We start from the raw sequence: 57,331 nt of genomic DNA on the forward strand, positions 1-57,331 counted from the left end.
AACAGCAGCGGGTGAATATCGCCATGACCATGGTGCAAGATTATCCTGTATTGCTGCTCGACGAGCCGACGGCCTCCCTAGATGCGGAGAACCGTCAGACCGTGGTCGACCTGATCAACGAGGCGCGCGAGGCCGGCTCGGCCATCGTCGGGATCTTCCATGACGAGCAGGTTCGCGAGGCCGTCGGGACCCGCACCTATACCCTTGAAGAAGCGAGGAAAGCAGCGTGAGCAAGACCGAAACGCCGGATGCCGTGCTGACCAACGCGAGGATCATCCTCGCAGATGGAGAACTTCATGGCACCGTGACCGTCCGGGGCGACCGGATCGAGGACGTCTCGGAAGGAACGGTCTCGATGCCGGGCGCGATCGATTACGAGGGAGACTTCCTGATTGCCGGGCTCGTCGAACTGCACACGGACAATCTCGAAAAGCACCTGATCCCGCGCCCCAAGGTGCACTGGCCCGTCGTCTCCGCCCTGATGGCCCACGACGCCCAAGTCGCGGCGGCCGGCATCACCACGGTGCTGGACGCGGTCGCGGTCGGCGGCACGGTGAAGGACGATGCGCGCGACGAGATCCTGACGGAATCCGCGAACTCGATCCACGAGGCGAACGAGAGCGGCATGCTGCGCGCCGACCATTTCCTGCATATGCGCTGCGAGGTCGGCAATCCGCGCGCGGTCGAGCTGTTCGAGCCGTTCAAGGACGACCCGCTGGTACGGCTGGTTTCCCTGATGGACCATACGCCGGGCCAGCGCCAGTTTGTCGATATCGAAAAACTGAAGATCTACTACACCGGCAAGCACGCCATGAGCGACGCCGAGTTCGACGCCATGGTCGAGGACCGCAAGAAGAACCAGGTGCTCTATTGCGACAAGCACCGAAGGATCATCGCCGCCGCCTGCGCCGAACGCGGCATCATCACCGCGAGCCACGACGATGCGACAGCGGAGCATGTTGACGAGGCGCACGAACTCGGCCTCACCATCAGCGAATTCCCGACCTCGCTCGAAGCGGCAATCCATGCCCGCAAGAAGGGCTTGGCCAATATCATGGGCGGACCGAACGTGGTGCGCGGAGGCTCCCATTCCGGAAACGTGTCGGCCGGAGAACTGGCGGAGGCCGGCGTGCTCGACGCGCTTTCCTCCGATTACGTGCCGGCAAGCCTGTTGCACGGCGCCTTCCTGCTGCACGAGTGGCACGGCCTGCCCTTGCCCGAAGCGCTGGCAACGGTCACGCGCAATCCAGCCCGGATGGTCGGGCTCGACGACCGCGGCGAGATCGCACCGGGCAAACGCGCCGATCTGATCCGCGTCCGCCGGGCGAAGGACGGCACGCCGATCATCCGCAAGGTCATGCGCTCCGGCATCCGGGTCGCCTAAATAAGTCTTTCAGAAGCGAGTAAGTGAGATGGGACAGAAGAAGCTCTCCCCGATGCCGAGCGTGCACGAAACCGCAGAGGTGCGGGACTCGGAGCTCGGCTCCTGGACCGAAATTGGCGCCCGCACCTCCTTCATCGAGAGCGAGCTCGGGGATTACTCCTATGTCGTCAATGACAGCGACGTCATCTACACGACAATAGGAAAATTCTGCTCGATCGCCTCGCATACTCGGATCAATCCCGGCAACCATCCGAGCTGGCGCGCCTCGCAGCATCATTTCCTCTACCGCAGCGCCGCCTATGACATGGGGCCGGACGATGTCGCGTTCTTCGACTGGCGACGCCAGCATCATTGCACGATCGGACACGATGTCTGGATCGGTCACGGCGCGACTGTGCTCGCGGGCGTGAATGTCGGCACAGGCGCGGTGATTGCGGCTGGCGCCGTCGTCAGCAAGGACGTTGCCCCCTATACGATCGTCGGCGGCGTCCCGTCGAAGGAGATCAAGCGGCGGGTCGACGAAGCCACCGCCGAAGGCCTCATGGAACTCGCCTGGTGGGATTGGCCGCACGAATTGCTGGCCGAACGCATGGGTGACTTCCGTGCTCTCTCCGCCGCGGAGTTCCTCGCCAAATATCGTTAAAAAACGATTCTTTCGTCGGAATTTACCGACCGCCTCTTATCGCGTGAAAAGCGCCGCAAAAGCCTCGATCGATTCAGCGAGCGGCCGGTCGTTGCGGAATTTCACCACACCGGGGCCTTCGAGCGCGAATGCCTCGGCGCGCTCCAGCCGTTTCTGAATATCTTCCTCGCTCTCCCGCCCGCGATTTCTGAGCCGCGCTTCGAGAATTGTCCGGGGTACCTTGATGTCGATCACACGGACATCGTCATACCGCGCACGCGCCTCCTCGATCACCGAGCGCGAGACATTCACGATGACATGCGCGCCCCGGGCCAGGTCATCCTCCAACGCGACCGGAATGCCATAGAAAAGCCCGTGCGCGCCCCAGCTCAGGGCATAGGCGCCGGCAGACCTCCGCGCCTCGAAATCCTCGACGGAAACCGGGATGTGGTCCTCTCCTCCGGCCTCTGCCGGACGGGTGATCTCTCTTCGCACGAAGACATGGGCCTGGCTATCTATCAGGCGCTCCTTGGCGCCTTCCAGCAGGCTGTCCTTGCCGGCGCCGGACGGGCCGACGACCAGCCAGAGGATTCCGGTCTCGTTCTTCATCGGGATTGCTCACGCGGTAGGATACACCCCTCCTCTAGTAGCCGGTCCAAAGGGCGGAGGCGAGCCCCTGCGGCGGTTTCTTCCGTCTTTTCATCTAGCTGTCACATGTGCCTGCGGACGCATGCTGCGCGCACCCCGACGAATTCGGCGGCGAAATCGTGCGCATTCGGCACTTTCGGATATTTCAGACCCAAACTAATCTCCGGACCATGACAGAAGCACTCGATTATGTGATGGGCGACCGCCGCCCCGAAGACGGCAAGCTCCTCCAGGTGGCGCCGGGCATCCACTGGCTGCGGCTGCCACTGCCCTTTTCGCTCGACCATGTGAATCTCTACCTGCTGGAAGACGATGCTGGGTGGGTCATTGTCGATTGCGGCCTGAACTCCGAGAACTGCCGGACCGCCTGGACACGGATCCTCGAGGACGTGATCGGCAACGACCCGGTGCAGGCCATCGTCGGCACCCATTTTCATCCCGACCATGTCGGCCTCGCGGGCTGGCTCCAGGACCGGACCGGCGCCCCGCTCTGGATGAGCCGGACGGAATGGCTCAACGCAAGGGCCTATTACCTCGATACCTCGGATGATTTCGTCGACCAGATGGTCGGTTTCTATGGCCGGCTCGGCCTCGGCGAGGCCAGCGGCGAGATGCGGAAAATCGGCAATGAGTACCGCAAGCTCGTTTCCCCCATCCCGCCCTCGTTCAACCGGATCGGCCCGGACACATTGCTGAAAATCGGTGGACGGGTCTGGAAGCCTTATTTCGGCGCCGGCCACTCGCCGGACCATGTCTGCCTCTATTCCCAGACGGACAACATCATGCTCGGCGGCGATCTCCTGCTGCCCCGGATCACGCCGATCATCGCCGTCTGGTGGACCGAACCGGATGCGAACCCGCTGCAGGACTTCCTGAATTTCCTTGCCCGCATGGAAGGCAGCGCTGACGAGATGCTGGTCCTGCCCGGCCATGACGGCCCTTACCGGGGCATCAATTTCCGGATCGGCGCCCTGAGAAGCCATCACGATCAGCGGCTGGAAGAAGCCGCGGCCGCCTGCGCCCGCCCCGGCTCGGCGGCGGAGATCATGCGCGCGCTCTTCACCCGCGAACTGGATCTGCACCAGACCCGCTTCGCCATCGGCGAGACCCTGGCACATCTCCATCTGCTGATGCAGGACGGCGAGGTCCGGCGGGAGCTCGGCGACGACGGGACCTATCGTTTCGAACGCGCCGCCTAGAGCGCGTCGCTGTCCTGGACGACGCCGCTGATCAGGTTTTCGCGATAGAGTGCGGCCTCGTCGAGCCAGGCCGCCGCCGGCGTCAGTGACGCGAGCAGTTTCTGGATCGCCTTCTCCTGCTCACGCCGCGCGCCCTCCGCGCCTTCCACATCGATTTCCCTGAAAGAGAGCCTGTCGCCCGGCTTCATCCGTCCGAGACGCGGAATGTCAGCGGAAATCACCGTGCCGATCTTCGGATAACCGCCGGTCGTCTGATGGTCGGCAAGCAGGATGATCGGCATGCCGTTGCCCGGCACCTGGACCGCCCCCGTCACGATCCCGTCTGAGGTGATGTTGTAGCCGCGCGCATGCTCCAGCGCCGGACCTTCCAGCCGCATCCCCATCCGGTCGGCCTCGCGGCTTATTTTATATTCCGTCTCGAAAAACGCCGCCGTGCTCGCCTCGCTGAAATAGTCCCGCTGCGGGCCGAGGACGACGCGGACCGGACCGGTCTCCTCGAGATAGGCCGGGCGCTCCAGCCGGAGTTCGCCACGCTCCTCGGCCTCCGAGAGCCGGAGCGGCAGCTCGTCCCCATCCTTCAGCGCCCGGCCATGAAAACCGCCGATACGCGAGCGCCCGTAGGTCGAAAGACTGTCGAACACGGCGGGCAGGTCAAACCCGCCCTCAACGCAAAGATAGGCGACGCCGCTGTCGGAAACCGGCGCGACCGAGAGACGCTGTCCGCGACGGAGCGTGACGCTCTGATAGGATGGAAGCGTCACCCGTTCGCTGGCTTCGACGATGAGTTCGGCCCGGGTCCCAGTCAATGCCACGCGCACGCTCTCGACCGTCACTTCCAGCGTCGGACCGACCAGCCGGAATTCGATCGCCGCCATCCCGCCATCGTTGCCGACCAACGCGTTGCCGATACGAAGCGACACCGGATCGAGCGCGCCGGATACGGGCACGCCGCGATTCTGGAATGCAGGACGGCCGAAATCCTGCAATGTCGGTGCGAAACCGGCTTGGATAACCCTGAAACCGTTCATGGCACGATTTCCTCGGAGGCCGGTTTGTAATCGTCCGCCTCGACCGCTTTTCGAATGCTCTCATATTCCCGAAGGGGCACCGGTTCGAAACGGATCCGGTCGCCGGCGGCCACGAGGATCGGTTCCGACCTCTCGGGCTCGAAGAACTCGACCGGCGTCTGCCCAATGAGATGCCATCCGCCCGGACATTCGACCGTATAGACCGTCGTCTGGCGCACGGCGACGGAGATCGAGCGCGCCGGAACCTTCACACGCGGCTCAAAGAGGCGCGGAATGTCGAATTCTTCCGGCAGCAGCCCCAGATACGGAAATCCGGGCAGGAACCCCATCATGAAGACCTCGAGCGGTTCGGCCGCATGACGGCGCACCACCTCGCCGGTATCGAGCTTCATCTCCCGAGCGACGTTTTCGAGGTCCGGCGCGCAACGCCCCTCGTAGCAGACCGGAATCGTCCAGAGCCGGTAGGCATCCTCCTCGTCATGCTCATGATGCAACAGTTCCGAAATAGCGGCGCGAAGCGCAGCCGAACCGGTCTCCAGCGGATCGTAATGCACCATCAGCGAGCGAATCGTCGGAACGATGTCCACAATCCCTTTCGCTCCGGACTCGCGCAGTTTTGCGGCAAGATGACGGACACGGCGGTTGACGGCGGCATCGACCGCTTCACCGAACTGCACCACGAGCGCCGTGTCACCGGCGGGAAGAAAAACAGGTTCCGACATGACAATGGTTCTGTTCAGGACATGGACCGGGCGAAGGAAATGGCGCTAGTCTCGGACACTCATCGAGTTCCGTTCGGGAGGGTGCCAGCGCACTTCCCGACAATAGCCACGTGAGCGACCCATGACCAAAGTTAATCTGAACGCCGATATGGCGGAAGGATTCGGCGCCTACGACATCGGCGACGATGCCGCGATGCTGAAGATCGTGCGCTCCGCCAACGTCGCCTGCGGCTTTCACGGCGGCGATGCGAATGTCATGGACCGGGTCTGCGCCGCTGCGAAGGCCGAGGGCGTCTCGATCGGCGCACATCCGGGCTTCAACGACCTCTGGGGCTTCGGACGGCGGCGCATCTCCATGGCCCTGCGCGAGGTCGAGGCGATGATCGCCTACCAGGTCGGCGCACTGCAGGCGATGGCGGCGATGCACGGTCTCAGGGTCACGCACATGAAGCCGCACGGAGCTCTCAACAACATGGCCTCCGAGGACAAGGGCCTCGCCGAGGCGATCGTGCGGGCGACGAAGGCGGTCGATCCGGCGATCATTCTGCTGGCGACGACCGGCTCCGAGCTGCTGAAGGCGGGCGAGACGCTGGACGTACCGACCGCCTCCGAGGTCTTCGCCGACCGGACATATGACGCGCAGGGAAACCTGACCAGCCGCAAGCGCGACGACGCCATGATCCGCGACCCCGGGCAAGCGGTTGAGCATGTCCTGCGGATGGTCGAGACCGGAAAGGTCCGCTCGACCGACGGCGTCGAGGTTCCGGTCAGAGTCCATTCCATCTGCGTCCATGGCGACGAGCCGACCGGCCCCGCCGTCGCAAACGCAGTCCGCAAGGCGCTCGAGGCAAAGGGGATCGAGGTCGTTCCCCTGCCGGACGTGCCGCTGAACTGATTTTCCTACAAAGCCCGAAACCCGAGGAGCTACCCCGTGAGCCGCGAACAAGCCATCTCCGCCGCCGCAGACTATTTCGACAGCGGTGAATTCGTGAAGGATCTGACCCGCCGCGTGGCGATCCGCACCGAGAGCCAGCTCTACGAAGAGCGAAAGCCCGAGATGGAGGCCTACATGGCCGAGATGCGCGCGTCGCTGGAGCCGATGGGCTATGTCTGCGAGCAGTTTGAAAACCCGTCACCCAAGGGCGGTCCGTTCCTGATCGCGACCCGGCACGAGGGAGACAATCTGCCGACCGTACTGACCTACGGACATGGCGACGTGGTGCGCGGCATGGAGGGCCAGTGGGCCGAGGGGCGCGATCCCTGGACGCTGACCGAAGTCGGGGACCGGCTCTACGGCCGCGGGATCGTCGATAACAAAGGCCAGCATTCCATCAATATCGCCGGCATCAACGCGGTCCTGAAGACCCGCGGCAAGCTCGGCTTCAATTCGAAGATCCTGATCGAGAGCGGCGAGGAGTCCGGCTCCCCGGGATTAGCGGAGTTCGCGAAGCAGCAGAAGGCGAAGCTGAAGGCCGACTTCCTGATCGCCTCCGACGGCCCGCGCATCAGCGCCGATCATCCGACCGTCTTCATGGGCTCGCGCGGCGCCTATCCGATGGACATCACCTGCGACCTTCGCGAAGGCGCACACCATTCCGGCAACTGGGGCGGCCTGCTCGCCAACCCGGCGGTGATCCTCGCCCACGCGCTCGCCAGCATCGTCGACCGGCGCGGCCAGATCCGCGTGCCGGAATGGCGCCCGACCACCCTGACCCCGGCGATCCGCGCCGCGCTCGCCGAATGCGAGCTCGAGGCCGAGGCGAACGGACCGCAGATCGATCCGAACTGGGGCGAGGAGTCCCTCACCCCGATCGAGCGGGTCATCGGCTGGAACAGCTTCGAGATCCTGGCCTACACGGCCGGCCTGCCCGACAAGCCGGTGAACGCGATCCCCGGAAGGGCGACCTGCCGCGGCCAGCTGCGATTTGTCGTCGGCACCGATCCGGAAGACATCATTCCCGCCCTGCGCCGCCATCTCGACCGCGAGGGCTTCCCGATGGTCACCGTCTCGGACGCCGACCGTGGCTACATGAAGGCGACCCGGCTGGAACCGGACCACCCGCTGGTGCAATGGGCGGCGAATTCGATCCAGCGCTCGACCAACAAGAAGACCGCGATCCTGCCGAACCTCGGCGGTTCCCTGCCGAACGACGTCTTCAGCGAAACCCTCGGTCTCCCCACGATCTGGGTTCCGCATTCCTATGCCTCATGCTCCCAACACGCACCGAACGAGCATGCCCTGAAACCGATCCTGCGCGAGGGTCTGCAGCTGACCGCCGGCCTGTTCTGGGACATCGGCGACGGCACCCTGCCGAAGAGCTGGTGACATCATGACGAAGCGCCGCGTCCTCTCCGCCGAGATCAGTCACGAAACCAATACTTTCAGTGTCTTGCGGACCAATCTTGATGCATATCTCCGCCGCCAGTGCTATTTCGGCGACGATATCGCGAAGCACATGTCCGGGACGGCGACGGAGATCGCCGCCCATATCGACGCCGCGAAGAAATACGGTTGGGACCTGATCCCGACCGTTGCCGCGCATGCGACGCCGAGCGGCATGACCACGGCGGAGACATGGGAAAAGCTTTGCAACACTGTCCTTGCCGGCCTCGATAGCGGTCCGGTCGACGGCGTCATCCTGGCGCTGCACGGCGCCATGGTGACGGAGAGCAGTCTCGACGCCGAAGGCGACCTGCTTGCCCGGCTGCGCAAACGGCTCGGCAAGGACGTTCCGATCGCGGTGACGCTCGATCTTCACGCCAATGTCACCGACGAGATGGGGGAACTCGCCGATTTCATCGTGCCCTACCGGACCTATCCGCATATCGACCAGTATGAGGTCTCGATCGAGGCGGCCGCGCTGCTGCAACAAGCGATGGACGGCAAGCTCCGCCCGGTGACCGTTGTCGCCCGGGCAGCAACGCTCGACGGTCTCAATCACGGCCGGACCCAAGAGGGCCCGATGGTCGCGGCGCTGGCGCGGGCAAAGGAAATCAAGGACACCGATCCCTCCGTACTGGAAATCGGTCTCTGCGCCGGTTTCGCTTGGTCCGATCTCGCTGAGGCCGGCCCCTCCGTGACGGTGACGACGGATGGCGACGCCGATAAGGCAAAGGCGATCGCGGCGGAGTTCGTGGCGTTCATCTGGGAAACGCGGGATCAGAATACGGTTCCCTTGCTTTCCCTCGCGGAGATCGAGGTGAAGATCCGCTCCGGCCCGACGGGCAAGGGTCCGCTCGTCATCGGAGACACCACGGACAATCCCGGCGGCGGGGGCTACGGCGACGGCGTGCGGCTGCTCGAAACGATCATCGCCTCCGGGAACGGCAACGCCGTTCTGGCAGCCATTTGCGACCCGGCAGCGGCCGACCAGGCCCACGCGGCCGGGACCGGCGCGACAATTTCCGTCAGTCTCGGCGCCAAGGTCGACCCAGATCACTACGGCCCCTCGCTCAATGTAGATGCGCGCGTGCTCGCACTCAGCGAGACGGGCGCCTTCGTCTGCGACGGGCCGATGTGGGCCAATATGGGGGTCCGGCTCGGAAAATCGGCTCTGGTCGAGATCGCCGGAGTGAAAGTCGTGGTCGCCAGCAGCAATCTGCAGGTCACGGACCAGCAGGCATTGAAGCTCTTCGGCCTCGATCCCGCCTCTTTCGACGTCATCGGCGTCAAGTCCTCGCACCATTTCCGGGCCGCCTACCAGCCCGTCGCGCGCGAGGTCGTGCTGGTGGACAGCGGCGGACTGGTCTCGCAGGACTACAAGAGCTTCACCTACAAGCACCTGCGCCGGCCGATCTGGCCGATCGACGATATCCAGGACTGAAGACCGGGGTCAGTGGCGCGGAGCGACACTCCGCTCCACCAGCGCCATGAACCGGCGTGTCGGTCCGTCGTGGTACGGTGTCAGGACACCGCCGTCGAACGCGCTCGAGGCACGCCCTTTCTGCATCCGCTCGACCACGTCGATGTCTTCCATAAAAACCTCAACCCATCCTTCGAGGAGCTGGTCGCGGATCTCCGCATAGTCCGTTTCGAGGGCGGTCTCGTCCGCGAAATAGATATGCAGGTCCTCGACAGTCCGGCCCTGCCCGTCCGGGCGCACGATGATCCCGAACAGATGGTCGCGCTGCACGCCGAGCATCAGGTTCGGGTAGACGACCGGGTACTCGCCGCAACGGTCGGACGTCTCGTCGAGATCGGGAAAGGCCGGAAGCTGGCGTCCGCCGATCCCGCCAGGACGGTAATTCGCCGTCACCTGTCCGAAGATGTAAGGCGCGACATCGATCTGGCCGTGGATGTCGAGAGGCGAGACGCGGTTCAGCTCCGGATGCACCCAAGGCAGATGATAGCTCTCCAGATAGTTCTCCATGGCGAGCTTCCAGTTCGCCCGCAGCGAGAAGCTCTTCCCGAATCCATATGAGAGGCGGGAGAAATCGTATTTCGACCAGCGCGCCGTCAGAGGCGCCATGACCTCCTCAAGCGCCTCCGCCACTCCCGAGAGGTCGACAAAGACGAAATCGAGCCACTTTGCCGTACGCACCGGCCGGAGCCCGAGCTTCGACTTGTCTATTGCCGGACACTCATGCCGGTCGGGTCCGCCGACAAAGGGGGTGCGCAGGAGCTTTCCGTCGTGACCATAGGTCCAGGAATGGTAGGGGCAGCGCAATCCGGCCTGACGCTTCATCGGTTCGGTCACGAGAAGAACGCCGCGGTGGCTGCAGACATTGTGAAATCCGCTGATTTCACCGGCCTTGTCCCGCACCAGGACCAGCGGCTGCCCGCCGACATCGACCGGCAAGACATCGCCCGGGTCCGGAACCTGTGCGCCGACAGCCACACAGACCCAGTTTCTTCCGAAAATGCCGTCGGCTTCTTTAATATGCGCGGTTAATTCCGAGTAATACCTGTTGCCGAGTCCCCGCCCCGCAGGCGCGTTCGGACTGAATACTTCCGGCAGATCCTGTTCGGACATGCAGACCCCCACATCGTTATTTTGCGAACACTCTATTACGCCGGCCCTGTGACAGTCTGTCGCGGAGACGACCGATCACCCCAAGAAAACCGTCAACTTCTGAATAAAACAGTCAGGTCTCCACCCTGGGCGAAAAAACAAATTAAATGCAGTGTTTAAGTATCTTTTAAATCTTGTGCGCGAAAACCGCCTTCGGAAAACACCGGACCAAAACTTAACAAGGTCCGACGTATTCAAGACCGAATGAAACAGAACCCGAAGGAAACAAACATGCTCAGGAATCTTGTTCTCGCCGTCGCCATGCTCTTCACCGTTGCGACCGCCGCCAATGCCGCCGAATTCGCCACACAGGACGAAGCCAAGGCCATGGCAGAAAAAGCCGCCGCGCACATCAAGGCCGCCGGCATGGAAACCGCGATTAAAGACTTCATGACCCCGGGCGGCCAGTGGCACGATCGCGACCTCTATGTCTTCGTCTTCGACGCGAAAGGCACGACGATCGCCCACGGCGCGAAGGCTTCTCTAGTCGGCCGCGACCTGACCGGCCTGCGCGACGTCGACGGCAAGCAGTTCATCAAGGAATTCCTGACCGTCTCCGACGCCGGCTGGATCGACTACAAGTGGCAGAACCCGACCACCAACGCGGTCGAGCCGAAGTCGTCCTATATCATCAAGGTCGGCACCGACCTCGTTGGCGTGGGCGCCTACAAGCGCTAATCGGTCCGTTACCTGCTATCCGGGGGCGGCGTGACCGCCCCCGGGAGTTCAAAAAATCTCAAGGGCCAGGAATCAATAAAATGCTCAAGAACCTGCCGATCATCCAGAAAACGCTCATTGCTCCTGGAATTGCCTGCCTGATGATTCTCGTTATCGCGGCAGTGTTCTTCATTTCGTCGAGGCAGACGGCGAACCTGCAGAACCAGGCCGACATGGCACAGAGCTTGGTGCTGAAGACCAAGGATCTGCAGGGCACAGTCAATGCCGGACATGCGACCCTCTTCCGCGCCCTGAGTTGGCAGCAATCCGGCGTTGCCGCTGATGATGTCGCCAAGGCGATGAACGAGGCACGCGAAATCTTCGCCGATGTCGATCTCCAGTTCGACGAGATCGCTTCCATCTCAAGCGAAGACAATGCCGAAGCCATCAAGGAAATCCGCGCCGCCTTCGGCGAATACCGCAAGGTCGCGATCGAGACCCTGGAAACGGTTTCCATCGACGCCTTTCTCGCATCGATGCTCATGACCGACGCCCATATCCGCCTGCTCGATGTTTCGGGCAAGATCGGCGCGCTCTCGGGCTCGATCATCATCAACGCCAACAAGATCCGGCAGGAAGCCGAGGCCGCCGGAAAATTCGCGGAGATCGAAGTACTCGCGGTCGTCGTCGCCGCTTTCGTGCTCGCACTCGCTGTTGGCGTCTACGCCGGCCGGGCCATCACCAATCCGGTGCGCCGGATCACGGCCGTGATCAAGGAGATCGCCGACGGTAACAGCGACACCGATATCACCGATCAGGATCGCCGCGACGAGGTTGGTTCCATTGCCGAGGCGCTGGGCGTCATGAAGCAGGGCCTGATCGAGCGCGAGGAAATGCGCGCCCGCCAGCAGGCCGAGGAGCGGGAACGTGCTGCCCGCGCGCAGAAAATCGAACAGTCGATCAAGCGGTTCGAAGGCATGATCGGCCAATCGATGGCCGAACTGAACGAAATGGCGTCCAACCTGAACACGACCGCCACGGAGATGACCGAGGCGGCCGGCCAGACCAATCGCCAATCCGATCAGGTCGCCTCTGCCGCGACCCTTGCTTCGACCAACGTCAACACCGTCGCCGCCGCGACCGAGGAGCTGTCGGCATCGATCGGGGAGATCACCCGCAAGGTCTCCGATGCGTCCAACATCAGCCATTCGGCTGTTGAGGAAAGCCAGCAGACGAACGCGCAGATGCAGGCGCTGGCCCAGTCCGCGGACAAGATCGGCCAGATTGTCACGCTGATCCGGGATATCGCCGAGCAGACCAATCTGCTCGCCCTCAACGCCACGATCGAAGCCGCGCGGGCGGGCGATGCGGGCAAAGGCTTCGCGGTGGTCGCCTCCGAGGTGAAGAGCCTCGCGAACCAGTCCGCCCAGGCGACCGAAGAGATCTCGACCCAGGTTCAGGAAATCCAGCAATCCAGCGCCGCCGCGGTCGAGGCGATCAACCGGGTGACGGAACTGATCTCCAACCTGTCGGAATCCTCGACCATGATCGCAGGCGCCGTAGAGGAACAGTCCGCCGCGACCTCGGAAATTTCCCGCAACGTCCAGGATGCAGCATCCGGCACCGAGGAAGTGACCAGCAGCATCGCCCATGTGAACGAGGCGACCTCGCGAACCAGCGCCGCCGCGGAGAACGTCACCGGGACTGCGTCTCGCATGAACCACTCGGTGAGCACCCTGCGGAGCCAGGTCGACGCTTTCCTCGCCGAGGTGCGCGCGGTCTGATCCATGCTTCACTTTTGTCGGATGCGGCCGGATTTCGATCCGGCCGCATTCTTTTGCACGCCGGCTTCACGCAACCATAAGATTGCGTCGCATCCATTTATGCATTCTATTTTAAGGTGTAATCGAGCGCCTTTGAGAGTTTGCTTTAATTCCCTATTTTGAGCCAATTTTTTGCGGTTTTCATTCGTTAACTAAGTAATCAAAAGAGACAAATCGTGTGATACACTTCAATTTTTCGGGGAGTATCGCCATGCATGTACAAGAAATTCCCACGTCCTTCTACCGCTCCATCTACCAAACCTCGGAGAACGTCTACCTCTCCCGGTCCGCAGAAGCGGGATCAGGCGAGGAACTGACTGGACGCATCGATGACATCCTGGACAGGCGCCTCGCGACGACAGGGGGATTGTCGTTGAGCGATGCCGCAGAGCTTTTGCTGCTGGTACGCGAACACCCGCTTCCGGAAGCGCGCAAGGCGGTGAAGGACGCCGCCCGGGCCCTCCGGCACCGGACCTTCGGCCACGGCGTCGCCACCATGGTGCCGATCGAGGTCACCTCCTTCTGCTCCAGCACCTGCCGGTTCTGCGGCTGGCGCGCGGATAACAAGGCAATGGCGCGCATGGCGATCACCGGCGCGGCGATCCGTGAACAGGCAAAGGTTCTCGCCGCCAAGGGCTTCTCCCATTTCGAGATCGCCGGTGGAGACGACCTGAAATTCCTGAAAGACAATCTCGCCGAGTTGATCCGCGGCCTGAAACAGGAGACCAGCGCGGTCAATCCCGACGCCCGGGTCTCGCTCTGCCTCGTGCCGATGCACCAGGAACATTACGAGGCGCTGCGCGATGACGGTCTCGACTGCGTGCTGACCTGGCAGGAGACCTACAAGGAAGACCTCTATAATCACCATATCCCGGCCGGACCGAAGGCCTGGGGGATCGATCACGATCTCCGGCTGCAGAAGAAGAACGACAACAGTGTCGGCTGGCTGCACCGGATGCAGTCACAGGAACTGGCGATCCGAGCCGGGTTGCAGGCCGGTCTCGGCACCATGATCGGACTGGCCGAGATCGCCGAGGCGGACATCCTCTCGGTGATCATGCACGGCCAGAAGCTGATCGAGCATTATGCCGATACGATTCAGCCGCTGATCATCGGCATGCCGGCGTGGAACGCAATCCCGACAGAGGAGACCGACCGCCGCGCGACCGAGCGTCCGCCCTTCGAGGTTGAGCAGAATTTCGAGCTGCTCTCGGCGATCTACCTGCTGGCCTTCCCGGACAATCACGCCTGGGTCTTTGCCAACGGGCGGGTGAATCCGACGGTGCAGACCGACTGCGTCGAGACCGCCTCCTTCTTCACCTCGACGCTGGTCCAGATCGCGCCCGGCGCCTATCTCGGCCTCGACGGCAACAAGGTGCCGCGCGATATGTTCGACCGGGTGCGCGGACTTCCCGACGGCGCTCTCTCGCGGGACGAGATCCTATCCGGTGAGCAGTTCGTGCATTACCTCGACAGCCACGAGAATTTCGTCGCCGGCTTCGAGGCGCGCGGCATGAACGTCATCCCGGACCGGGCGAAGCTGCTCCACGCCGATCCGCCGCACCCGGCCGTCGTGGCGGCGGAATAGCACCCCGCCGAGGCCTTCCGCCCATGCTGAAACCGCTCTTCCGGCAGACGACCTGCGACCGTCTGCCAGGTCCCGAAGCGGGGCGCGTCGACGCCCGCGCCACCTGGACCAGGCTGGCGCCAACCCATGCATATGCGGGAGCGGATGCCCCCGACACGCATGCGCTCGATCTGGTCACCTGTGTCAAATCCGGCGAGCCGGGGCTGGTGCACAATCACGGCCATGCCTGGATTCGTCTGGTCTGGCCGGACGGACGCTATTGCAGCCTCGGCTTCTTTCCGGACGAAAGTACCGGCGTCGAGCCGGATGAGTATCCAGGCCTCACCATGCCGGGCATGCTGCTCAGCCCGGACAAGTACGACCGCGTTGGATGGAGCGACCGGGTGACGCGAATCCCGCTCACCCCTGCCGGGTTCGCAGACATCGTCTCCTGGCTAGAGGCCCTGCAGGCTGGCCGGACCGGCGGCAGTCTCGCCTTCGACCTCGTGGACAGGAGCTGCGTCGGCTTCGTCGTCCGCGCCGCCGCCCGGGCCGGTACGGACGTGACAGCGGACATGTCGCCAAGCCGCTTTCTGCTCGACCACCCGGTCCTGCGCCCTTTCAGACATCTTCCGCCCCCGCCCCGGCGGCTCCGGCAGGCGGGCTACAATCTCGTGCTCGCCTGTCTCGGCGGCCGCCTGAGACTCGAAAGACAATGGGTCCGGCGGGCGGACGGCGAAGTCGCAATAGAGAACATCCGGGGCTTTCGTCCGGTTTTTGCGAGTTGGCACGAGGTCCTCACCCGCCCGCTGCCCTTCTATCATGTCCGCGGCATGAGAGACTGGCAGGAACGGTCGGACGGCCTTCTCTCAGGCCTTTCCCTCCGACCGCTTCCAGATCAGGAACGCGATGCAGAGCCACCAGAGCGGACCGACGCCCACGCCGCCCGCGCCGGCGGCGATCTTGACCAGACCCTGATCGCCCGATAGCAGCCCCCCGAAGGCGACCAGATAGAGCAGAGCCGCGACGAGACCGAGCAGGCCGACGGCGCGCGGCAGAAGACCGCGCACCAGCCCGGCACCGTTGACGAGCGCGAGGAAAAGCCCGACGCAGCCGAAGATCAGCCATCCCTGCGTGTCCAGGCTGATCGAGAAGGACAGGATCGCATCCCGAACGTCCTGGCTGCCGGCGGCGACCGCGGCGGCGCGCCGCCCTTCCCCGCCGAGAAGGCGGAAGTAAGTGATCGCGGTCACCGCGTAGCCAAGCAGACCGAGCAGGCAGCCCCACTGCACCGGATCGCCCGTCCGTGCGCCCGCCATGCGGCCGAGTGCGGGGATTACCCCGATGGCGAAAAGCGCCGCGAGGCCGAAACAGGCAAGAAAGCCGGATCGCTCGACGGGCTGCGCGGCGAGCGCCTGCCAGTAAGCGTCCGATCCCGCCGGATGGGCCGAGGACGGATCCACGAGAAAGAAGATCCCGGTTCCGAGATAGGCCAGCGCACAGGCGGCGGCGAGAAAGGCGGCGAAACGGCTCATGATCCGATAACTCCCATGATCGCGAGTGACAGTGCGACACCGACCAGCAGCAGCGCGTAGACCAGGTTCTGGATCCTGACCGCTTTCGGAGAGTTGAACCGGGTTGCGAGCCAGGCGCCCCCGGTCAGCCAGGAGAAATGCGAGGCGAGGCTGAAGATCGTCAGCGCGGCGGCGATCTCAAGCGCAACGCGCCAGGAGGGGCGGCCGGGATCGGCGAACTGGGAGAAGATGACCAGCAGCAATGCCAGCCCCTTGCCGTTCAGCAATTGTACCATCGCCCCCTCGAACAGGCCCGGTGCCGCGCCCTGCAGCCTCTGGTCCTCGGCCGCTTCAGAGGAGCGGAGGATCTTCCAGGCGAGGAACAGGATGAAGAGCGCCCCCGCGATCTGGATGTAGTGAAAGGCATCCGGCACCCTTTTCAGCACGCTGGAGAAGCCTGTCCCGACCAGGAAGGCCGGAACAAAGACCATGACGTCCATGCCAATGACGAAGGGGATCGAGCGGGCGACACCGAACCTGCCACCCGCGGCCGCGCAGAGCAGGTTGCTCGGCCCCGGACTGAACATCAGCGGGAAAACCATCAGGAACAGCAGCAGCAAATCCGTCGGCGTGGACATCGGTTCTCCGCAGACAGCACCAGATGCTATGTATTATTGGTGGAAGCGACGGTATTGTCATGCAGTGATTGGTGGAGGAGCGCTGCGGGGGACCCGGCATGTCGGCAGATGGCACGGCACTCATCATCGGCAGCGGCGTCGGCGGCCTCTCCGCCGCGATCGCCCTGTCCCGCATCGGCGTCGCGTGCGAGATCTTCGAGCGCGGCACCGAGATCGGTCGTGGCGGTACCGGACTCACGCTCTGGCCGAACGCCCTCCGTGCGCTCGAGAAGCTCGGGATCACCCGGAATGTGACGCGCCATGCGGATCCGCTCCAGCGCGGCGAGATCTTCACCTCGAAGGGCCTGCCCCTGACCAGCGTCGATCTTAGCGAGATCAGCCGCCGTTCCGGCATGCCGCTGATCTGCCTGCGGCGCTCGGATCTCTACGGCGCTCTGCTCGACGCCCTCCCCGACGTTCCGATCCATACCGGCAAGCGCTGCGTGTCCTGGCGCGAACATGCAGACGGAATCACCGCCCAATTCGAAGATGGCAGTACCGCCACGGGAGACTTTCTCGTCGCGGCGGACGGTATCCGCTCCCGGCTCCGCCACATCATGCTTGGCGAGGACCCTTTGCGCTATGTCGGCTGGATGACCTGGCGCGGCGTCGCGGACCTGCCACCCGGCACCTTTCCCTCCGGGCTTTACCGTGAGTTCTTCGGGCGCGGCAGCCGTTTCGGGATCTTCGCGATCCGCGCCGACCGGGTCTACTGGTACGGCACGCTCAGCACCGAGGCCGATGAACGCGCGCCGGTCGATCCCTCGCACCGCCCGGAGGCACTGGCCCATTTTCGCGACTGGCCGGAACCCGCGGCGACCGTGATCGCCTCGACCGAGGACGCAAACTTGGTCCGGACCGGGGTCTATGACACGGAACCGCTGCCGCGCTGGGCCAAAGGGCGGATGGCTGTGCTGGGCGACGCCGCCCACCCGATGACGCCGGATCTCGGCCAGGGCGCCTGCCAGGCGATCGAAGACGCGCTCGCCCTCGCCGACTCTGTCGTGGAGGGCGGGGCCGTTCCGGACATTTTGCAGCGATACGAGGCGAGAGGTCTCGCGCGCACGCAAGGGCTGGTCGCGCGCTCGCGTCGGGTCGGCAAGATGCGCCAGTGGCGTCATCCCCTGCTGACCGCTCTCCGCGCCGCGACCATGCGTGCGATCCCGCCGAAGCTGCTGCTGAAGATGTTCGAGACGGACTGAAGCCCGGGCGCGTGCCCTACTCGTCCTTCTTCTCGACCGGCCCTTCCGCCTCGATCCAGGCACCGAGACCGCCCTCGAGATGAGCGACGTTCTCGAGGCCCATATCCTGCGCCGTCTTGGCCGAAAGCGCGGAGCGCCAGCTCGCGGCACAATAGAAGACGAAGGTCTTGTCCTCGCCGAAGAAGTCCTTGAAGTAGGGGCTCGCCGGGTCGATCCAGAATTCGAGCATGCCGCGCGGCACGTGGCGCGCGCCGGGGATGCGGCCGGTCTTGGCGAGCTCGCGCACGTCGCGCACGTCGATGAAGGTCACATCGTCGCGTCCGACCCAGGATTTCGCTTCCTCGACGCCGAGAATGCGTACCTGCTCGTTGGCTTCCGCCACCATGGATTCGACGGTCTTGATCTGTTTGGCGCCCATCGGGCTCTCCCTCGGATTGATTGTTCCGGGAGAGCCTAGGACGGGCGCCGGCGAGATGGAATTGCCTTTCGGGAAAGGGAGCTTTAGCGCCCCTCGCCCATTCCGATGATCAGCCCTCGGCGGCGACCTTCTTCGCATGCTTCTTGCGCTCGTGGATGTCGAGATAGCGCTTGCGCATGCGGATGTTGTTCGGCGTCACCTCGACCAGCTCGTCGTCGTCGATATAAGAGATCGCCTTTTCCAGCGTCATCCGGATCGGCGGCGTGAGCACGATCGCGTCGTCCTTGCCGGCGGCGCGGAAGTTGGTGAGCTGCTTCGACTTCAGGGGGTTGACGTCGAGATCGTTGCCGCGGCTATTCTCGCCGATCACCATGCCCGGATAGATATCCTCGCCGCCGCCGATCATCAGCGGACCGCGCTCCTCGAGATTGAAGAGCGCATAGGACGAGGCCTTGCCCTTCTCGAGGCTGATCAGCACGCCGTTGCGGCGCGCCGGGATCGGGCCCTTGTAGGGGCCGTAGCTGTCGAACACCCGGTTCATGATGCCGGTACCGCGGGTATCGGTCATGAACTCGCCGTGATAGCCGATCAGGCCGCGCGACGGGCAGCGGAAGGTGACACGCTGCTTGCCGCCGCCGGACGGACGCATGTCCATCAGCTCGGCCTTGCGCTGCTGCAGCTTCTCGACGACGGCGCCGGAATATTCCTCGTCGACGTCGATCACCACTTCCTCGATCGGCTCCAGGCGCTGGCCGGTCTGCGGATCCGACTGGAAGAGCACGCGTGGGCGGCTGATGGAAAGCTCGAAGCCCTCGCGGCGCATCTGCTCGATCAGCACGGCGAGCTGCAGTTCGCCGCGGCCGGAAACCTCGAAGGCATCCTTGTCGGCGGTTTCCTTCACCCGGATGGCGACGTTGCCCTCCGCTTCCTTCTGCAGGCGGTCCCAGATCACCCGGCTGGTGACCTTGTCGCCGTCGAGGCCGGCGAGCGGGCTGTCATTGACCGAGAAAGTGACCGCGATGGTCGAGGGATCGATCGGCTGGGCCTCGATCGGCTCGGTCACCGACGGCACGCAGATCGTATCGGCGACGGTGGTCTTGGCGAGACCTGCCAGCGCAACGATGTCGCCGGCCTCCGCCTCGTCCAGCGGCACCCGCTCCAGACCGCGATAGGCAAGGATCTTGGTGATCCGGCCCTGCTCCAGCAGCTTGCCGTTTCGGGAAAGGGACTTCACCGTCAGATTCGGCGTGACCCGGCCCGACTCGATGCGGCCGGTCAGCAGGCGGCCAAGATAGGGATCGGCTTCGACCGTGGTCGCCAGCATGCGGAACGGCGCATCGACATCGACCTTCGGCGCCGGGACATGGCGGCAGATCAGCTCGAAGAGCGGGCTCATGTCGGTGCCCTTCTCCTCTGGCGTCTCGCTCGCCCAGCCGGCCTTGCCGGAGGCGAAAAGCGTCGGGAAGTCGAGCTGCTCGTCGGTCGCCTCGAGCGCGGAGAAGAGATCGAACATCTCGTCCTGCACCTCGTAGGCGCGCTGCTCCGGCTTGTCGACCTTGTTGACGACGACCATCGGGCGCAGGCCAAGTTTCAACGCCTTGCCGAGCACGAACTTGGTTTGCGGCATCGGGCCCTCGGCCGCATCCACCAGAACGACGACGCCATCGACCATGGAGAGGATGCGCTCAACCTCGCCGCCGAAATCGGCGTGACCGGGCGTATCGACGATATTGATGCGGGTGCCCTTCCACTCGACCGAGGTGCATTTCGCAAGGATAGTGATCCCGCGCTCGCGCTCGATGTCGTTGCTGTCCATGGCCCGTTCCTGAACCTGCTGGTTCTCGCGGAAGGTACCGGTCTGTTTCAGCAGCACGTCGCACAGCGTAGTCTTGCCGTGGTCGACGTGCGCGATGATGGCGATGTTTCTGAGGTTCATGAAACGGCTCCAAACGGGACCGCCGCGCGCCGCTTTCCGGCGCGGTGCCAGCGTCCAAAACTGCGATGAATTCCCGCGGGCGTCTCCTGCCCGGACATAGGTCAAACTGGGTCGCCGCTAAAATACGGATATTGCAGCGCAAAACAAGCGCAGCTTTGCATGGCTGCCATCCAACGATGACGTGATCACCCGGGGGCTTTAATACGCGCGGAAATTATGTGAACATAACAGGAACATGTTGGAGGTCTGGCGAATGAGCGTCTCACGCGAACTTGTTGAATATCTTACTGACACGCTGTCGCCTCTCGGCGACATCTCCGCACGGCGAATGTTCAGCGGCTACGGCATAAAATGCGGTGAGGTGAATTTCGCCCTACTGCTTGGATCCGGAGCCTACTTGCGCGTCGACGATTCGAACCGTGCGACGTTCGAAGCGGAAGGCAGCGAGCCCTTCCGCTATATGAAGAAGGATAAGGAAGTCACCGTCGGAACCTATTGGGAGATTCCAGGCGACGTTCTCGATGATCCGGATCGTTTGCTGGACTGGGGGCGGGCCGCCCTTGATGCTGCGCGTCGCTCTTGGAAACCTAAGAAAAAACGAAAATCACGATAAATTCACGCAGCATTGCATATATTACACTCCATCCATCGCGACTTGGAGTCGGCGGACGAATCTCACTGGCCCAAGCTCCGCCTTTTGCTTTTATCCACAAATACCTAGAGATCAGATGGTTCCGGATTCCCAACGCGTTCCTTTCGACAAAGGCGAAACCGTCTGCATGCGCGGCGACCCGTCGGAGTACGTCATGTACGTCCTGAGCGGCGAACTCGCCGTGGAACACAGCCCCGGGCTCTATCTCGAACACGGCGGCAAGGTCATCACCTTCAAGCGCGGCAGTCTGATCGGGGAGAGCTCGGCGATTCTGAAGCGTCCCTGCATGGCGACCTTCGTCGGTTTCACCGAGGGTGCGATCGCCCGGGTTCCGGCGGACCGGATCCGCTCCGAGGTCCGCCGGGCCGGCAAGCTGGCTCAGATGATCATGAAAACCCAGGCGGAAAAGCTGGACACGACCTTCCGTCTGGTCATGCAGAACTACAAGACCGCCTCGAAAAGTCAGATCGACGAAATCTTGCAGCCCGACCGGGACTTCGGCGGCTTCTTCGAGGAAAGCGTCAGCCGCTAGGACGGACGCGTTATCCCACCAGCGTCACCCTCCCCTCCAGCGGATAGGCCGGATCGTTGTAACCCGGCGTCGAGGGATGGCCTTCCGGCACCAGCTCGTCGATCAATGCCTCGTCCTCGGCCGTAAACTCGTAGTGATAGGCTTTCGCATAGGCCTTCCACTGCTCCATCGTGCGCGGCCCGACGATGGAACCGGTGACGAGCGCGTTGTTCAGCACCCAGCCGACCGCGAGGTCGATAATCGTCGCGCCCTTTGCCTCCGCATGCGCCTTGATCTTCTCTGCGATCACCAGGCTCTCCTCGCGCCATTCGGTCTGCATCATCCGCTTGTCGGCGCGCGCGGCACGGCTGCCGGCTTCCGGTTCGGCACCCGGCTTGTATTTTCCGGAGAGCACGCCGCGGGCGAGCGGGCTGTAGGGGAAAACGCCGAGCCCGTAATAATCGCAGGCCGGAAGGTGCTCGGTCTCCGGCATGCGGTTCATGGCGTTGTAGTAGGGCTGGCTGACGACCGGACGGTCGATGCCGGCCGCATCGCAGAGATTGCAGATCTCGGCGACACGCCAGGAGCGATGGTTGGAAACACCGAAATAGCGCACCTTGCCGGCGCGGATCAGATCGGCCATCGCGCCGACGGTCTCTTCCAGAGGCGTCGAATGGTCTTCCTTATGCAGGTAGTAGACGTCGATATAGTCGGTATCGAGCCGCGCCAGCGAATCCTCGCAGGCCTGCAGGACCCATTTGCGGGAGAGTCCGCGCGCGTTCGGATCCTTGTCGTCCATCGGGTTGGCGAGCTTGGTCGCGAGTACCCAGTACTCCCGCTCCGCCGAGATGGCCCGGCCGACCACACGCTCCGACTCGCCGCCGTTATAGGCGTCGGCGGTATCGATGAAATTCAGTCCGAAGTCGCGCGCCTCGGAAATGATTTCCCGGCTCACATCCTCGTCCGTCGGACCGCCAAACATCATCGCGCCGAGACAGAATTTCGACACCTTGAGGCCCGAGCGGCCAAGATTGCGGTATTCCATGTGGTCACTCCCCTGAAACATCCGGTCACATCGCGATCCGGCCCGTGCTGTTATGGCCCGTCCTATTATGGAACGACAGCATAACCGGCTCCCGCGCGCACCGCACTTGAGGATCGGCTTTTCTCCTGCTCTGATGCGGCACGAATGATTTCCGGCACTGGGGAGGAACCGAAATGCCCGAACTGAGCGATAGCGCGCGCAAGAAGCTGGCAACCGTCAGCTCTGCAACCCTGACGACCCTGCTGATGAAGCGCGGGCTCCGGAACCAGTGCATGCAGGGTGTGAGCCGCCTGACGACGCATGACCGCAACATGGTCGGCGAGGCCTTCACCCTGCGCAATATCCCCGCGCGCGAGGATATCGACGTGATCGCCGCCTATGACGATTACGACCATCCGCAGCGCAAGGCGATCGAGACCGTCCCGCCGGGCAAGATCCTCGTGATCGACGCACGTCAGGATCCGACCGCCGCGACCGCCGGGAACATCCTGATGACCCGTCTCGAGGTGCGCGGTGTGGCCGGGTTCGTCTCCGACGGCGGCGTCCGCGATTCCAGCGAGATCGCCGAGTACGACATTCCCTGCTACGTCTCCGGCCCCTCCGCCCCGACCAGCCTGATCAAGCATCACGCCGTCGCGGAGCTGAACACGCCGATCGGCTGCGGCGGCGTCGCGGTCTATCCGGACGACGTGCTCGTCGGCGATGACGAAGGCGTCGTGGTGATTCCGGCGCACCTTGCCGAGGAACTCGCCGACCTGGCCTTCGAGCAAGAGAAGATGGAAGCCTTCATCTCCCAGGAGGTCCGCAGCGGCCGTCCGCTGCGCGGCACCTACCCGCCGGACGCGGACACCAAGGCCCGCTATGAGGAGTGGCGCAAGAAGCAGGAAAACTCGTGAGCGGCGACGGCCGCGACATTGACGCCGCGATCGCCGTGTATGATCAGCATGCACGGCGGCTCGCGGAGCAATGGTCGGCCTATGCCAATGAGTTCGAGGAGTTTCTCGATTTTCACCGGCCGTTTCTGCCGGCAAAAGGTGGCACCGCCCTCGATATCGGGGCCGGTTACGGCACGCACGCGAACGGTCTCGAAGGATTTGGTCTCGACGTGGTCGCGGCAGAGCCGTCCGAGGGCATGCGGGCCGAGGGGCTGAGGCGCTTTCCGGACAGCGAGATACTCTGGCTGGACGACCGGCTGCCGTGGCTGGACAAGGTCGCTGCGCTCGGCCGCCGTTTCGATTTCATGCTGATGAACTCGGTCTGGATGCATCTGCCGCCGGAGTTCCGCGAGGATGGCATGGCAATGCTGGCGAGCCTGCTCGCACCTGGCGGCCATTTCTCCGTCCTGCTACGGCACGGGCCGGCGCCGGAAGACCGTCCGATGCATGAATCCGAGGCGGCTCCCTTCCTTTCTCTTGCCGAGCGGCATGGCTTCGTCTGCCTCGAACGGGTCGCCAGACCCGACGAGATGAACCGCCCCGGCGTTTCTTTCACCCGGCTCATCCTGAGCAATACCGGACAAACCCGATGACCTACGAAACCCTGCTCTTCTCGGTCGACAATTCGATCGCGCGCATCACCCTCAACCGGCCGGAGCGCATCAACGCGATCACGGCGGTCATGCACGAGGAACTGCGCAACGTCATATCCAAGCTGGAGAAGCCCGGCAGCGCGCGCTGCGTGATCATGACCGGCGCGGGGCGCGGTTTCTGCTCCGGGCAGGACCTGGCCGACCGCAAAGCTGTCGATCCGAGCGAACGGCGCGATCTCAGTCAGTCGATCCAGCAGAACTACAATCCGCTGGTGAAACGCATGGCGGCGCTGCCGATCCCGATCGTCACCGCCGTGAACGGTGTCGCTGCCGGTGCGGGCGCTAGCCTCGCGCTCGCCGCCGACATCGTGCTCGCGGGCCACAACACCAAGTTCGTGCAGGCCTTCGTCAATATCGGCCTCGTCCCGGATGCCGGCGGCACCTATGTCCTGCCGCGCCGAGTCGGGCTCGCCAAGGCGCTCGGGATGGCCCTCACCGGCGCGCCGATCACCGGCAGGCAGGCCGCCGACTGGGGCCTGATCTGGAATTCCGTCGAGGATGACAGCCTCGCGGCCGAAGCCGAGGCGCTGGCGAAGACGCTCGCTGCCAAACCTCCTATCGCGCTCGCCTCGATCAAGAAGATCATGCGCGCGTCATTGGAAAACAGCTTTGCGGAGCAGCTCGATCTCGAAGCCGAGTTCCAGCGCCACTGCGGCTACACCGACGACTACCAGGAAGGCATCGCCTCCTTCCTCGAGAAGCGCGCCCCGGACTTCAAAGGCAAGTAGGAGCGGAACGATGAGTGTCGTGATTTATCACAATCCCCGCTGTTCGAAGTCGCGTCAGACGCTGGAGCTGCTGCGCTCGAGAGGGATCGAGCCGGAGATTCGGGAGTACCTGAAAAATCCGCCGAGCATTGCCGAGCTGAAGCAACTACTGACGCAACTCGGACTCGAGCCCCGCGCATTGATGCGGACGAAAGAGGCCGCCTACAAGGAGTTCGATTTAGGCAACAAAGACTCGGACCCTGACGCTTTGGTCCGGGCCATGCACGAGAACCCGGTCCTCATCGAGCGGCCGATCGTCGTTTCCGGAAGCAAAGCAGCGCTCGGCCGGCCGCCGGAGGCGGTGCTGGAGATCCTTTAGCTCAGGAACGCGCAACCCAGGCCGGGTTGCGCTCTTCCGCGGTCAGTTCCCTCAGATGCGCCACCATGCAGGGCCGGGTGCCGCCGCAGGGCGGCTCGTCATGGACATGCACGCAGGGCGAACAGGGCAGCTCGCTGTAGTGAACCGCTTCGTCCGTTCCCGGAAGGTCCTGCAGCAGCGTGTGTGGAGCGGTCGGCCCCCAGAAAGAGGTCGTCGGCACGCCGATCTGCCGCGCAATGTGGAGCAGGCCCGTATCGATGCTCCAGAAGCGGTCCATCTTCGCGATCTCGGCGGCCGTTTCTTTCAGCGGCCAGCGGCCGCAGGCATTCTCGACCGTCACACCCGGCAGGGCCGTGCGGATCGAGGCCGCCATCTCCTCCCCCGCCTCCCGGTCCCCCGGTCCACCGAACAGGGTGATTGAGATATCGCGGCCTTTCATCTCCCGCGCCAGCAAGTCTCCCCATTCGCTGGCGCTGAACATGCGCTCAAGTGCGAGATCGGAACAGAAACAGGCAAGCCCGATCCTCTCGGGCCCGTCGCTCTTCGGGTTTCGAAGTGCAATGGCGTTGGCTGCGAGGAACGCCGACCGACACTTGTCTGCATCCGGGATCTCCGCTCCCAGTTCCCGCGCGATCTGTGCGTAATGCATCGGCGCCGAACCGGACCGGTTGAAATAGAACAGATGCGTCGCGAGGCCTTTTCGCCAGTAGGCCGTATCGAGATAGAAGCTGATCCGGTTCCGCGCCAGGGTCAGCAGACAGAAGATGGTCGAGAGCCGGCTATAGACCTCGAGATCGATCATCGTGTCGCAGCGGAAAACGGCCCGGAGCGTCGTGAAACTGCTGCCGAGGAGCTTCAGGAGAGAGCCGCCATCATCGACCGAGTGAATCTCGTCGAAAATCCCGAGCAGCTCCGCGAAAGGCCGTGTCGCGCCGGTGCAGACGAGGCGCAGCTCCCGCTCCGGATATGCCCTCTTCAATCCGAGCAGCGCCGGATAGGCAAGGACGAGACTGCCGCCGCCAAGCATCTTGAGGATCACGATATCGCCCTTCGGACGAATGTCATGATCCCGGTGCAGGACGAGGCCCAGCACCCGTGCGAACGGCTTCAGGAGAATAATCGCCAACCCGCCGGCGCAGGCATCCAGACGCTGTTTCGCGCGCAGTTTCAAAGCTCTGCGTCCCGTTCTCCAAGGGCACCGGCTTCGGCGGCATAGGTGGCAAGCTTTTTTCGTTCCGGCGCCTGCAGCAGGAAGGCCGCTCCCGACATCACGCCTCCGGTGAGCGACAGGGCGCCCCAAACGAGCGAGATGAGAAGACCGGTCTCTGCCGGGATACCGACAAGTCCGAGCGCGAAGATCACAGCTCCTTCCCGGACCCCCCATCCGGCGATCGAGATCGGCACGGCGAGGGTGAGCAGGACTGGCAGCGTCAGACCGAGCACGGTGAAGAAACCGATATCCGCGCCCGCCGCCCGAGTGACGAGCCAGACGCAGGCCGCGGTCGAAAGCTGGGTCATCAGGCCGAAGATCGCGATGCGCAGACTTGCCCCGCCTTCCGCCCAGAGCAGATTCGCGTTCATCGCGATCGGCGCCAGCTTGCGCAGGAAGCGGGTCCGATCGAGCACCCGTGCGACCGGGCGCGCCAGCGCGAAGCCGGACGGCATGACGATCATTGCCGCGACCACCAGCACCACCAGAGATTCCGTCACCGGTCCATCCGGCAGAATGGTCGCCAGGTGCGGGAGCATCGCCGCGAGCAGCAGCACGAGGATCATGAGCGCCGCGACCCGGTCCAGCAGAACGGAGCAGACCGCCCTGCCCCATCCTTTACCGCCGCGCCCGGCGCTCCAGACGCGGTAAGCATCGCCGCCGAGGGCGGACGGCAGCATCTGGTTCAGGAACACACCGACCAGATGGATCCGTATCACCTCGCGCGTTTCCAGCTCCAGCCCGATCAGCCGGAGAAGCTCGCGCCAGCGGAGCGCACCGAGCGGATATTGTATGACCAGCACGACGAATGCCGCGCAGAGGAGCATGGGATCGAGTTCGGAAACCGCATCGAACAGCCGCGTGCGGTCGATCGATCCGAGCACCCAGTAGAGCAGCCCGCCGCTGACCGCGAGCTTCACCAAAAGGATGACGAGCGACCTGTTCACTGCGGCACCGGGACGGCGCTACGGCGCGCGGCTTTCTCAAAGTGCGACACGGTAGCGCCGGCACAATGCGGATCAAGGTCGAGATCGAGACGAAGAGTTTCCACCCGCCCGGCATAAAGGACCATCGGGTCCACGTCGAGAGGAACGACATGCACGCCGGACGAGAGGTCGAATTCGAGCGAACTGCCGCCATCCACGGAGATCCGGCCTTTTCCGGCGCCCCTGCCTTTTTCGCAGGCCAGTTCGAACAGAAGGAAATCGGCATCCGCACCAGGCTGGATATCGAACCGTGCCTGTGTTCCGAAAATCCGGTGGCGCCCGGGTTCGGGTGTCTGCGTCTCCGCTGCCCCTTCGAGCGTTTCGACATCCGACCTGGAAGCGAACCAGTCCGCGTCCGCTGAGGCACCCCATACCGAGGGCAGCTTTGCCAGCGGCGGCGGCGCGAAGAGCTTGGCAAGAATGTTCCTTTGAGCCGTTGCGGAGAGGACCGGGACTGTCAGCCGGTCCGGGCGAACCGCAAAGACGAAAGGTTCGACGAAAACGACGTCATAGATGCCGTCCCGCAATTGTTCGAAAACCCAGCCGGCAAGAAGCGGTGCCCTGAGCGGCAGGGTAAAGGGCCCGGCCCCGCTCGGCAGCGTTCCGAGCAAAATGACGGGCGGCGGCGCCTCGCCCAGCCGTGCGACCGAGCGGCTCTGCATGCCTTCCGCGGGGAGTGTCAGGACGGCGCCGCTCTCGATCGGCACCGCACGCCCAGTGTAGAAATATTGGGCGTTTGCGTTCGAAAGATCGAGATAGGTCTCGCCCGCTTTGAGCCAGCCGTCGAGTGCGCTCTTCAACGGCACCATACGCGTAAGCAGCGCCTCAGGGACAACCGTGCGGCCGAGAGCCGGAAGACCGATCGCCGCGCCATCGGCGGCGCTCTCGCCAGGCAGCACCGCGCGCGTCGCTTGCGGCAGCCGCAAAAGCTCCGTCACGCTGAGCCTGTGTGCGAATGCGGGTGCGAGCAGGCCGAGCGCCGCAACGAGCGCGACGATCGCTCCCGTCCGAACGCTCGCCGCCATGCTCCAGGCAAGTGGAATGCCGGCAAGCGCGAGCGCAAACATCGAGAGTGCCCCCGCCCTAGACGGACCGCCGGCATCGATGCGGCCGATCGTGTGAGGAATGACCAGCAGCATGAAGAGACCGGCAACACCGGCAAAGACGGCGAGCCGGTCCTCGCGCAACGCGGCCACGGGGTTGGCGCAGCCGCGCAACAAGCGCATCGCGGCGGTGACCAGCAACAGCAGCATCGCCGGAAGCCAGAGATTCCGTGCAAGTTCCCAGAAAGCTCCGTTCACCGGCCAGTCGCGCGCCAGGCTGTGGGCCCAGTCGAGCCCATGCACCGCGCCGTAGAGTGGCCGGTTCTCCAGCATGAAGCGGATCTGCGCCAGCACGATCTCGCCCGGGCCAAGCAGAAACAGCCCTCCGGCCAGCACGGCAACGCCAAACGCAGCGAACGCGAGCTTGCCCGGCATTTGCCGTACACCCCTCCAAAGATGGATGAGCGCGAGCGGCGCGCAAGCGATCACGACCATCGCTCCGGGTCCGGGCGCGAGAAGCACGAGAGCGATCCCAGCGGCGAGATAACACCAGAGCCATCGGACCGGATGCGACTGCAGGTTTCTCCCTGTCAGGAAAACCAGCCCGCAGAACACCGCGATGAAGATCGGGTAGCGCCCGGTCACCGGGAAGAGGAGAAGTGCGAGCAACGCCGGCACCGGCCCGGCAAGCCGTCCGAGCGCGAACGCCGCCGCCAGCGTCGACGCCCCGCGCACCAGCTGACGGGACTGCTCGAAGCCCGCAAGCGTCCCGTCCAGCAGCAGGCCATTGACCATTCCCGAAAGGTAATCGACCAGACCGTGGGACGGGCTGTAGTCGATATAAGGCAACTTGCCGAACCCGGCCCATTGCTGCCACGGGATCAGCCACTCCCCGTGATGGTAATAGTCGAGCGGATTGTCCATGCCATAGGGCGTCGGCCGCCCGTCCGCGAAGAGAACGAGTATGGCGATGGCGGCGATGCTCATCACGGGCAATGTCGCGCCCTTGCGCTTCCAGGCCGGGACAAGTGCCGCATAACCGATAAGTGCCGCCAGTGCGGGAACCGCCAGGAAGGCTGCCGTCAGAGGTGCCGTTCTTTCCCAAGGCAGTCCCTCCGCAGCCGGCGGCAGTATCAAAGCAAAGAATGCAAGCGGCAGTCCGAGCTGTGCGGCAGCGAAGATCCGTCCGAGATAGCGCTCGGGCAGACGCCCCGTGAGCACCAGAATCGACCCAAGGTAGACCAGCAGAAACGCGGCTGCCGCCAAAGCGCCGACGCCCCGCCCGGACATCATCTCCGGCACCAGAAACAGCCGCGCGCCAGCCGTCGTCACGCAGATCGCCGACAGTGCCGCCAAAACGGGGGCGCCGACAGCGACGGCGACCCAATCGCGGTACCGGTCCGCTGCAAGCTGTCCCAGCCTGCAGGCAACCGAAGCGCCAAGCAGGAGAAGGATCAGAGCCGCGGACAGATGAAGCAGGCTGAGATCGGCGAAATAAGGAGGCCCTGAGAAAGGTCTCCCGAGGACCTGCGAGGCACACCAGAAAACGGCGGGCAGTAGCGCCCAAGTCAGATATTCACGAAAGGAAGCACGCGTCTCCGGATCGTCGGCAAACCGAAACCTGAAAAAGGCAATCGCGGCAAAGGCGCCCAGCGTTCCCGCGGCGAACGCCCAGACCAGCAGGAAATCACCGCCCTTGCCGGCACCGGAGAACGTGAGCTCGCCGACAACCGGAGACGGATGAGTCTCGGGCCCGCCGACATGGACTTTCTGCAAGAGCGCCGCGACGGCCGCGCCAAGGCAAAGCGAAGCCGCCCACTCGCTCCAGTGACCTTCGCACTTGCCGTGGCGCCCGGTCCGCTCCATCGCACTCAGGCGTCCCGCTTGCTGACACCCGAAACGATCTCGAGCGCGACAAGCCCGGTGATCGTGTCGTCGTCGTCCGGAAGCACCTTGAACATGGCCGCATCCATGATCCGGTGCAGCGATTTCCGTTCATTCTCGTAGAGCCCGTTCACACCGGCATTGAGGAAATAGGTCCCGGCGGTCAGGTCGCATACGAATTCGAACTCGACATCGATCACCTCGCCTGCGGCGTAATCCGGCAAGCCGCGGCGCAGGCTGTGCGTCGAACGACCGGCAAGCAGAACGCCCTGGATCGTCTTGATCATCATCGCGCACATCACCTGCTCGCGCGCCTCCGAGAACGCGACCCGATAGCGGAACGCGTAGTGCCGCCCGCGCACCAGCAGATTGACCGGCTTGCCATCCAGCGTCTCGATGCGCGGATCCTGAATCTCCGCGCCGAGGCTGACATAGGCGGTGCGGCTTTCCGGCACCATCGCCGCGTCGTGGGTCTCTGTCGCTTCCCGGCGCTCGCTGACATGCCGGCGGATTTCCTCGCGCACGGACTCGAACTGGTCGGCAGGTGCGTGGGTCAGCTTGTGGTAGCTCGCGATCACAGCTTTCGGATCGCCGTCCATCAGCATCTCGCCCCGGTCGAGCAGGACCGCCCGATCGCAAAGCTGGGTAATCATCCCGGCCGCATGGCTGACGAAAAGGATCGTGGTACCGCGCCGCTTCAGCTCCTCGATGCGCGCGAAACATTTGCGCTGAAAGCCCTCGTCACCAACCGCGAGCGCCTCGTCGACGATGAATATTTCCGGATCGACGCTGACCGCGACGGCGAAAGCGAGCCGCACATACATGCCGCTCGAATAAGTCTCGACCGGTCGGTCGAGAAACTCCGCCAGACCCGAAAAGGCGACGATATCGTCGAAACGCGCATCGATCTCTTCCTTGGAGAGGCCAAGGATCGCACCGTTCATGTAAATGTTCTCGCGGCCCGTGGCGGACGGATTGAACCCCGCCCCGAGTTCCAACAGCGCGGACACCCGGCCATTCACGCTTACATGGCCTTCCGTCGCGGTCAGCAACCCGGCGACGATCTGCAACAGGGTCGACTTGCCGGATCCGTTGCGTCCAACGATGCCCACGGTTTCTCCCCGATTCACCCGGAAGGAGACGCCGTCGAGCGCGACGAAGGGCGTGAAATAGGTTCGCCGTCCGCGCAGCAGCGCCTGCTTCAGCCTATCGAGGGGCTGGCGGTAGATATTGAAGATCTTTGTGATCCCGGAAATATCGATGGCAAGTTCGCCCTCGTCTCCGGATCGGGTGACGGCGTTGCCGTCCTGAATGCTCATGTCAGACCCTTCGGGCACGTCAGCCGGCTCCTACATCACTTCCGAGAACCCGCGCTTGGTGCGCAGGAACCACCAGGAGCCGATCCAGAGAGCGGCGACCGCCACAACGGAATAAAGGCCAAGCCGTTCCCAGTTCGGAAAATGCCCCCAGAGCAGCACGTCGCGCGAGGCGTCGACCGGTATCGTGAGCGGGTTGAGCAGTAGCCATGGACGCAGCGGCTCCGGCAGCATTTCCGGCGGAAACAGGATGGAGCTGCCGAACATAAGGATCGTCATCATGAATCCGAGCACCTGCCCGATATCCCGGATGAAAACCCCGAGGGACGCCACCAGCAGACCCAGACCCGCCAGCATCACGACGAAGGGCAGCCAGACGAGCGGCAGCAGCAGCCCCGTCCAGTGCATCGGCACGCCATACCCCAGGATCACCGCAACCAGAACCGCGAGCGCCATGAAGGCGTGAACCAGATTGCTCAACAGCGCCGCAACGGGAAGAATCTCCAGCGGGAAGACCACCCGCTTCACGTAGTTCGGATTTTCCAGCACGATCGACTGGGCCCGGAGCAGCGTCTCCGCCAGAAGAACATGCAGCATCAGTCCGGAAAACAACACGATGCCGTAAGGCACATCCGACTGGCTCGGAGTCGCACCGAAGCGCACCTTGAAGACCAGGCCGAAGACGAAGGAATAGATCAGGATCATCACCAGCGGATTGATCAGCGGCCAGAGAAAGCCCAGCACGGTGTTCCGGTAGCGCGATGCAAGCTCGCTTCGGACCATGTTCTTCAGGATGAAGCCGTTGCTCCGAAGGCTGGCCGCCAGAGCGAACAGTGCGCCCGCGAAACTGACCGCTTGGGCCGACCGGCCCGGAGCCGAGATGGCGCCGCCCATGGAATTCTCCCGGAATCAAACAACTGCCCCGGACTGTTACACCAGATCGGCAGCCAACCGGAAGCTATTGTGCCTTTTTTGGCCGTCCGATCAGGCGTTCGGCGCGGCGAACATCGCTTCCATCTCGCGACGCACCTTGACCGCATCGTCATCCGAGTCGATGTCCACATCGCCCCATCTGAGCGGCGCCCCCTCCGGGACCGCGCGTTTCAGTTTCACATGCTGGGCAAGTCCGAGTGGCAGATAACCTTCATCCAGGGAGCGCCGAGCAGGCGTCTGCTTACCCCAAACGCAGAAACCGCCCTCGCCGTCCAGGACCTCGCCTTCCTTCAGATCGCGCTTGGCGGTCGCGACCACGTCCGAATTGAAGGTAACGGGCGACCCCGTCGGTTCCTTTCTGAGTGCGGCGGAGGCAACAGACACACCGAGCTCCAGCCCGATCATGTGGGTGGGCCGGTAGAGCGAGGCGAAGCGGAAGCTGCTGTCGGGGAGCATCTGATATTCCTCGAAACAGTAGCGCGCGTAATCGGTCTCGCCCTCAATCACGACATAGGTGCCGTATTGCAGGTGTCCCGGGACCTCGCTGCCGTCGCGATTGAGCGAGGAGACGACCTCTGTCGTTCCCGAATGGGTCAACGTGCCGCCGAATGCGGCCGGCTTGCACACCTCCGCAAGATCGAAGCGGGAGCATGGCGGAAAAGCGAGCCCGTCCGGCTGCGGCGTCAGCCCGGTCGCGTTGCAGACCGCGCTCATCTCGATGCCGGACTTGGTCCCGTCGAGGAAGCTGTTGAACATCTTCGGATTGAGCCGGCCACGTTTCACCACCTCCAGGTCCCAGCCGAAGTGATCCCAGACCGTCTCCGGCGTCGACTGGTGGAAGGTGGGCAGATAACGCGTCCCCTTGCCGGCCGAGACGACCGTGAAACCGCAGGTGCGCGCCCAGTCGACATGTTCCGCGATCAGCGCCGGCTGGTCGCCCCAGGCGAGACTGTAGACCACGCCCGCGAGTTCCGCCTTGCGGGCCAGCAGCGGTCCCGCGACCACGTCCGCCTCGACATTGACCATGACCACGTGCAGACCGTGATTGATCGCCGAGAGGCAGTGCCTGATGCCTGCGGCCGGATCGCCCGTCGCCTCGATCAGCACGTCAAGCCCACCATTGTTGATCAGCGCGGCGCTGTCCTCGGTGACGAAGGTGGAGCGGCTCTTCTCCGCCTCGTCGAAACTGGATGCTGCGAAACGCTCCGGCTCCCAGCCGATGTGAGCGAGTGTCTCTTTGGCTCGCGCGACATTGAGATCGGCGATGCCGACGACATGCACGCCTTTGGTCAGGCGTGCCTGCGACAGATACATGGCGCCGAACTTGCCGCAGCCGATGATCCCGACCCGGACCGGGTCGCCGTCATTCTCCCGCTGCAGCAGCATCCGTGACAGATTCATCGCATCCCTCCCCGGCCGCTTGATCCATTTGGACTTAGTTCAGCACGCGGATCGGATTGCCCTCGTGCCAGGCTTTGATGTCCTCGACCATTTCGCCGTAGAAGAGCCGGTAGGTCTCTTCCGTCACATAGCCCATGTGCGGTGTCAGCAGGATATTGTCGAGCTTGCGGATCGGATGATCCGCCGGCAGCGGCTCCGGCTCGAAAACATCGACGGCGGCACCAGCGATCCGGTTGTTCTTCAGCGCGTCGATCAGCGCCGCTTCGTCGACGATCGGACCGCGCGAGGTGTTCACCAGAAGCGCCGTCGGCTTCATCATGGCGAGCGACGCGGCGTCGATCGTATGGCGCGAACGGTCGCTCAGCACGATGTGGAGCGTGACGATATCCGCCTCGCGCAGCAGTGCCTCCTTGCTCGCCGCCTTGCGCACGCCGACCTGGGCGCAGCGCTCCTCGGTCAGGTTCGGCGACCAGGCGACCACGTCCATGCCGAAGAGCTTGGCGATCTCCGAGACCTGGCTGCCGAGCTTGCCGAGCCCGATGACGCCGAGCGTGCGGCCCATCAGGTCGATGCCGATCCTGGTCTGCCACTTGCCTTCCCGCATCATGCGGTCGTCATGGGCGACCTGGCGGGCGAGCGCCATCAGCATGGCCCAGGTATGCTCCTTGGTGGTGTTACCGCTTGTCGCCGTGCCGCAGACTGGGATCCCGCAGGCGCGGGCGGCGGCGAAATCGACCGAGTTGTTGCGCATGCCGCTGGTCACGAACAGTTTCATGTTCGGCAGGCGCTGGAAGATTTCGGCCGGGAACGGCGTCCGCTCGCGCATGGCGCAGACGATCTCGAAATCCTTCAGACGCTCGACGAGCGCGTCATGCTCGACGAGATTGTCTGTGAAAACGACCGTCTCGTAGCCCTCCGGCAGGCTTCCCCAGTCCGCCATCCGGAGGGAGACGTTGGCGTAATCGTCCAGAATCGCGATCTTCGGCATTTCCTCACCTGTCACATTCAGCGTTGATTCTAATTATTTGTTTCACAGACCTTTTTGATGTCCGTTTCACAAGTTATCAGTCGTCTTTTGGCTGCAGGTCAAGCGAGGCCGAGTTGATGCAGTAGCGCAAACCGGTCGGCTGCGGCCCGTCCGGGAACACATGCCCGAGATGGGCATCGCATTTCGCGCAATGCACTTCCGTCCGCACCATGAAATGGCTGCGGTCCGTCTGGGTCTCGATGTTCGCATCCTCGATCGGCTGATAGAAGCTCGGCCAGCCGCAGCCAGCATCGAATTTCGTCTCGCTCTCGAACAGCGGCTCGCCGCAGCAGACGCAGGTATAGGTGCCCGGATCGGTCGTTTCGGCATATTTGCCGGTAAACGGCCGCTCAGTCGCGTGCTTCCGGGTCACCAGGAACTGTTCCTCGGTGAGTTGCTCCCGCCACTCCGCGTCGCTCTTCTCGATCTTGGCCATCATGCCCTCCTGATTTCTGTCAGGGCTGAGATTGTTCGTATCGGCGAAGCAGGCAAGACACCTTTCCGCGATCCGCTATTTGCCCTTGCGGCGCTCTTCGAGCACCACCCCGCCATCGACGAGACCCTGGATCTCGTCAGGCGCGAAGCCATGCGCCTCCAGGATCTCTCGGCTATGCGCACCGAATTTCGGAGGCACGGAGCGGACCGAACCAGGGGTGCGGGAGAATTTGATCGGAATACCCCAACCCTTGTACCAGTCCTTCTCGACCGCCATGTCGCGGTGCTTCGTATGCTCGTGCGCCATGACCTCCGCCGTGTCGCGGATCGGCCCGACGGGCACGCCCGCGCGGAGCAACCGGTCGCAGACATCGTCGCGGTCGGCGGCGGAGAAAAGCTTTTCCAGCTCCTCGCGCAGCGCCGCACGGTTCGCCAGCCGGTCCGCATTCGTCTTGAAACGCGGATCGTTGCCGAGTTCCGGCTTGCCGAGCTCGGCGGTCAGACGTTGCCAGGCTCGATCGTTGCCGCCGGCGATAAAAATGTCGCCGCCCTTGGTCTCGTACTTGTCGTAAGGCGAGATGTTGGGGTGCTGGTTCCCGGTGATGCCGGGTACCTTGCCCGACAGCGAATAGTTGGCGACATGCGGATGCATCAGCGAGAGACCGCAATCGTAGAGCGTCATGTCGATATACTGGCCAAGGCCCGAGCTGTGCCGCTCGAACAGCGCCATCATGATCGCGTTGGCGGCATAAAGGCCGGTTCCCATGTCGACCATCGGAATGCCGACGCGGGTCTGGTCGCCCGGCGAGGAGCCGTTGACCGAGAACCAGCCGGTCATCGCCTGGATGATGCCGTCATAACCCGGAAAGCCGCCATAGGGTCCTGAGCCGCCGAAACCGGAGATTCGGCAATGGACGAGCTTCGGGAACTTTTCCTTCAGCACCTCCTCGTAGCCGAGCCCCCATTTCTCCATCGAGCCCGGCTTGTAGTTCTCGACCAGAACGTCCGCATCCTCCAGCAGGCGCAGCAGAACCTGCTTGCCCTCTTCCTTCGAGAGATCGAGACCGAGCGACTTCTTGTTGCGGTTCACACCGATGAAATAGGAGGCGTCGCCTTCGTGGAACGGCGGGCCCCAGTCGCGCACCTCGTCGCCCTGCGGCGGTTCGATCTTGATGATCTCGGCGCCGTGGTCGCCCAGCATCTGGGTGCAGTAGGGTCCGCCAAGGACCCGCGTGCAATCGACGATCTTGATGCCCTTGAGCGCGCCGGCCGATGCCGCAGTGCCACTCATTCCGTTACTCCCCGTTCGATGATCTGGTCCGGACGCGTTCGGTCCGCTCTGATAATTAGGCCGCCTTGCCGAGGCCGAACACTTCGGCGGCGAAGGCGGGATAGATTTCCGCGAGTTGCTCCGCGACCGGGCCGCGGATCGCCGCGAGCGTCTCCGCATCCGGCAGTGGCGTATCCGGCACCTCCGCCGGCTCATCGTAATCGAAGCCCGTTTGCTCGCGGATTTCCTCGACGGTATGTCCCGGATGCACGCTGGCGAGCCGGAACCGTCCTTTCTCCCGGTCGAAGGAGAAGAGACACCGGTCCGTGATCAGCGCATAAGGTCCGCCCGGACGGTAGACGTTCGGCTCCGAGGTTCCCGGCGCGCTGATGAAATCGACTTTCTCGACCAGCGTGCGCGGCGTGTGCTCGAGGCGGAAGAGGATCACCCGCGGCACGGTGAAATACATGTAGGCCGAGCCGAAGGAACCCGGGAAACGGACTTTCGGGCGGTCCGGATCGCCGACCGAGACGAGATTGATATTGGCCTGCCCGTCGATCTGCGCACCGCCGAGGAAGAAAGCGTCGATCCGCCCCTGCCCGGCACAGTCGAACAGCTCCTTGCCACCATCTGTGAAGAAGTTGTTCTTCTCGCTCCCGAGCACGGAAACCCGCGTCCTTTCCGGATGCCGCGCCCGTGCCAGCATCGCCGCCGCGCCCGGCACGGGTGAGGAGGCGCCGACCGCAATATGCGGCAGGCCGTCCAGCATCTCCGCGATCGCCGCGATCAGAATCTCCTCGGCGCGGATGTCTTTCGAATTGCTCACGTTCCTACTCCGCCGCCTCTTTGCTCTTGCCCGCCATATAATCGGCGAAGCCTTCCTCGGTGCGCGCCATTTCGACATAGCGCGCCAGTTCGGCCGCATCGGCGTCGTATCCGCCTGGAATACCGAGCGGCCAGGCACCGTTCTCCGCTTCCGCGAGCGCACCGACATAGAGGCCCGGAATGGTCCCAGCGGCGCGGACCGGATCGTCCAGCAGGTTGCCGTCGACGATCTTCTCCGCCGTCACCAGGCTGCTCTTCGCGGCGTGCGCCATCAGCATCAGCTCGCGCCGGACACCGACCCAGACATTGCCGAAGCGATCGGCTAGCGGTGCATGGAACACGGCGAAATCCGGCTGGATCGCCTTGACCATGAGGATCGGATCGTTCTCCGCGAACGGATTGTCGGCGACGATCCAATCGTCGCGGCGCCTCTCTAGATCGGAACCGATGACACCGCGGAGCGGCATGAAGGGAACGCCCTTCTCCGCAGCTTGAAGGCCTGCGTGGATCGCCGGGCAGGTCCCGTCGAGCATGCGGATCGAGGCTGACTTGACGGCGGCACCGAAACGGGGCGCCAAGCCGAATTCGCCGAGCGTCACGGCAGCGGTCTCGACCGTCGCGACGCAACCGGCGCCGATCAGCTGGTCCGCCTGAAACCCGAGGGCTGGCACGCCGATGATGTGCAGATCTTTCACCCCGCGCGCGATGATCGCGCGGACGAGCGCCATGGCGCAGTACGAATAGTCCGGCGGCAAGGCGATTTTCGCCCCGTCCGGCACCCGGGCCGCAAGCCCCTCAATATCGAGGCGGATGGCGTCCATGTTCCTTCCTCCGGTAAGTTTTCCGCATCCTACGCCAAACCAACCGCCTGAAAAGCAACAAGCGGTCACGACATTCTTTCCGCCGGCGCGGCGCCTTACCCCATCGACGGACCGGTTCGCGCGTCATATCCTCCGGCAAAATAACGAATAAAAGCGTCCGGGAGGCTCGGGGTGAGCGAGATCTACGATTACATAGTTGTCGGAGCCGGTTCCGCCGGTTGCGTCGTCGCCAACCGTCTGTCGGTCGACCCGAGGAACAAGGTGTTGCTACTGGAGGCCGGCGGCAAGGATCTGAATCCATGGATCCATGTTCCCGTCGGCTATTACCGCACCATGTACCACCCCGACCTTTCCTGGGGCTACGAGACCGAGCCGGATCCGGGAGTGAACGACCGGGTCATGATCTGGCCGCGCGGCCGCGTGCTCGGCGGGTCCAGCTCGATCAACGGGCTGCTCTATGTCCGCGGTCAGCAACAGGACTACGATCACTGGCGCCAACTCGGCAACGAGGGCTGGGGCTGGCAGGACGTGCTGCCCTATTTCAAGAAATCGGAGAGCTTCGAGCGCGGAGAAAGCGAACTGCGCGGCGGTTCAGGCCCGCTCTCCGTTTCCGACATCGCGGACAGGCGGCCGGTTTGCGAGGCCTTTCTCGATGCCTGCGAGGAAGTCGGGATCAGGCGCAACGAGGACTATAACGGGGCGGTTCAGGACGGCGCCGGGTATTACCAGACGACGAGCCGGAACGGACGCCGCTGCAGTGCAGCTGTCGCTTATCTGAACCCGATCCGCAGCCGCAAGAACCTCCGCATCGAGACCCGCGCCCTCGCCTCCGGTCTTGAGCTGAAGGATGGCCGCGCGACCGGCATCCGCTATCTGCGCGACGGGATCGAATACCGCGCCGAGGCTGGCCGCGAAATCGTGCTCTGCGGCGGCGCCATCAACTCGCCGCAACTCCTGCAGCTTTCCGGCATCGGCCCGGCAGCCCATCTCCGCAGCGTAGGTATCCCGGTGCAGCATGATCTGCCGGGTGTCGGCGACGATCTGCAGGACCATTTCCAGGTCCGCGCAATCTACGAGCTCGACGGCCTCGAGTCCCTCAACACGGATGTCGGCAATCCGCTGAAGCGGATCATGATGGGGCTGCAATATGCGCTTACCCGCGAGGGTCCGCTGACCATCAGTGCCGGCCAGGTCTTCGTCTTCACCAAGACGCGGGAGGAACTGGAGACATCGGACATCCAGTTCCATTTCATACCCTTCAGCGCCGACAAACCGGGCCAGTTGCTGCATCCCTTCCCCGGGGTTACCTCCTCGGTCTGCCAGCTCCGTCCGGAAAGCCGTGGCACGATCATGGTGAAATCGGGCGATCCGAGAGAATATCCAAGCATCAAGCCGAACTATCTTTCGACCGAGGGTGACCGGCAGACCATCCTCGCCGGGATGAAACTGAACCGGAAGATCTCCCAGTCGCCGGCCTTCAGGAAATATCTGAAGAACGAGTACGAGCCCGGTCTCGACCGGACGGACGACGAGTCCCTGCTCGCCTATGCCCGCGAGAAGGGCGGCACGATTTTCCATCCGACCAGCACCTGCCGCATGGGCAGCGACACGAAAGCCGTGGTCGATCCCCGCCTCCGGGTCCACGGCATCGGTGGCCTGCGCGTCGCCGACTGTTCGATCATGCCGACGGTGGTCTCCGGGAATACAAATGCCCCGGCCATGATGATCGGCGAGAAGGCGGCCGACATGATTCTGGAGGACAATCGGGGCCGATGACGGCATCGGCCTCATCTCCGAGGCTCGCCGATGCCAAATCGGCCTTGGACAGGGGCGATCCCGCAACCGCGGCTACGATCGCGCGCGCGGTCGCCAAGGCCAGCGGGCACCCGGCGGGAATCGCCCAAGCGCTTCACTTCGCCGGATTGATGGAGCTTGAGGACGCGAATGGCGCTTCCGCATTCCGGCTGATCCGAAAGGCGCTCCTGATCGCCCCGGAGCGTGCGAATGCCTATGCAAGCCTCGCGCAAATAGCCGGCACGGCAGACAATCCGGTGCGGCGCGCGCGCATCGCCCTCTGGTCGAATCCTCGCTCCGACGTCGCCTGGTCGGCCTACAGCATCGCCAGTGCAGAAGCTTCCCGGATCGCCCGTGCAGAACGTCGGTTCGACGCCGCGATCGCGCATTCGAGGCGCGCCGTGCTGCTACGTCCGGGTTACGCTGAGGCCCTTCAAGGATTCATCCTCGATCGCCGCTGGTTGTGCTGTATGGATGATCCGGACTGCCGCTTCGACCGGATCGTTCGCCTGGTCGCGCGCATCCGGGACGTGCCGGGCCATCCCCTAACGCTTCTTGCCCCGCATGTGAGCCCGGACGATCAGCGGAGGGCGGCGGAAAGGATCGTCCGCTCCCTGCCCACCCCCGCTACAAGGCCGAAGATCTCGACAACGCCGGGGGCGAAGATCCGCATCGGTTATGTTTGCAGCTTCCTGAAAGACCACGCGCTGGCCGAGGCACTGCCCGAGCTCCTCGAAAAGCACGATCGGGAGCGGTTTGAAATCCGTGTCTATGCCACGCCGAACGCGAATGGCCGCGCTGCTTGGAACGAGTCAATCCACGCGTCGGCTGGTGAAGTGGTCGATCTCGGCCGGCTTTCGCCTGAAGCCCAGGCAGAACGGATTCGAAATGACGGAATCGACATTCTCGCCGATCTCGACGGCTTCCTGGCAGATCGGCCGCTCGGATTGTTGTCGCTAGGACCGGCCCCCATCCTGGTCAATTATTTTGGATTTCCCGGAACATGCGGCGGTCTGCACGATTATATCGTCGGAGACGAACGCTTGATCCGCCAATCGGACGCGGTCAACTACAGCGAGCGCGTCGTGCGCCTGCCTCACTGCTACATGCCGTTCGACTGCACGCGCCCGGTTCCGGCGCCGCCGACCCGCGAGAGTGTCGGGCTGCCGGAAGATGCACTGGTCTTTCTCGGCTTCCACAGCCAGAACAAGATTGCCGCCGACGCCTTCGCGGCGTGGATGGGCTGCCTTCGGGAGGTCCCCGGAAGCGTCCTCTGGATGCTCGACCACGGCGAGCTCTGCCGGTCGAATATCCAGATCGCCGCGCAAGCCGCCGGCGTCGCGCCAGAGCGGATCGTGTTTGCATCCAAGGTCCCGGTCCGAAACCATGTCGCGCGGCTCGCGCTTGCAGACGTCTATCTCGACAATACCTGGTTCAATGCCCACACAACCGGTGCTGACGCTCTCTGGCGCGGGGTTCCTGTCGTCACCGTCGCGGGAGAAACCTTCGCGGCGCGTGTCGGCGCTTCGCTTCTGACCGCCGTCGGCCTTCCCGATCTGATTGCGCGCACGCCGGAGGAACAGGCAGACATTGCCATCGCTCTAGCCAGGTCACCGAAGCGGCTTTCCGCACTGCGCCGCCACCTTGAACGCGCCCGAAACGCCGCCCCCCTGTTCGATATGCGGAACTACACGGCCGCGCTGGAGCGCGCCTATCTGGAGATGGTCTTTCTCGCCCGCGAAAATCTCCCTCCCGCCGACATCACGATCTCCCCCTGACGGAGCTGCCTCATGGATTTCACCGAAGATCCGGTCCTCGAAGCCGTACGCGAAACAGTCAACCGCGTGTACGAAACCGAAATCGTTCCCAACATCGCCGCCTATGAAGCGTCCGGCGAATTCCCCTACCCGATCATCCGGGCGATGGGGGATGCCGGGCTCTTCGGCGCGGCCTTTCCGGAGGAGTTCGGCGGCACCGCGATCGGTTTCTCCGCCGTCGGGGTCATCGCGGAGGAGATCTCGCGGCTTTCGCCCGGTTTCGGTTACGCGATGAATATGCAGGCCATGACCTGCCCCTTCACCATCTTCAATTGGGGCACGCCGGAACAGGCGCGGAAATACGTGCCCGAACTGATTTCCGGACGGAAGATCGGCGTGTTCGCCCTGACGGAGCCCGGCGGCGGGTCCGATCCCGGCGGCGCCATGCGAACCACGGCCAGGCGGGACGGCGACAGCTATATCCTGAATGGCTCGAAGATCTGGATCACCTTTTCTAATGCCGCGGATATCGGCGTGCTGTTCGCGAAGACTGATCCCGGGGCCGGAAAGCGCGGAATCTCGGCCTTTATCGTTGAGCCTAAGAGCACGCCCGGATATAGCGCGAAACCGATCGACATGCGGCCGCTCTCGAACTGTCTCCGCTCCTGCGAGGTCTTTCTCGACGATTTCCGGGTTCCGGCGGAGAACCGCCTTGGCGCCGAGGGAGACGGTCTAAAAATCGCGCTGAACGCGCTCGAATATGGTCGTCTAACCGTATCTGGCCGACTCGTCGGTCTCGCCCAAGCCTGCTTCGACGAGACCCTGCGCTATGCCCGCGAACGCGAGGTCGGCGGCCAGGCGATTGGACATTACCAGATGATTCAGCATCCCATCGCCGATGTCGCGGTTGGCATCGATGCGGCCCGGCTCATGCTGCGGCGAATGGCTTGGCTGATGGACCAGGGCGAGCGCTCGACACGCGCGGCGGCCCGCGCGAAATATCTCGCCTCCGAGGTCGCCCAGAAAGCTTCTCAGACCGCGCGCGATACCTTCGCCGCCTACGCACTGGCCGAGGAATATCCGATCAACACGCTGACCGCCTATGTCAACATGCTGACCGTCGGCGAAGGCACGCCAAACGTGCAGCGCGTGCTGATCGCGGAAGACGCGCTCGGTTTCAAGAACGCCAACCGGCATCCGGTTATGAATCCGCTCCGACGCAGCGCCGTATAGCAAAAAGGCCGCCTCGCGGCGGCCTTTCTTATACGTCCTGGAAGAACGTTCAGAGTTTTTCGACGTTCACGCCAACCGTAATGGCACCGATCGGAGAACCGCCGTCGCTGACGGTCGCGGAAAGCTGCGACTGGAACGCCCCCGAGCTCTCGTCAAACTCGACCTCGTCGATGAAGACGGCATCCGCACCGGCACCGAAAGTCTTCTGGTGCTTGCCTTCGTCGCCCTGCATGTAGTCGGACGTGGTGTCGCTCATGCCGACATTCAGGCCCTTGGCATCCATGACGAAGATCTCGGCGATCTTGCCGCCCGCTTCGTCTTTCTTGCCTTTGAGCCAGGCTGACAGGGAATTGCCTGCGACCTTGTTCACGAGATCACCGCCGCCGGCCTTCGCCTCTGCGCGCCACTGCTTGTCGAGCGTATCGATTTTCGCGGCGTCATAGCCCGACGTTTCACCGTTCTGAGCCTTGATGGCGGCGATCACGGCCGGATCCGAAAGCCATGCCTTCACAGTGCTCTCGTAGAATGCCTTGATCTGCGGCTCGAAATCGTTCGCCTTCGCACCCGGTGCAAGAACAAACATCGCGACCGCGACAGTCATAGCTTTGATCAGAAATTTCATGGGAACCTCCTCCTTAGCTGCCCACGACATCCCAACCGATTGATGTAAATTTTTGGTTAACTGCAATTTCTTTGGCTTATTAACCTCATTTTAAGTAATAATTTAGACCATTCAGTGGATTGACAAGACATTTTTGGAAATCGGGCTGGAGTTCATTATGCGTATTGGGTTTCGTATTGCAGCAGGCTTCGCGGTCACGTTGTTCATCGCTGCAGGTGTCGGCCTGATAGGGTATTTCGGCCTGACCCGTTACGACAAAGACATCACCCTCACGCTTAATCTTCTCGACGCGGTCGACACCTTCGGACAGGGCAACGCTCAGGCCAAACTGTACGCAATGAGCAGAGATCCCGCCTATTATGAAACGGCGGTGACCGAGACCAGAGCCGCTGAAACCAAGCTGGCAGCAATGGTCGCCCAAGGTGAGGACGACCCGGCACTCCTCGAAATCAATACGGAACTCGCCACCTACGACGCGAAGCTCGGCGACCTTTTCGCCGTGAATACGGAAACCGCCGAAGTGACCGCGGCGATGGCCGCCGAGGCGGCGGATATCCGGTCCGCCGCGGAAAAACTCAGTGTGGGGGCCGAGGAAATCTTCAAGGCGAGCCGCGCCGTCGAACGTGACGCCGCAGAAACCCGCGACAGCAGCATTGCCGTCATGATTGCTGCCAATACGCTTCTCGCCGAGAGCAATGCTATCCGCGCCGCGGAGGCCGCATATCGCCTGGAGCGAAACGACGAGAACCGCGCGGCCCTGGAAGCCGGTACCAAGCGCCTCTTCCTCGGCGCTCTTGGGCTCAGGAAAGCCGCACAGGGAACTTCGGCCGAGGCCAGCGCGGGAAGGGTCGCACAAATCACCGTCAGCTACCGGAAACAGTTTTCCGAACTTGTGCAAGCTATCCAGGACGGGAGCGGCGACGTGACGGCGATGTTCAACGCCATTTCCGAAAGCAGCCTCGCCCTCGGCCAGGAAGCGGGCGCGATCACGAAAGACCGCAAGCAGGCCCTCGCCGACGCGAACACCGCCTACAAAGAGGCTTCGGAGAAAGGTACGCTGGCGACGAACGCGCGCATCGCCGCGCTGGAAATGTTGATTGCGGCCGACGAGATGTCGGCCGAAACGCGCCGCTTCATTGCCGAGTCGGACCCGGAAAAGCGGGAGGCGGAGAAAGAAAATATCGCCGGCTACGTTTCCGTTGTGTTTTCGAAGTCCCTCGTCATCAAGAAAGCATTGCCGGGAGAATACGGAGACCTTGCACTGCAGGCAGCGAAAGCCGCAAAGAGCTTCCGCGAGAGAGTGGATGTCGTCGCGGAAGCCTTGGTCAAGCAGGCTGAGATCGAGGCCGAGATGCATCAGGTCGAAGAGCGAAATGCCACGCTGACCAGCAGCTTCAAGGAGCAGAAGATCGGCGATCTCAGAGAACTCAAGGAACAGTCCCTCCAGTCCATCCTCATCGGCACCGGAGGGGGTGTCGCGCTTGGTTTCATTCTCGCGTTCCTGATCGCGCGCAGCATTGTTCGGCCGATCTCCGTCATTACCGGATCCATGAACAAGTTGGCCGACGGCGACCTGGAGAGCGAGATCCCGATGACCGAGCGCAAGGACGAGATCGCGCAGATGGCGAAAGCCGTCCAGATTTTCAAAGACAATGCGAACGAGATGAAAAGGCTGGAACGCGAGCAGCAAGACGCCGAACGCCGGACGACGGAAGAAAAGCGAAAAGAAATGACCGCATTGGCGGACAGCTTCGAACAGTCGGTGAAATCCATAGCTCAGCGTGTCGCCGATGCCGGCGGTACGATGGAAGGCTCGGCCTCAGAAGTGACGAGCGCTATTTCCAGAACGCACGACCAGGCCGCGGCCGTTGCGGCGGCGTCGACCGAGGCGAGCGCCAATGTGCAGACGGTCGCAGCGGCCACGTCCGAGCTCACATCGTCAATTCAGGAGATCAGCCGCCAGATCGCCGTTTCCAACGAGAAATCGCGGGACGCGTCAAACCGCGCCGGACAGTCGGTTGAACTGATGCATAGTCTGCGTAAGGCGGTCGACGAGATCACCGAGGTGGTGCAGCTGATCCAGGATATTGCCGAGCAGACCAACCTATTGGCCCTCAACGCAACGATCGAGGCGGCCCGCGCCGGCGATGCCGGCAAGGGCTTCGCGGTGGTCGCGTCGGAGGTCAAGAATCTCGCCAACCAGACTGCGCAGGCGACCGAACAGGTTTCCGAACGCGTCAGCGCGATCCAGCGGGAAACCGACAACGCCTCGCTCAATATGGAAGAGGTTTCCAAGGTCATCGAGGAACTCGGGGAAATCTCCTCCAGTATCGCAGCAGCCATGGAAGAGCAGACCTCCGCCACCCAGGAGATCGCCCGCAACATCGAGGAAGCCAGCATGAGCGCCGACGATGTCGCGCGGAATATCGAGGGGGTCAACGAGAGCGCCCAGATTTCCGGCGGTGCGGCAGACGCGGTCAGCGGCCGAGCCCGGGAGCTCACCCAGCAGATCGAAAGCCTCAATCGTCAGGTCGAGGACTTCCTCTCCCAGGTCCGCAACAAGTAACGGCACTCAAGCGCGGTTGTCGGCGCCGACCGTCCAGAACAGGCCGGCGCCGACAACCGCAGCCGCCGTGCAGACCGCGAAGCCAGTCCCGTATCCGCCGCTCAAATCGAACAGAAATCCCGAGGAGAAAGCGCCGAAGGCGGCTCCGATCCCCTGGCCGAAATTCGCCGCGCCGAGGATCGCTCCGATCCCCGAACCGGAAAAGCGCCGGGCCATCAGCGTCGTGATGATCGGGCCCCTCGCCCCCATGCTGAGACCGAAACAGACGATATAGATCACCAGCAGAATGCCGGTGCCGTCCGACGGCAGCAGGTAGAGCGCCCCGATGGCGATCACCGTCAGTCCGTAACTCCCGGTCGCGACGATGCGATGGCCGAACCTGTCCGCTGCCATGCCCGTCAGGGTCATTCCGAAGAAGGACAGCATCCCGGCGGTCCCGAATGCGAAGGCCGCCTGGCGCTCGCTCATCCCCTCGCTGACGAGATAGGCGACCGATTGCAGGCTGACCCCGTAGATCGACATCGCCGTGACGAAGAAGATGACGAAAAACATCCAGAAGGCTGGAGTCTTCAGCGCCGCGAGCAGGGTCGGTCCGGATTTTCCGAGCGCGCGCGAATAGCGCCGCGGATTGCCGTCCGCGCCCTCCGCGATCCGCCGCCAGGGGAGGAACAGGACGAAGACGCAGAGTACGGCGAAGACGGTAGCGTACCATTCGTAGGCCAGGCGCCAGCCCTGTTTCGCGATCAGATATTCCGCCAGCGGCGCCATGATTAGCGTGCCAACACCGAGACCGCCGTAGGTCATCGCAAGCGCAGTCGCCAGCCCCTTGTCGAACCAACGGCTGACCACGGCCTGTGCCGGCGCAAGCCCGATCAGCGCCGCACCGAAGCCGCAAAAAACACCGATCGCGAGCTGGAACTGCCAGAGTTCGGAAAGCGAACCGGCAGCGAAGTATCCCGCGGCAAGGGCGGCGAGCCCGGCGGCATAGACGAGGCGTCCGCCGAAACGGTCGAACAACAGACCTGCGAGCGGCGCAAAAAATCCCGTCGCTGCCATGAAGATGGAATAGACAGAGGTCGCCGAGGAGCGGTCCCAGCCGAGATCGCCGGAAAGCGGCAGCAGGAAGACGGCGTAACTCTCGCCAGCCCCACGCCCGAGCGCCGTCATCCCGAGACAGAGAGCGAGCACGCCGAGCGATGCGGCCATCGCCCTTCCGCTGATGAGTGCCATCGAGAATCGGCTCCGGCAGAAATACTGAACGCTCTCAGCCTAGTGGCTCGTCAGTTTCGCCGATAGTCCCTGCTGAGGCACTTCAGTCACGCGACTTCCCGAAAAACTGGCTCAGGATCAACAGCGTCGAAGAGATCACGATCATGATGGTCGAGATCGAGGCAATGGTCGGATCGATCTGGTCGCGGAGCGCGTTGAACATGTTCCGCGTGAGGGTCGAATTATCCCCGCCGGAAACGAACATGGCGACAATCACCTCGTCGAAGGAGGTAAGGAACGAGAGCAAGGCCGCGGTCAGGACGGAGAAACGGATCTGCGGCAAGGTGATGCCGATGAAGGCGGTGAAGCGCGAGGCACCGAGGCTGCGGGCCGCCATCTCCTGGTTCATGTCGTAGCTCTTCAGTGCCGCACTGACGACGATCAGCACGAGCGGCAAGGCGAGGATCGAGTGGGCGATCACCAGACCGAACAAGCTGTTCACGAGCCGGATCTGCACGAAGACATAGAAGGCCGCGATGGCGATCAGGATGACCGGAACCATGATCGGCGTGATGAGGACGATGTAGAAGAACTGGCCGAGCGGGTGTCGCGAGACATGGAGGCCGTAGGCCGCCGCGATTCCGAGCGGCGTGGCGACGCACATGGTGAGGAATCCAGCCTTAAGGGAGGTCCAGGTCGCATCGATCCAGGCTGGCGAACTCAGGTAATGCTCGTACCAGCGCAGCGACCATTCCCGCGGTGGAAATTCGAGATACTGCGAGGCCGAGAAAGACATCGGCATGACGATCAGGGTCGGCGCGACGAGCAGGATCATGATCACGGACGCGACGATGTAGAGCCAGAGCCGCTGGCCGTGGGTGATCTGGGTCTCGGAGGCAGGGCGCTTCAGCCAGTTCATCAATGCCCTCCCCCGAGAACGCGGTTCAGGTTCAGCAGACGCGACGCGGCGAACAGGATGCCCAGCGTGATCGCCAGCAGAACCACACCGAGCGCGCTCGCCGCCCCCCAATTGAAGAACAGCTCGATATTGTTGGTGATCTGGTTGGACACCATGATCACCTTGCCGCCGCCGAGCACGGCTGGCGTGACGAAGAAGCCGAGGCAGAGCACAAAGACGATGAGCGCGCCCGCGAAGAGGCCAGGCAGCGACAGCGGGAAGAAGATGTTCCAGAAGGTCTGCACCGGTCCTGCGCCGAGATTCGACGACGCTTTCAGGTAATCCTCGCTGATTGCCTTCATCGAGCCGTAGAGCGGCAGGACAAGGAAGGGGAGCATGATATGGACCATGCCGATCAGCGTCCCTGTCAGGTTATGGACAAGAGCGAGCGGTTCTTCCCAGAGCCCGAGGGAGATCCCCCACTCGTTGATCAGCCCCTTGCTCTGCAGCAGCACCAGCCAGGCGTAGGTCCGCACCAGCAGCGAGGTCCAGAACGGCAGCAGCACGGTCAGCATGCAGAGCGCCGCGGCGCGCTTCGGAAGCTGGGAGAGGAAGTAGGCGAGCGGATAGCCGAGCAGGATGCAGATCCCGGTGGTCAGGAAGCTGACCTTGAAAGTGGTCCAGAAGATGCGCGCATAAGCCTTGCTCTCGAGCATCCGGTCGTAATGCTCGAGAGAGAAGCTGCCGTCGTCGGACAGGAAGGAGAGATAAAACAGCCAGCCGACCGGGATCACCATCACGATCATGACCGTCAGCACCGCCGGCGAGGCCAGTCCGAGCAGCGCCCAGCGCTCCCGCCAATCCTGCCGGGTCAGCAGAGCCTCGTTCTCCCGCGTGGCGTTGCCGGATGCGATTTCCGCCACCCCTCTCATTCCCCCTCGTCCGGAATCAGAACGACGTCGGCCGGCTTCAGTCCGAGCGCGACGCGTTCGCCGACGGCCAGCTTCTCGATCGCCGCCTCGCTGCGCATGCCGGCGCGCACCGCGATGTCCGTGCCGTCCGCCAGCGTCACATAGGCGAGCGTGGTATCGCCCTGATAGACGAGATCCTTCACCGTGCCGGGGAAGATATTGGTTTTCCCGGAATCGCTGCCGTCGAGAATGGTCAGACGTTCGGGCCGAACGACAAGAGAGAGAGCGCGCCCGTCCGGCACCTCGCCCACCTCGAGCGCGACACCGGCGAAACTGAGATTGTCGCCCTTGCGCTCCAGCTTGAGGAAGGTCGACTCACCTATGAATTCGGCGATGAAACGGTTTGCAGGACGCTCGTAGATCCGGCGCGGCGCGTCGAGCTGCATAAGGCGGCCATGATTGATGACGGCGATGCGGTCCGACATGGTCAGCGCCTCGCGCTGATCGTGCGTGACATAGACCGTGGTCATGCCGAGCTTCTCGTGCAAGTGCCGGAGCTCGATCTGCATCTGCTCGCGGAGATTCTTGTCGAGTGCGGAGAGCGGCTCGTCCATCAGCAGAATGCGCGGACTGAAGACGATGGCGCGGGCGAGCGCGACGCGCTGCTTCTGCCCGCCGGAAAGCTGGCCGATCCGCCGTTCACCGTAACCGCCGAGCTGCACCGTCTCCAGTGCCCGCTCGACGAGACCAGCGGCTTCCGCCTTCGCTACCTTCCGCAGCTTCAGCGGGTAGGCAACGTTGGCCGCCACGCTCATATGCGGAAAGAGGGCGTAGTTCTGGAACACCATGCCGACACCGCGCTTGTGCGGCGGCATGGTCACGATCTCCTCGTCGCCGAAGCGGATGCTGCCGTGATCCGGGCGCGTGAAACCGGCAAGCGCCATCAGCAGCGTGGTCTTTCCCGATCCGGACGGGCCGAGGAGCGTCAGAAACTCGCCGCTCTTGACCTCGAGATCGACGTGATCGAGGGCAAAGAGGCTGCCATAGCTCTTCGTCAGGCCGGAAATCGATATCGGAAGCGCGTCCTGCTTCGACATTCCAAGCTCTCAGAAATTCGTGTCATGGGAAATGTGGCCGCATTCGCGGCGGATGGAAACGGGGACGGCGACCAGGCGCCGTCCCCTCCCCAGTTTGACCAAGAGCCGGTTTCTACTCGGTCAACATTTCCTGATACATCGCGGCCGCCTTCTGTTCCCACTTGGCGTACCAGGCGAGGCTGATCGGCAGCTGCAGCTTGGCATTGTCCGGGTGGGACGGCATCGCGCGCGCCATGGCTTCATCGATCTTGCCGATCTCATAGGCCTTCTTGTTGGTCGGGCCGTAGGTGATGTGCTCCGGCAGGTTCGCCTGGATCTCCGGCTTGCTCATCTCGGCCAGGAACTTCATCGCCAGATCCTTGTTCGGAGCGCCCTTCGGGATGGCGAAGCAGTCATAGTCGAGCAGCGCCTGGTTGAAGGTATAGGCCACCTTGGCACCATCCTTCTTCGCAACGTCGAAGCGGCCGTTCCAGCCGGTGACCATGTCGACCTCACCGTCCTTCATCAGCTGCGCATGCTGCGCTCCCGACGACCACCAGACCGCGACGCTCGGCTTCAGTTCGCGGATCTTGTCGATCGCGCGCTTGATGCCCTCCTCGCTGTCGAGAACCTTGTAGACGTCTTGCGGCGCGACACCGTCGGCCATCAGCGCCGGCTCCAGCGCACCCGCGACCTTGTCGCGATAGGATCGCTTGCCCGGGAACTTCTTCACGTCCCAGAAATCGGCCCAGCTCTTCGGCCCGTTATCGCCGTAGGTCGCGGTATTGTAGGCCATGACCGTGGAGAACACGTCGCTACCGATGCAGTAATCGGTGTAGAGCCCCGGATAGAAGGTCGAGACGTCGACGATTCCGAAATCGATCTTCTCGAGCAGACCTTCCTCGGCGGCGCGGGCAGCGCTGCCGGAGCCGCTGGAAACGATGTCCCAGCCGACCGCGCCGGCCTTCACTTTCAGACGGACGTCGGACATGCCGCCATAGGTCTCTTCCTTGACGGTGATCCCCATGGCCTTTGCCGCGGGCTGGAAGAGCGCAAGGCTCTGGGCATTCTGGTAGGAGCCGCCCCAGGACGCGACGGTCACGCTGTCGGCGGCAAGTGCGGGAAGCGCGACCGCGGACAGGGCCATCGCGCCGGCCGCCACGGTCAGAATGCCGCGGCGGGAAATGTTCTTCTTGTTCGTCATGTGAGGTTTCTCCGCTGTTCGTTTGGTGGGTCTTGCTCGGAGATGGAGCGTTTTCGCCCCTCTCCTGGACTACATCCGGTCCGGCCCGTTACAGAAAAGTGAAAGGCCAGATTGGCCCACGGAACAGGTCCATTCTCGAATAAACAACAGACCAATTTTACAGGGAGCAACCGTTCGCATCGAGGAAACCGCTACCGGTTCCAGCCGTCGCGCCAGCGGAAATAGGCAACCGACGCGGCGAGGAACCAGGGACGGCCCGTATAGAGAGGACGCGTCGGGAAACCGATCCCGTCGAAGGCCGTCCGGCCCTCCTTCTTCCCCAGCATCTGCTGCGCGACACGCATTCCGAGATACCCCGACATGGACACACCCGAGCCGCAATATCCCATCGCATAGTGGACGTTTTCATGACAGCCCACATGGGCAAGCGTATCGAAGGTATAGGCGACGAAACCCATCCAGGAGTGACTGACCCGGACATCGGCCAGTTCAGGGAAGATCGCGGCGAGATCGCGACGCAGCAGTGGCGCACTCTTGCGCGGGTCGGTCTCGCCGGCGGAAACCCGGCCTCCGAACAGAATCCGCGTCCGGTCCGGTGACGGCCGGTAGTAATAGACCACCTTGCGGCTGTCCCCGAGCATGCGGTCGGTCGGGATCAGCCGGTCCATCTGTTCCTTCGGTAGCGCCTCCGTGGCGATGATATAGCTGCCGATCGGGATGACCCGCCGGCGCTGCCAGCCGGAGACCGCACCCGTATAACCGTTGCTTGCGACCATTACATTGCGCGCGCGGACGACGCCCCTGCCCGTCCTGACCCGGAATCCGGGAGCGCTCTCCTCGATCGAGGTGACTGGACAGCGCGTGGCGATGACGACACCCGCTTCCTCGGCGCGTCGCAGCAGCCCCGCATGAAACTTCGCCGGGTCGAGCGAGGCCGTGCTTTCGTTCACGATCCCGCCGTAATAGGCATCCGTGCCGATTTCCGCATGCTGTTCGGCGCGCGTGACGACGCGGAGCGGCTCGACCAGTCCCGCCGGCTGGTTTTCCGCCGCCCAAGCCATCTTCTCGAACTGGATCGGGTTATGCGCGGCGGTGAACTTGCCGGGCACGGCGAAATCGCAGTCGATCTTCTCGGCGGCGACGAAATCGGTGATCCAATCGAGGGCATTCGAACCTTCGCGGATGATGCCGAACGCCGTATCGGTGCCATAGCGGCGCGTCAGTTCCTCGTAACCCGGCTTGATCGAGCGGCTGATCTGGCCGCCGTTCCGCGTGCTGCAGCCCCAACCGGCATCCTCGGCATCGCAAACCAGTACGGAACGTCCGGCCCGGGCCAGCTCCAGTGCCGCCGACAGGCCGGTATAACCGGAGCCGACCACCAGCACGTCGACCTGCTGCGGCAAGTCGGGCCTGGCGATCTCGGGCCGCGGCGTTTCCCCCCACCAATAGGGATCGGTGGTGAAGTCTTCAGTGAATATGTCGCTCTGCATGATGGCTCCGGTCGGCTCAATCGAGTTCAGAGCATTGATACTGCGCCCGCTCGAGCCAGTCTTGCCGGATCTCGACACCCCAGCCTGGTCCCGACGGAATTTCGACCTTGCCGTCGCGGGCCACGGGGAACGGATCGTAGAGATCCTTTTGCCACGGGTAGTAGTCGAAATCCTCGATCGCGAATTCGACATAGGGTCCGGCCGCCTCGATCGCGCCCATCAGGTGCAGCGTGAAGATCGTGACCAGACCGAGATTGGCCGAGTGCGGCGTGCAGGCCATGCCGTATTTCTTCGCCAGATCCGCGATATGCAGCGTGCGGTGGATGCCGCCGATATAGAGAATATCAGGCTGCAGCACGTCGACCGCGTGCATCGCCGCCATCCGCCGCCAGTGCGCGAGATCGCAGTCCTGCTCGCCGCCGGTCACGTCGATGTCGAGCGCGTCGGAGACTTCCTTGGTCCATTCCAGCTCCCAATAGGGACATGGTTCCTCGAAATGGCAGAAACCGTGATCCTGCATCATCCGGCCGACCTCGATCGCACGCTTGGGCGTGAAGCAGCTGTTGGCGTCCGCGAGGAGATCGCAGCTCTCGCCGAAAGCCTTGCTCATCGCTCCGATGATCTCTTCCGTCCGGCCGGGCCATTCGTCGACGTCATGGCCGTATTCGCTGCCGACCCGGATCTTGAAGGCGTCGTAACCGCATTCGTCCTGCTGCCGCTTCAGCCGTTCGACCTCGTCTGCCGGGGTGATGTCGCGCCGCATGCTGGAGCCGTAGACCCGGAACGGGCGCGGGGTACCGCCGAGCAGCTCGCAGACGCTTTTGCCCCCGCGCTTGCCGTAGAGGTCGTAGAGCGCGGTATCGAGCCCGGCCATGCCGCGGCGCAGATAGGCGCCCGGGAACTTGTGCTCCTTCTCCGGGATGATCCGCATCAGCCCCGGAAGATCGAAGGCGTTCCAGCCGAGTGCGTAAGGCGCGACCTGGCGATGCAGCACCAGCGAGGAGATATCGGAATTATAGGTCGAGACCTGGCCCCAACCCTGGCTCCCGTCTTCGATCGTCACGCGCACGAAGCCGACGAACCGGGTGCTGAATGTCTCGATCTTTGTGATTTTCATGAATGCATATCCACACCAGAGAAATCGGCGCCGCTGCCGTCCGCAGTTTATCGGCCACTTTGTTGCACAATCTTGACGATTGATTTGGACGCAAATTAAGGTCCATTTTCGAGAAAACACCAGACCAATCAATCGTCCTTTCTCCAGTCGGCAGGGAGCCCGCCGCATTCATGGTGAAACGTGCCGCCGGCGCCTTGCTCAGCGCCATCCGGATCGATCACGACTCGTCCCGTCTGCTGGCGAGCCAGATCGCCAGCTCGATCCGCGAGATCATCCTCGCGGGCGGGCTGCGCGGCGGCGACCGCCTGCCGGCGACGCGGACGCTGGCACGCGATCTCGGCGTCTCGCGTACCACCATGGTCGAGGTCTTCGAGCGGCTGATCTCGGAGGGGCTGCTGGAAGCCCGCACCGGTGCCGGGACCTATGTCAGCGACTCCGTACGGCTGGGCGACGGCGACGGCGGTTCCGAGAAGCCGCCGAAGGAAGCCCCGAGAACAACGAAAGCTGACGTTCGTGCCCCGGTGAATCTCGGAACCGGTTTCGCCGTCCGCCTGCCGCACACGGTGCGCGCCTTCACGACCGCCCTCCCTGCGGTCGACATGTTCCCGGTGGCGCAATGGACCCGGCAGTCGAACAAGCACTGGCGCGAGCAGCGCGACCTCGTGCTCGGTTACGGCAGCGCGACCGGCTTTCCGCCCCTGCGCCGGGCCATCGCAGCGCATCTGAAGGCAAACCAGGGGATCAATTGCGACGAGGAGCAGATCTTCGTCACCAACGGCGCCCAGCACGGCTTCCACATCATCGCCTCCATGCTGCTGAAACAGGGCGACAAGGTCTGGTTCGAGAACCCGGGCGCCATTGGAGCGCAGAACGCGCTCCGGGCGGCTGGCGGCGACCTGGTTCCGCTGCCAATCGACAGCGATGGCCTCGACGTCGCGGCGGGGCTGGAACGCGCGCCGGACTTCCGCCTCGCTTTCGTCACCCCCCTGCATCAGCAGCCGCTCGGCGTCACAATGAGCCTCGAGCGCCGCTTCGCCCTTCTGAACGCGGCGGAGGCCGCGGACGCCTGGATCATCGAAGACGATTACGACGGCGAGTTCTATTACGGTACCCACCCGATCCCGACCCTGAAGAGCATCGACCATGCCGACCGGGTCTTCTATGTCGGCACTTTCTCGAAGACCCTCTTCCCGGCGCTCCGGCTCGGCTACATCCTCGCTCCGCCGCCATTCGTGCCGATCCTGAACCACCTTTTCGAGAGCTGGCTTCCGAGTGCGCCGCTGAACAGCCAGGCGATCGTCGCGGGGTTCATGGACGAAGGTCATTTCGCCACCCATCTGCGCCGCATGCGCCGGATCTATACCGAGCGCTACCAGATCCTGATGCAGTGCGCGTCCGAACAGCTGGACGGCCTTCTGACCGTGAAGCCGACGGATACCGGCCTGCACACGACCGGGCGCCTGGCTTCCGGGCTAGCGGAAAATGCCGTTGCCGAAGCGGCGAATGACGCCGGCATCACCGTGACGCCTTTCGGACGCTACGCGATGACGCCTCTGGACAAGACCGGGCTCGTGCTCGGCTTTAGCGGTGTCCCTCCTGAAGATATCGAACAGGGCGTCCGGGGACTTGCGCGGATCCTCGAGGCCGAGCAGGCGAAACGACAAACGGCTTCCCGATTGGAAAACTCATCGTGACAGACACATTCGACTATATCGTCGTCGGCGCCGGTTCTGCCGGATGCGCGCTCGCGGCCCGGCTCAGCGAGAGCGGCCGGCACAAGGTCCTGCTGCTCGAAGCCGGCGGCGACGACCGGCAGTTCTGGATCCAGGTTCCGATCGGCTACGGCAAGTCCTTCTACGATCCGTCGGTGAACTGGATGTACATGTCCGCGCCGGTCCCGACCGCCGGAAACCGCCAGACCTATTGGCCACGCGGCAAGGTGCTCGGCGGCTCCAGCTCGATCAACGCCATGGTCTATATCCGCGGTCAGGCCGAGGATTACGGAGACTGGGAAGCGGCCGGAAATCCAGGCTGGGGATGGCGTGACATCCTCCCGGTCTACAAGCGCATGGAATCCCACCAGGACGGAGAGAGCGCCTGGCATGGCGGATCCGGCCCGCTGAAAGTCACTGCGCCGCTCGCGGACCTGCATCCGCTCTGCGCCGACTTCTTCTCGGCGGGCGCGGAAGCGGGCGTGCCGGTCAATCCGGATTTCAACGGCGCCAGCCAGGAAGGTATCGGACCGTATCACTTCACGATCGGCAGCGGCTTCCGGATGTCGGCGGCCCGCGCCTATCTCTGGCCGGCGCGGAGGCGTGCGAACCTGAAGATTGAGACCAATGCCGTGGCGGAGAAGCTGTTGTTTGACGGCAGGCGCGTCACCGGCATCGAATACCGCGCCCATGGGATCCCGCGCAGTGCAACAGCGGAAGCGGAGATCATTCTCGCAGCCGGAGCCGTCGGCAGCCCGGCCCTGATGCTTCACTCCGGCATCGGCCCGGCGGAAGAACTGCGCGACCTCGGCATCGCGGTCCATACCGACCGTCCGGGTGTCGGGCGCAACCTGATGGACCATTACATCGTCGACCAAATGTTCCGCTCGCGCCGGCCGTCGCTGAACAATGAACTTGCGCCCTGGTGGGGCCGCGCGTTGGCCGGCATGCGTTATCTTCTCACGCTCCGAGGGCCGGTCGGCATGAGCCTCAATCAGGCGGGCGGTTTCATCCGTACCCGGCCGGAGCTCTTGCGGCCGAACATGCAGCTCTATTTCTCGCCGCTAAGCTACAAGAAGGGTGCGCCGGGCAAGCGGGCGCTGATGCACCCGGACCCCTATGCCGCGTTCCTGACCAGCATCTCGCAATGCCGTCCGACGAGCCGCGGCTGGCTGAAGCTGCGCTCTGCCGATCCGCACGAGGCGCCGGAAATTCAGCCGAACTATCTCTCGACCGAGTTCGACCTGCAGGAGAACCTGGAGGGCTTCAAGTTCATCCGGAAGTTGGCCGCGACCCCGAC

At 63.5% G+C, this 57,331-nt stretch carries 52 protein-coding genes (2 of these 52 cut by a window edge); 24 read left to right on the forward strand and 28 right to left on the reverse strand.

Annotated features, from left to right (window positions below; translation table 11 throughout):
- The 3 genes in view from phnL to IG122_RS04600 are tightly spaced (at most 28 nt apart) and all read left to right on the forward strand, a layout consistent with a single transcriptional unit that may run on beyond the window.
- A protein-coding gene (gene phnL, locus IG122_RS04590; protein ID WP_226893325.1) for a phosphonate C-P lyase system protein PhnL crosses the window boundary here: on the forward strand, window positions 1–230 show its final stretch. 481 nt of this gene lie to the left of the window's left edge; 230 of the gene's 711 nt are visible here — the last part of the coding sequence; the start codon falls outside the window, past its left edge; it ends in the stop codon at window positions 228–230.
- On the forward strand, window positions 227–1,384 hold the full coding sequence (locus IG122_RS04595; RefSeq protein ID WP_193180913.1) for an alpha-D-ribose 1-methylphosphonate 5-triphosphate diphosphatase: 1,158 nt from the start codon (window positions 227–229) through the stop codon (window positions 1,382–1,384). The genes phnL and IG122_RS04595 overlap by 4 nt, the downstream gene beginning before the upstream one ends.
- 28 nt (window positions 1,385–1,412) lie before the next feature.
- Window positions 1,413–2,027, forward strand: coding sequence for an LbetaH domain-containing protein (locus IG122_RS04600; RefSeq protein WP_193180915.1), 615 nt, complete (start codon window positions 1,413–1,415; stop codon window positions 2,025–2,027).
- Window positions 2,028–2,063: 36 nt separating this feature from the next.
- Here IG122_RS04600 and phnN read toward each other — a convergent pair whose 3' ends face one another.
- Entirely contained in the window at window positions 2,064–2,615 is a 552-nt protein-coding gene (gene phnN / locus IG122_RS04605) for a phosphonate metabolism protein/1,5-bisphosphokinase (PRPP-forming) PhnN (protein WP_193180917.1), read from the reverse strand.
- Window positions 2,616–2,824: 209 nt separating this feature from the next.
- Between phnN and IG122_RS04610 the strand changes: the two genes are divergently transcribed.
- Window positions 2,825–3,853, forward strand: coding sequence for an MBL fold metallo-hydrolase (locus IG122_RS04610; protein WP_193180919.1), 1,029 nt, complete (start codon window positions 2,825–2,827; stop codon window positions 3,851–3,853).
- Here IG122_RS04610 and IG122_RS04615 read toward each other — a convergent pair.
- Window positions 3,850–4,881 (reverse strand): 5-oxoprolinase subunit C family protein, encoded by a 1,032-nt coding sequence (locus IG122_RS04615; RefSeq protein WP_193180921.1) that lies wholly within the window; start codon window positions 4,879–4,881, stop codon window positions 3,850–3,852. The two genes, IG122_RS04610 and IG122_RS04615, sit on opposite strands and share 4 nt — an antisense overlap.
- Window positions 4,878–5,603, reverse strand: a complete 726-nt coding sequence (pxpB, locus tag IG122_RS04620; RefSeq protein ID WP_193180932.1) for a 5-oxoprolinase subunit PxpB — start codon at window positions 5,601–5,603, stop codon at window positions 4,878–4,880. Before pxpB ends, IG122_RS04615 begins: the two co-directional genes overlap by 4 nt.
- 121 nt (window positions 5,604–5,724) lie before the next feature.
- On the opposite strand from pxpB, the gene IG122_RS04625 reads away from it, so the two are divergent.
- Genes IG122_RS04625 through IG122_RS04635 form a run of 3 tightly spaced genes read left to right on the forward strand, consistent with a single transcriptional unit; the run spans window position 5,725 to window position 9,427 of the window.
- Window positions 5,725–6,498, forward strand: a complete 774-nt coding sequence (locus IG122_RS04625) for a LamB/YcsF family protein (protein ID WP_193180934.1) — start codon at window positions 5,725–5,727, stop codon at window positions 6,496–6,498.
- A gap of 36 nt (window positions 6,499–6,534) precedes the next feature.
- Complete coding sequence (locus IG122_RS04630) at window positions 6,535–7,929, forward strand: M20 family metallopeptidase (RefSeq protein WP_193180937.1); 1,395 nt, start codon at window positions 6,535–6,537, stop codon at window positions 7,927–7,929.
- Between the two features lie 4 nt (window positions 7,930–7,933).
- Window positions 7,934–9,427, forward strand: a complete 1,494-nt coding sequence (locus IG122_RS04635; protein WP_226893326.1) for a M81 family metallopeptidase — start codon at window positions 7,934–7,936, stop codon at window positions 9,425–9,427.
- A 9-nt stretch (window positions 9,428–9,436) separates the two neighbouring features.
- Here IG122_RS04635 and IG122_RS04640 read toward each other — a convergent pair whose 3' ends face one another.
- Window positions 9,437–10,441, reverse strand: coding sequence for an aromatic ring-hydroxylating oxygenase subunit alpha (locus tag IG122_RS04640; RefSeq protein ID WP_193180938.1), 1,005 nt, complete (start codon window positions 10,439–10,441; stop codon window positions 9,437–9,439).
- A 405-nt stretch (window positions 10,442–10,846) separates the two neighbouring features.
- Between IG122_RS04640 and IG122_RS04645 the strand changes: the two genes are divergently transcribed.
- The 4 genes from IG122_RS04645 to IG122_RS04660 all read left to right on the forward strand — a co-directional run bounded on the left by IG122_RS04645 (window position 10,847) and on the right by IG122_RS04660 (window position 15,651).
- A complete protein-coding gene (locus tag IG122_RS04645) occupies window positions 10,847–11,293 on the forward strand; it encodes a cache domain-containing protein (RefSeq protein WP_193180940.1) in 447 nt (148 codons plus the stop codon).
- An 80-nt stretch (window positions 11,294–11,373) separates the two neighbouring features.
- Window positions 11,374–13,056, forward strand: a complete 1,683-nt coding sequence (locus IG122_RS04650) for a methyl-accepting chemotaxis protein (protein ID WP_193180942.1) — start codon at window positions 11,374–11,376, stop codon at window positions 13,054–13,056.
- 250 nt (window positions 13,057–13,306) lie between these two features.
- Window positions 13,307–14,683, forward strand: coding sequence for a hypothetical protein (locus IG122_RS04655; protein WP_193180944.1), 1,377 nt, complete (start codon window positions 13,307–13,309; stop codon window positions 14,681–14,683).
- Between the two features lie 23 nt (window positions 14,684–14,706).
- Complete coding sequence (locus tag IG122_RS04660) at window positions 14,707–15,651, forward strand: hypothetical protein (RefSeq protein ID WP_193180946.1); 945 nt, start codon at window positions 14,707–14,709, stop codon at window positions 15,649–15,651.
- On the opposite strand, the gene IG122_RS04665 is transcribed toward IG122_RS04660, so the two are convergent.
- Window positions 15,532–16,197, reverse strand: a complete 666-nt coding sequence (locus IG122_RS04665) for a hypothetical protein (RefSeq protein ID WP_193180948.1) — start codon at window positions 16,195–16,197, stop codon at window positions 15,532–15,534. The genes IG122_RS04660 and IG122_RS04665 overlap by 120 nt on opposite strands.
- Entirely contained in the window at window positions 16,194–16,814 is a 621-nt protein-coding gene (locus IG122_RS04670; protein WP_193180951.1) for a LysE family translocator, read from the reverse strand. Before IG122_RS04670 ends, IG122_RS04665 begins: the two co-directional genes overlap by 4 nt.
- Before the next feature lie 98 nt (window positions 16,815–16,912).
- Between IG122_RS04670 and IG122_RS04675 the strand changes: the two genes are divergently transcribed.
- Window positions 16,913–18,055, forward strand: coding sequence for an FAD-dependent monooxygenase (locus IG122_RS04675; RefSeq protein ID WP_193180953.1), 1,143 nt, complete (start codon window positions 16,913–16,915; stop codon window positions 18,053–18,055).
- 16 nt (window positions 18,056–18,071) lie between these two features.
- On the opposite strand, the gene IG122_RS04680 is transcribed toward IG122_RS04675, so the two are convergent.
- Together IG122_RS04680 and typA are read right to left on the reverse strand one after the other, a co-directional pair.
- Window positions 18,072–18,473, reverse strand: a complete 402-nt coding sequence (locus IG122_RS04680) for a rhodanese-like domain-containing protein (protein WP_193180955.1) — start codon at window positions 18,471–18,473, stop codon at window positions 18,072–18,074.
- Between the two features lie 109 nt (window positions 18,474–18,582).
- Window positions 18,583–20,409, reverse strand: coding sequence for a translational GTPase TypA (gene typA, locus IG122_RS04685; RefSeq protein ID WP_193180957.1), 1,827 nt, complete (start codon window positions 20,407–20,409; stop codon window positions 18,583–18,585).
- 253 nt (window positions 20,410–20,662) lie between these two features.
- Between typA and IG122_RS04690 the strand changes: the two genes are divergently transcribed.
- A complete protein-coding gene (locus tag IG122_RS04690; RefSeq protein ID WP_193180959.1) occupies window positions 20,663–21,022 on the forward strand; it encodes a TfoX/Sxy family protein in 360 nt (119 codons plus the stop codon).
- A 115-nt stretch (window positions 21,023–21,137) separates the two neighbouring features.
- The gene (locus IG122_RS04695; RefSeq protein WP_193180960.1) at window positions 21,138–21,593 is read left to right on the forward strand and encodes a Crp/Fnr family transcriptional regulator; all 456 of its coding nucleotides are present in this window, start codon (window positions 21,138–21,140) and stop codon (window positions 21,591–21,593) included.
- A 10-nt stretch (window positions 21,594–21,603) separates the two neighbouring features.
- Here IG122_RS04695 and IG122_RS04700 read toward each other — a convergent pair whose 3' ends face one another.
- Complete coding sequence (locus IG122_RS04700) at window positions 21,604–22,617, reverse strand: aldo/keto reductase (RefSeq protein WP_193180961.1); 1,014 nt, start codon at window positions 22,615–22,617, stop codon at window positions 21,604–21,606.
- Between the two features lie 173 nt (window positions 22,618–22,790).
- On the opposite strand from IG122_RS04700, the gene IG122_RS04705 reads away from it, so the two are divergent.
- Genes IG122_RS04705 through arsC form a run of 4 tightly spaced genes read left to right on the forward strand, consistent with a single transcriptional unit; the run spans window position 22,791 to window position 25,291 of the window.
- The gene (locus IG122_RS04705) at window positions 22,791–23,513 is read left to right on the forward strand and encodes a ribonuclease activity regulator RraA (RefSeq protein WP_193180962.1); all 723 of its coding nucleotides are present in this window, start codon (window positions 22,791–22,793) and stop codon (window positions 23,511–23,513) included.
- Window positions 23,510–24,145 (forward strand): class I SAM-dependent methyltransferase, encoded by a 636-nt coding sequence (locus IG122_RS04710; protein ID WP_193180963.1) that lies wholly within the window; start codon window positions 23,510–23,512, stop codon window positions 24,143–24,145. Before IG122_RS04705 ends, IG122_RS04710 begins: the two co-directional genes overlap by 4 nt.
- The gene (paaG, locus tag IG122_RS04715) at window positions 24,142–24,933 is read left to right on the forward strand and encodes a 2-(1,2-epoxy-1,2-dihydrophenyl)acetyl-CoA isomerase PaaG (RefSeq protein ID WP_193180964.1); all 792 of its coding nucleotides are present in this window, start codon (window positions 24,142–24,144) and stop codon (window positions 24,931–24,933) included. Before IG122_RS04710 ends, paaG begins: the two co-directional genes overlap by 4 nt.
- Window positions 24,934–24,943: 10 nt before the next feature.
- Window positions 24,944–25,291 (forward strand): arsenate reductase (glutaredoxin), encoded by a 348-nt coding sequence (gene arsC / locus IG122_RS04720; protein ID WP_193180965.1) that lies wholly within the window; start codon window positions 24,944–24,946, stop codon window positions 25,289–25,291.
- Window position 25,292: 1 nt separating this feature from the next.
- Here the strand turns inward: arsC and IG122_RS04725 are convergent, their stop codons facing one another.
- The 11 genes from IG122_RS04725 to IG122_RS04775 all read right to left on the reverse strand — a co-directional run bounded on the left by IG122_RS04725 (window position 25,293) and on the right by IG122_RS04775 (window position 38,442).
- Window positions 25,293–26,462, reverse strand: a complete 1,170-nt coding sequence (locus tag IG122_RS04725) for a glycosyltransferase family 9 protein (protein ID WP_193180966.1) — start codon at window positions 26,460–26,462, stop codon at window positions 25,293–25,295.
- Window positions 26,459–27,448 carry a lysylphosphatidylglycerol synthase transmembrane domain-containing protein gene (locus IG122_RS04730; RefSeq protein WP_193180967.1) on the reverse strand — a complete coding sequence of 330 codons (990 nt, stop codon included), beginning with the start codon at window positions 27,446–27,448 and terminating at the stop codon, window positions 26,459–26,461. The genes IG122_RS04725 and IG122_RS04730 overlap by 4 nt, the downstream gene beginning before the upstream one ends.
- The gene (locus tag IG122_RS04735) at window positions 27,445–30,396 is read right to left on the reverse strand and encodes a hypothetical protein (RefSeq protein WP_193180968.1); all 2,952 of its coding nucleotides are present in this window, start codon (window positions 30,394–30,396) and stop codon (window positions 27,445–27,447) included. The genes IG122_RS04730 and IG122_RS04735 overlap by 4 nt, the downstream gene beginning before the upstream one ends.
- 5 nt (window positions 30,397–30,401) lie before the next feature.
- Window positions 30,402–31,733, reverse strand: coding sequence for an ABC transporter ATP-binding protein (locus tag IG122_RS04740; RefSeq protein WP_193180970.1), 1,332 nt, complete (start codon window positions 31,731–31,733; stop codon window positions 30,402–30,404).
- Between the two features lie 30 nt (window positions 31,734–31,763).
- Window positions 31,764–32,624 carry an ABC transporter permease gene (locus IG122_RS04745; RefSeq protein ID WP_193180972.1) on the reverse strand — a complete coding sequence of 287 codons (861 nt, stop codon included), beginning with the start codon at window positions 32,622–32,624 and terminating at the stop codon, window positions 31,764–31,766.
- A gap of 90 nt (window positions 32,625–32,714) precedes the next feature.
- Complete coding sequence (locus IG122_RS04750; protein WP_193180973.1) at window positions 32,715–34,064, reverse strand: NAD(P)H-dependent oxidoreductase; 1,350 nt, start codon at window positions 34,062–34,064, stop codon at window positions 32,715–32,717.
- Window positions 34,065–34,098: 34 nt separating this feature from the next.
- Entirely contained in the window at window positions 34,099–35,052 is a 954-nt protein-coding gene (locus tag IG122_RS04755) for a D-2-hydroxyacid dehydrogenase family protein (protein WP_193180975.1), read from the reverse strand.
- 76 nt (window positions 35,053–35,128) lie between these two features.
- Entirely contained in the window at window positions 35,129–35,527 is a 399-nt protein-coding gene (gene msrB, locus IG122_RS04760; RefSeq protein WP_193180977.1) for a peptide-methionine (R)-S-oxide reductase MsrB, read from the reverse strand.
- A gap of 75 nt (window positions 35,528–35,602) precedes the next feature.
- On the reverse strand, window positions 35,603–36,817 hold the full coding sequence (locus IG122_RS04765) for a CaiB/BaiF CoA transferase family protein (protein WP_193180979.1): 1,215 nt from the start codon (window positions 36,815–36,817) through the stop codon (window positions 35,603–35,605).
- A 55-nt stretch (window positions 36,818–36,872) separates the two neighbouring features.
- Entirely contained in the window at window positions 36,873–37,622 is a 750-nt protein-coding gene (locus IG122_RS04770; RefSeq protein WP_319024812.1) for a CoA-transferase, read from the reverse strand.
- Window positions 37,623–37,626: 4 nt separating this feature from the next.
- A complete protein-coding gene (locus IG122_RS04775; protein WP_193180980.1) occupies window positions 37,627–38,442 on the reverse strand; it encodes a CoA transferase subunit A in 816 nt (271 codons plus the stop codon).
- A gap of 171 nt (window positions 38,443–38,613) precedes the next feature.
- Between IG122_RS04775 and IG122_RS04780 the strand changes: the two genes are divergently transcribed.
- From IG122_RS04780 to IG122_RS04790, 3 genes are read left to right on the forward strand one after another with little or no spacing between them, the layout of a single operon-like run.
- Window positions 38,614–40,218 (forward strand): GMC family oxidoreductase, encoded by a 1,605-nt coding sequence (locus tag IG122_RS04780; RefSeq protein WP_193180982.1) that lies wholly within the window; start codon window positions 38,614–38,616, stop codon window positions 40,216–40,218.
- Window positions 40,215–42,014 (forward strand): O-linked N-acetylglucosamine transferase, SPINDLY family protein, encoded by a 1,800-nt coding sequence (locus IG122_RS04785; protein ID WP_193180984.1) that lies wholly within the window; start codon window positions 40,215–40,217, stop codon window positions 42,012–42,014. Before IG122_RS04780 ends, IG122_RS04785 begins: the two co-directional genes overlap by 4 nt.
- Window positions 42,015–42,026: 12 nt before the next feature.
- Window positions 42,027–43,226, forward strand: coding sequence for an acyl-CoA dehydrogenase family protein (locus IG122_RS04790; RefSeq protein WP_193180986.1), 1,200 nt, complete (start codon window positions 42,027–42,029; stop codon window positions 43,224–43,226).
- A gap of 49 nt (window positions 43,227–43,275) precedes the next feature.
- Here IG122_RS04790 and IG122_RS04795 read toward each other — a convergent pair whose 3' ends face one another.
- Complete coding sequence (locus IG122_RS04795; protein ID WP_193180988.1) at window positions 43,276–43,848, reverse strand: hypothetical protein; 573 nt, start codon at window positions 43,846–43,848, stop codon at window positions 43,276–43,278.
- A 157-nt stretch (window positions 43,849–44,005) separates the two neighbouring features.
- Between IG122_RS04795 and IG122_RS04800 the strand changes: the two genes are divergently transcribed.
- On the forward strand, window positions 44,006–46,414 hold the full coding sequence (locus IG122_RS04800; protein WP_193180990.1) for a methyl-accepting chemotaxis protein: 2,409 nt from the start codon (window positions 44,006–44,008) through the stop codon (window positions 46,412–46,414).
- A gap of 6 nt (window positions 46,415–46,420) precedes the next feature.
- Here the strand turns inward: IG122_RS04800 and IG122_RS04805 are convergent, their stop codons facing one another.
- The 7 genes from IG122_RS04805 to IG122_RS04835 all read right to left on the reverse strand — a co-directional run bounded on the left by IG122_RS04805 (window position 46,421) and on the right by IG122_RS04835 (window position 54,319).
- Entirely contained in the window at window positions 46,421–47,644 is a 1,224-nt protein-coding gene (locus IG122_RS04805; RefSeq protein WP_193180992.1) for an MFS transporter, read from the reverse strand.
- A gap of 82 nt (window positions 47,645–47,726) precedes the next feature.
- Complete coding sequence (locus tag IG122_RS04810) at window positions 47,727–48,542, reverse strand: ABC transporter permease (RefSeq protein WP_193180994.1); 816 nt, start codon at window positions 48,540–48,542, stop codon at window positions 47,727–47,729.
- Window positions 48,542–49,444, reverse strand: coding sequence for an ABC transporter permease (locus IG122_RS04815; RefSeq protein ID WP_319024813.1), 903 nt, complete (start codon window positions 49,442–49,444; stop codon window positions 48,542–48,544). Before IG122_RS04815 ends, IG122_RS04810 begins: the two co-directional genes overlap by 1 nt.
- 5 nt (window positions 49,445–49,449) lie before the next feature.
- Window positions 49,450–50,529: an ABC transporter ATP-binding protein gene (locus tag IG122_RS04820; protein WP_193180997.1), complete on the reverse strand. Its 1,080-nt coding sequence runs from the start codon at window positions 50,527–50,529 to the stop codon at window positions 49,450–49,452.
- Window positions 50,530–50,641: 112 nt separating this feature from the next.
- Window positions 50,642–51,712 (reverse strand): ABC transporter substrate-binding protein, encoded by a 1,071-nt coding sequence (locus IG122_RS04825; protein WP_193180999.1) that lies wholly within the window; start codon window positions 51,710–51,712, stop codon window positions 50,642–50,644.
- A gap of 191 nt (window positions 51,713–51,903) precedes the next feature.
- Window positions 51,904–53,202, reverse strand: a complete 1,299-nt coding sequence (locus tag IG122_RS04830) for an NAD(P)/FAD-dependent oxidoreductase (RefSeq protein ID WP_193181001.1) — start codon at window positions 53,200–53,202, stop codon at window positions 51,904–51,906.
- A gap of 16 nt (window positions 53,203–53,218) precedes the next feature.
- Complete coding sequence (locus IG122_RS04835) at window positions 53,219–54,319, reverse strand: mandelate racemase/muconate lactonizing enzyme family protein (protein WP_193181003.1); 1,101 nt, start codon at window positions 54,317–54,319, stop codon at window positions 53,219–53,221.
- A 170-nt stretch (window positions 54,320–54,489) separates the two neighbouring features.
- Here IG122_RS04835 and pdxR point away from each other — a divergent pair, with 170 nt between their 5' ends.
- Both pdxR and IG122_RS24400 read left to right on the forward strand, forming a co-directional pair.
- Window positions 54,490–56,013 (forward strand): MocR-like pyridoxine biosynthesis transcription factor PdxR, encoded by a 1,524-nt coding sequence (gene pdxR, locus IG122_RS04840; RefSeq protein ID WP_226893328.1) that lies wholly within the window; start codon window positions 54,490–54,492, stop codon window positions 56,011–56,013.
- Window positions 56,010–57,331: the 5' portion of a GMC family oxidoreductase gene (locus IG122_RS24400; protein ID WP_193181005.1), read on the forward strand. 295 nt of this gene lie beyond the right edge of the window; the window shows 1,322 of its 1,617 coding nt (coding positions 1–1,322); the start codon lies at window positions 56,010–56,012; its stop codon lies off the right edge, out of view. Before pdxR ends, IG122_RS24400 begins: the two co-directional genes overlap by 4 nt.

It is taken from the genome of Nisaea sediminum, assembly GCF_014904705.1.
GTDB classification, from domain to species: Bacteria; Pseudomonadota; Alphaproteobacteria; order Thalassobaculales; family Thalassobaculaceae; genus Nisaea; species Nisaea sediminum.

Excerpts from the sequence above, each read along its gene's own strand:
- IG122_RS04600 (WP_193180915.1), top strand. The coding sequence starts at position 1,413 with ATGGGACAGAAGAAGCTCTCCCCGATGCCGAGCGTGCACGAAACCGCA.
- IG122_RS04795 (WP_193180988.1), bottom strand. The coding sequence starts at position 43,848 with ATGAAATTTCTGATCAAAGCTATGACTGTCGCGGTCGCGATGTTTGTT.
- IG122_RS04700 (WP_193180961.1), bottom strand. The coding sequence starts at position 22,617 with ATGGAATACCGCAATCTTGGCCGCTCGGGCCTCAAGGTGTCGAAATTC.
- IG122_RS04705 (WP_193180962.1), top strand. The coding sequence starts at position 22,791 with ATGCCCGAACTGAGCGATAGCGCGCGCAAGAAGCTGGCAACCGTCAGC.
- IG122_RS04650 (WP_193180942.1), top strand. The coding sequence starts at position 11,374 with ATGCTCAAGAACCTGCCGATCATCCAGAAAACGCTCATTGCTCCTGGA.
- IG122_RS04665 (WP_193180948.1), bottom strand. The coding sequence starts at position 16,197 with ATGAGCCGTTTCGCCGCCTTTCTCGCCGCCGCCTGTGCGCTGGCCTAT.
- IG122_RS04800 (WP_193180990.1), top strand. The coding sequence starts at position 44,006 with ATGCGTATTGGGTTTCGTATTGCAGCAGGCTTCGCGGTCACGTTGTTC.
- IG122_RS04675 (WP_193180953.1), top strand. The coding sequence starts at position 16,913 with ATGTCGGCAGATGGCACGGCACTCATCATCGGCAGCGGCGTCGGCGGC.
- arsC (WP_193180965.1), top strand. The coding sequence starts at position 24,944 with ATGAGTGTCGTGATTTATCACAATCCCCGCTGTTCGAAGTCGCGTCAG.
- IG122_RS04655 (WP_193180944.1), top strand. The coding sequence starts at position 13,307 with ATGCATGTACAAGAAATTCCCACGTCCTTCTACCGCTCCATCTACCAA.
- IG122_RS04635 (WP_226893326.1), top strand. The coding sequence starts at position 7,934 with ATGACGAAGCGCCGCGTCCTCTCCGCCGAGATCAGTCACGAAACCAAT.
- IG122_RS04835 (WP_193181003.1), bottom strand. The coding sequence starts at position 54,319 with ATGAAAATCACAAAGATCGAGACATTCAGCACCCGGTTCGTCGGCTTC.
- IG122_RS04820 (WP_193180997.1), bottom strand. The coding sequence starts at position 50,529 with ATGTCGAAGCAGGACGCGCTTCCGATATCGATTTCCGGCCTGACGAAG.
- IG122_RS04745 (WP_193180972.1), bottom strand. The coding sequence starts at position 32,624 with ATGGGCGGCGCCATCTCGGCTCCGGGCCGGTCGGCCCAAGCGGTCAGT.
- pxpB (WP_193180932.1), bottom strand. The coding sequence starts at position 5,603 with ATGTCGGAACCTGTTTTTCTTCCCGCCGGTGACACGGCGCTCGTGGTG.
- IG122_RS04680 (WP_193180955.1), bottom strand. The coding sequence starts at position 18,473 with ATGGGCGCCAAACAGATCAAGACCGTCGAATCCATGGTGGCGGAAGCC.
- IG122_RS04830 (WP_193181001.1), bottom strand. The coding sequence starts at position 53,202 with ATGCAGAGCGACATATTCACTGAAGACTTCACCACCGATCCCTATTGG.
- msrB (WP_193180977.1), bottom strand. The coding sequence starts at position 35,527 with ATGGCCAAGATCGAGAAGAGCGACGCGGAGTGGCGGGAGCAACTCACC.
- IG122_RS04750 (WP_193180973.1), bottom strand. The coding sequence starts at position 34,064 with ATGAATCTGTCACGGATGCTGCTGCAGCGGGAGAATGACGGCGACCCG.
- IG122_RS04645 (WP_193180940.1), top strand. The coding sequence starts at position 10,847 with ATGCTCAGGAATCTTGTTCTCGCCGTCGCCATGCTCTTCACCGTTGCG.
- IG122_RS04615 (WP_193180921.1), bottom strand. The coding sequence starts at position 4,881 with ATGAACGGTTTCAGGGTTATCCAAGCCGGTTTCGCACCGACATTGCAG.
- IG122_RS04690 (WP_193180959.1), top strand. The coding sequence starts at position 20,663 with ATGAGCGTCTCACGCGAACTTGTTGAATATCTTACTGACACGCTGTCG.
- IG122_RS04810 (WP_193180994.1), bottom strand. The coding sequence starts at position 48,542 with ATGAACTGGCTGAAGCGCCCTGCCTCCGAGACCCAGATCACCCACGGC.
- IG122_RS04785 (WP_193180984.1), top strand. The coding sequence starts at position 40,215 with ATGACGGCATCGGCCTCATCTCCGAGGCTCGCCGATGCCAAATCGGCC.
- IG122_RS04740 (WP_193180970.1), bottom strand. The coding sequence starts at position 31,733 with ATGAGCATTCAGGACGGCAACGCCGTCACCCGATCCGGAGACGAGGGC.
- phnN (WP_193180917.1), bottom strand. The coding sequence starts at position 2,615 with ATGAAGAACGAGACCGGAATCCTCTGGCTGGTCGTCGGCCCGTCCGGC.
- IG122_RS04660 (WP_193180946.1), top strand. The coding sequence starts at position 14,707 with ATGCTGAAACCGCTCTTCCGGCAGACGACCTGCGACCGTCTGCCAGGT.
- IG122_RS04825 (WP_193180999.1), bottom strand. The coding sequence starts at position 51,712 with ATGACGAACAAGAAGAACATTTCCCGCCGCGGCATTCTGACCGTGGCG.
- IG122_RS04670 (WP_193180951.1), bottom strand. The coding sequence starts at position 16,814 with ATGTCCACGCCGACGGATTTGCTGCTGCTGTTCCTGATGGTTTTCCCG.
- IG122_RS04775 (WP_193180980.1), bottom strand. The coding sequence starts at position 38,442 with ATGGACGCCATCCGCCTCGATATTGAGGGGCTTGCGGCCCGGGTGCCG.
- typA (WP_193180957.1), bottom strand. The coding sequence starts at position 20,409 with ATGAACCTCAGAAACATCGCCATCATCGCGCACGTCGACCACGGCAAG.
- IG122_RS04735 (WP_193180968.1), bottom strand. The coding sequence starts at position 30,396 with ATGGAGCGGACCGGGCGCCACGGCAAGTGCGAAGGTCACTGGAGCGAG.
- IG122_RS04625 (WP_193180934.1), top strand. The coding sequence starts at position 5,725 with ATGACCAAAGTTAATCTGAACGCCGATATGGCGGAAGGATTCGGCGCC.
- paaG (WP_193180964.1), top strand. The coding sequence starts at position 24,142 with ATGACCTACGAAACCCTGCTCTTCTCGGTCGACAATTCGATCGCGCGC.
- IG122_RS04790 (WP_193180986.1), top strand. The coding sequence starts at position 42,027 with ATGGATTTCACCGAAGATCCGGTCCTCGAAGCCGTACGCGAAACAGTC.
- IG122_RS04765 (WP_193180979.1), bottom strand. The coding sequence starts at position 36,817 with ATGAGTGGCACTGCGGCATCGGCCGGCGCGCTCAAGGGCATCAAGATC.
- IG122_RS04610 (WP_193180919.1), top strand. The coding sequence starts at position 2,825 with ATGACAGAAGCACTCGATTATGTGATGGGCGACCGCCGCCCCGAAGAC.
- IG122_RS04805 (WP_193180992.1), bottom strand. The coding sequence starts at position 47,644 with ATGGCACTCATCAGCGGAAGGGCGATGGCCGCATCGCTCGGCGTGCTC.
- IG122_RS04755 (WP_193180975.1), bottom strand. The coding sequence starts at position 35,052 with ATGCCGAAGATCGCGATTCTGGACGATTACGCCAACGTCTCCCTCCGG.
- pdxR (WP_226893328.1), top strand. The coding sequence starts at position 54,490 with ATGGTGAAACGTGCCGCCGGCGCCTTGCTCAGCGCCATCCGGATCGAT.
- IG122_RS04695 (WP_193180960.1), top strand. The coding sequence starts at position 21,138 with ATGGTTCCGGATTCCCAACGCGTTCCTTTCGACAAAGGCGAAACCGTC.